The organism is Cupriavidus yeoncheonensis, from assembly GCF_905397275.1.
Lineage (GTDB): Bacteria > Pseudomonadota > Gammaproteobacteria > Burkholderiales > Burkholderiaceae > Cupriavidus > Cupriavidus yeoncheonensis.
The window spans coordinates 1-55,455 of sequence record NZ_CAJPUY010000022.1 but is presented as its reverse complement, the minus strand read 5'-3'; the positions used below and the strand labels follow the sequence as shown (position 1 = coordinate 55,455).

Sequence of the window (55,455 nt, the reverse complement as noted above, 5' to 3'; positions counted from 1 at the left end):
GCCCGATGGCGAACCCGAGGACCACCATCACCGGCACGCACAGCCATACCGCGCCCGGATCGACAAAGGCCAGCGCCACGATGGCCAGCGGTGCCAGGGAAGCACCCGCCATCTGCAGCGGCTTGTAGCGGCCGGTCCACGACATGATCCGCCCCGCCGCGTAGGCGCCGAACGGAATCGCCAGCGTGAGCGGCACCAGCCGCAGCGCGGCAGCGTCCGCCTGCGCGCCGCCCACGACCTGGAAGCGCAGCGGCAGCAGCACCGACATGGCGATCAGCTGGAAAAAGCAGAAGAACAGCGTGGCGCAGCAGATGGCCACGGTCGGCACGCGCAGCATGGCAAGCGGGATCACCGGGTCGGCCGCGCGCCGCTCCTGCCAGATGAACAGCGCCAGCGCGACCACGCCGGCAACCAGCAGCGCCAGCGAGTCGGCGCGCAGCGGCGAATGGCCCTGCCCCAGCCGCGTCAGGAACACCAGCACGCCACTCAACCCGCCACCGAACAGCAGCGCGCCGAGGTAATCGATGCGGTGACGCCGGCCGCTGACCGGCAGGAAGCGCAGCGCGCGCCGCACCACGACCAGCGCCAGCAAGGCCAGCGGCAGGTTGATCCAGAAGATCCAGCGCCAGGACAGGTAGTGCGCGAGGTAGCCGCCGATCACCGGCCCGGCCATGCTGGCCACGGCCCACACGCCGCTCACGTAGCCCTGGTAGCGGCCACGCTCGCGCAGCGGCACCACGTCGGCAATCGCGGCCTGCGATACCGAGATCAGCCCGCCGCCGCCCAGGCCCTGGAGGATCCGGGCCACGATCAGCTGCGGCATGGTCTGCGCCAGCGCGCAGACCACCGAGGCCAGCAGGAACAGCACGATCGAAAAGGACAGGACCGAGCGCCGCCCCAGCACGTCCGACAGCTTGCCGTAGATCGGCGTGGCCACGGTCGAGGCCACGAGGTAGGCCGAAATGACCCACGCCATGTCTTCGAAGCCGCGCAGTTGCAAGGCGATCTCGGGCAAGACCACCGCGACGATCGACTGTTCGAGCGCGCCCAGCAGGATGGCGAGCATCAGGCCGAACAGGATCTGCATGACCGGTGGCTGCGGCGCGGCAGCCGAAGAGGAGGAAGGTGAAGCATCTGCCGCGCGGGGCGGCTCGGAGGGAACGGCGGTCATCGGCACCAGCGGCGGCAGGCATGGCGGCCGCGCGGGGCGCCGCATGCGCCATGGGTGGACCGGCCCGCTCTTGCTTCGAGGATCAGGGGGAGCGGCTATTGTAGGCGCTTTGAGACATCCGCGCCGGCGCCGGCCCCGAAGGAGGCAGGCGCCGGGGCGCGGACTGTGGGACTTTGGTGCGGTGCTGCGGCTGGATCAGAAGGTTTCCCAGTCGCTGCTGTCGGCCGTGCCCGGCTGGCTGGCCGCCGTGATCCGGCGTGCCCCGGACTTCAGCACCGGTTCCTGGCGCTGCCGCCCGACCGGCTGGCGCGGTGTCGCCGGCGGCGCGGCCGCGCGCCTGGCCAGCACCGGCTGTGGCTGCGCCTTGCGCTGCACCGGCGGACGCGCCGCGGCCGGCACGGCCGGGGCACGGCTGCGCGCCGATACCGCACGCGCTACCGGAGCCGGCGCCGGCTCCGGCGGCACCGGTGCGGGTTCCATCTGGCGGGCCGGCACGGCCACGGCCGGCGCATGGCCTGCGGCCGTGCCGTGGGCAATCTCGAAGCGGCCCACCTCGTGCACCAGGCCGCCGGCCTGCTGCATCAGGCTCTCCGCGGCGGCGGCGGCCTGCTCGACCAGCGCGGCATTCTGCTGCGTCATGCTTTCCATTTGCGTCACGGCCAGGCTGACCTGCTCGATGCCCGAAGTCTGTTCCGAGCTGGCCGCGGAAATTTCGCCCATGATGTCCGTCACCCGCCGCACCGCGCCGACGATGTCGTTCATCGTCCTGCCGGCCTGCTCGGCCTGGCGCGCGCCGTCCTGCACCTGTCGGACCGAGCCGCCGATCAGCCCGGCGATTTCCTTGGCCGCGGCCGAGGAACGCTGCGCGAGGTTGCGGACCTCGGAGGCCACCACCGCGAAGCCCCGGCCCTGCTCGCCGGCACGCGCCGCTTCCACTGCGGCATTGAGCGCCAGGATATTGGTCTGGAACGCGATGCTTTCGATGACGCCGGTAATCTCCGCCACCTGCGTGGAGGACTTGGAGATGCGGTCCATGGTCTGCACCACGTCGCGCACGACGCGGCCGCCCTCGGTGGCCACCTCCGACGCGCTGACCGCGAGCTGGTTGGCCTGCCTGGCGTTGTCGGCGTTCTGGCGCACCGTGGAGGTGAGCTGTTCCATCGAGGCCGCGGTCTGCTCCAGCGAAGCCGCCTGCTGCTCGGTGCGCTGCGACAGGTCGGTGTTGCCGCGCGCGATCTCGCGCGTGGCGCCATCAATGGAGCCGGACGCCTGCTGGATGCCATGCACCAGGGCCGCCAGGTGGCGGAAGGCACGCTCCAGCGCGGCCAGCATGCGGCCCATTTCATCGCTGCTGCGCACGGTGAACGCATGGCGCAGGTTGCCGGTGGCCAGCGCCTCGGCGGCCTCCAGCGCTTCACGCGTGGGGCCGGTGATCGACCGCGTGATGGTCGTTCCCATCGCCACCGCCAGCAGCACGGCGAGTGCCGTCAGGGCCAGCAGCACATTGCGGGTCCAGGCAAAGCCTTCGTCGGCCTGTCTGACCGCGGCCAGGGCCAGGTTGCGCCCGCCGGTCATGAGGTCATCGAGCTTCTCGAAATAGGGACCTTGCGCCGCGGGCAGGGTCGCGACGAGCGCGGCGCGCGCGCCGGCGAACTCGCCCGAGCTCAGCTGGCGCAGCACCATGTCGAGCTGGCCGTTATATGCGTCGCGCGCGGTGGTGAGATCGGCAAAGGTCTTCTGCAGGTCAGGGCGGCCGGAAGCCGCGATCAGCTTGCCCAGCGCGTCGAGCGTGCCGCCCATCTCCTTGCGCATGCCGTCGATGCGCTGCGTATGGCGCTGGACCAGCGCGGAATCCTCGGTCAGGGCGGCATCCCGCACCATCACGCCGATTTCCAGCGCGTTTTCCTTGACGTGGCCAAGGTCGATGACCTTGAGCAGGCGCCCTTCCACAGTCATGTGCATGGAGGCATTCATGCCCGCCAGCGATGTCACGCTATATATAGCGACGCCGATCAGCAGCAGCACCACCAGCGTAAAGGCCAGGGACAGGCGGGTCCCTATGCCGAGGTTTCGCAACCAGGCCATCTCACTCCCTCCGGACAGATCAATATTCTTGTCGCGTGCGCACGCGGAATCGATGCGGCTGACAAGCGGGCTGACAAGCGGCGCACGGCTGCCTATCGGCGGTGACCGAACACTTCTTGAAGGAATTCTGGAATTGACGGGGAAAGTCCCCGCATTTCTGCGGATGGGCGTATTGCGGTGTGCCTTTTAATGCTGCCTGGCATCCCGATGGCCGCATAGCTGCGGTGTGCGTCGCGAGGCGCAGCCCGCTCGACGTGAGCCCCAAAAAAAGAAGCCCACGCGCGGGGTGCTCGTAGGCTTTCCAGGACTGCTTAGAGCCAGATAGCTCTGGGATGAATATAAACGTGCTTACATGAGGTGTAAATCCTGCTTCTATCAGTGAACCCCCTAGTTGAATGAGCGCAATACGGCACTTTATGTGCAGCGTATTCTGCATATTTCCCGGGGTAAGGATTACCTTATGTCAGCATTCACTTATGTCTGTCTCAAGGGCCTATAAGCCTTCCTGGAAACACCCAGGCGGTCTGTCGATCCTGGGTCGACAGACCTCTACCCTGGAGATCGAGGCATCGACAACGAACGATCTAGAGCAAAACCTCTAATCTCTTGACGACGCGCGCGCCGTCGGTCTTTGTAAAAATTTGTTACTCTCCCCCCTGAAGTATTCCCCTTCTCACCTGGCTGCACCGGGCGCCGGCAGGCGCGTCGAAGACAGCGATCCGTTGCCGGATCCCGTCCACGCCACGGCGCACCCGGCCCGCACCGGTACCGAGAGCGAATGTTTCGCCCATCGCGCTGACCGGACCATACTTCTCGGAAGTACCAGTCGGCGAACCGCCATCAGCCGCCAGAACCCTTGCGGGCTCTTCCGGAGTCGTTGTGAAGAAGGAAACCAGGCCCCCGCGAGACAGCCGGAAACTGCAGGACCAGCAACTGTCGCTCCATGCCGTCAGCCGGTCTCCGGTTGTCGTGTCTCTGTGCAACGGGACCCGGCTGCAAGGCGTCGTGGTCGCCGTGGACGAATATCTGCTCATGCTTGGCAAGGACTTGCACGACAGCAAGCCGACCGCGGTGTACAAGCACGCGATTGCCATGATCACGCCAGCCAGCGCTGGCGGCGAGACACCACCTGCGCCCCAGCCGGATCCATCGCCGGATTTCGTGCCTATCTATATGCCGCGCACGCGGCGGCGGCGCTGAAGCGCTGCCCCGGCGGCGACTGGCGTCCCTGCGCGGCCCTCGCCTCAACGCGTCCGGCGATTGCGAACGCTCCTGTTGCAATCACGCGAAAAAGTCACTCTAAACCTTTCGCGACGCCTGTCGATAACCCAAACAACGGAGGCACTCTACGCCCTGCAAAGCAGGCAGCCAACGTTACGGCAACTGCCGGAATGCCCAAAACTTTGCATACAGGAGTCGTAAATGGCGCAAGTCATTAATACCAACTCGTTGTCTCTGATGACTCAGAACAACCTGAACGCTTCGCAATCGCAGCTGAACACCGCGATCCAACGCCTGTCGTCAGGCCTGCGCATCAACAGCGCCAAGGATGACGCTGCCGGCCAAGCCATTGCGAACCGCTTCACCTCGAACATCAATGGCCTGACCCAAGCCCAGCGCAACGCCAACGACGGCATCTCGATGGCGCAGACCACTGAAGGTGCGCTGACCGAAGTCACCAACAACCTGCAGCGTATCCGCCAACTGTCTGTGCAGGCTGCCAACGGCTCGAACTCGTCTTCGGATCTGCAGTCGATCCAGGACGAAATTACGCAGCGCATGTCGGAAATCGACCGCATCTCGGCACAAACCGATTTCAACGGCGTGAAGGTCCTGTCTTCGAAGGCCTCGCCGCTGAACATCCAAGTGGGCGCCAACGACGGCCAGACCATCTCGGTCAACCTGCAGGAAATCAGCACCAAGACGCTGGGCATGGCCAGCTTCAATGTCTCGGGCACCGGTACAGCAAACACGGCTGCAACGGAGAATGATCTGAAGTTGGCTGGCACGGCGACGGGCGCGCCGGTTAACGGCACTCAACAGTACGACGTAACCTCCAACAACAAAGCTGCTACCACCAGCGACCTGTATAGCAAAATCGGAAACGGCGATGTCGTCACCGATACCACGACCGCTGTCGCGTACACATACAACTCAGCACAAGGCGCCTTCACGTTCAACGAAGCCGGTCGCACCAACGTGAACACGATTGCTGCGCTGAAGCCGCCCGTCGGCTCCAGCCTCAATGCAACTGTGACGATCGGCGGTAAGTCCACTGACATTTCCGTCGACAGCGCCGGGAACATCACTGATGCGGCGAGCGGAAAGCAGCTCTATCTCGACGCGTCCAAGAATTTGACGCAGACTGGCGCCGGTGCGGTTGCTGCGGCAACGTTGACTAACCTGACGGCGGTGGGAACCGGCATGCAGGCTGGCGATACGATCACGCTTTCCGGCACAGGGACGGTCTACACTGCGGCTGGCGCAGGCGCCTTTAACGTGACGGGCGATACGATCAAGGCTAACGTTCTCCAAGACAAGATCAAGACAGCAGCTGACACGTCGACTGTCAAGATCGGTGCCAACACGTACAACGTCAATGCAGCCGGCACGCCGACGAACGCCTATTTCGACACGACCGGGGCGTTGACTACTACCGCCACCACGACCGCCAGCTACTACGTTCACAGCAACGGTTCCGTTACTGACAGCGCTTCCAATGTCGTGTACACCGACTCGGCAAACCCGGGCGGCTTTACCCTGAACGCGCGCAGCGGTACCACCACAACCACCAACCCGCTTGACACGCTGGACAAGGCCCTGTCGATCGTCGACAAGCTGCGCAGCTCGCTGGGTGCCATCCAGAACCGCCTGGATTCCACCATCTCCAACCTGGGCACCACCATCAACAACCTGTCGTCCTCGCGCTCGCGCATCCAGGACGCGGACTACGCAACGGAAGTGTCGAACATGACCCGCGCGAACATCCTGCAACAGGCTGGTACCTCGGTGCTGGCGCAAGCCAACCAGACCACGCAAGGCGTGCTGTCGCTGCTGCGTTAATCCGCAACGGCAATGTCAAGGCCGGGCCTCGCGCCCGGCCTTGATCTGGAATGTTTCCCCAGGGCTTCGGCCCTGCGAAAGCATTTCAACCGTTTCGATCTCTTTCAATCATGGCCGACCTTTCGCCGATCTCGTCCAGCCTGCCGAGCATCTCGACTGCCGCACCGGCAACAGTGTCGGCCGCGCCCAGCACGACCACCGCGACCGCCACTCATCCAACTCCGTCGGCCGAGCTACAGTTAAACGCGACCAAGCCCGAATACCGAGCCGGCGCTCTGGAAGCCGCGCGGAAGCACTTGTCGGATGTGTTGCGCGATACATCATACCGCGTGGTGTTCGACATTGATGACGCCTCGCACCACATCATTACCAAGATCGTTGACAAGACCTCTGGCGAAGTGATTCGACAGGTTCCGACCGAGCAGACCGTCAAGCTTGCAAACGCTATGCAGAAATTGCAGGGCATGTTTGTGAATCAATCTGTCTGAGCCAACGCGCGCCGCCTGAAAGCCCTTTCTGGAAAGTACCACCATGACTTCTATCTCGAACCTCGGCGTTGGCTCCGGCCTGGATCTCAGCTCGCTGCTCGACCAGTTGACGACCGCCGAACAGGCACCCCTGGACGCCATCAAGAGCCGCGCTTCGAGCTATCAGTCCAAGCTGTCGGCGTATGGCACGCTGCAGAGCATGCTGGGCGCATTCCAGGGGTCAGCCAAGCAACTGGCTGACCCGAACTTCTTCAACAGCACGACGGCCGCATCGAGTAACACGACGGTTCTGTCCGCGGCAGGAAGCAACACTGCGACGTCGGGTACCTATGCGATCAACGTATCGGCGCTTGCCCAATCGCAGTCGCTGGTGAGCGCTGGCCAGGCCAGCCAGACCGCTGTGCTGACCACGGGTACCATCCATATCGATTTCGGTACGATCACGGATACGGCCACTGGCACGCTGGACACCGATCCGAGTCATGCCACCTATGGCAAATACAGCGGAGCCACGTTCAACGCGAACGCCGGATCCACGGGTTTTGACATCAAGATCGACAGCACCAACAACACTTTGCAAGGTGTCAGGGATGCGATCAACAAGGCCAATGCCGGCGTGACAGCCAGCATTATCAATGACGGCTCGGGAGTGCCCTACCGGCTGGTGCTGACATCGAACACCACTGGTGCCACTAACAGCATGCAGATCAAGGTCAGCGACGAGGCCGGTACCGGTGCGTCGCTGTCTGGCCTGCTTTCATACGACGTTAGCGCAGGCGTTACCGGACAGAATCTGCAACAGACTACTGCCGCACAGAATGCGCAGTTGACCGTCAATAACATCGCCGTGCAAAGCACGAGCAACACAGTGTCCGGCGCCATCCAGGGCGTTACCCTGAATCTGGCTCAGACCGGCTCCTCTACTGTTTCAGTCCAACGCGATACTGGCACCATCCAGTCGGGCGTCCAGGCCTTTGTCACCGCCTACAACAACCTCCAGAAAGCCGCAACCAGCCTGTCCGCCTATGATCCGAGCACGAATACCGGCTCTCCTCTCACCGGCGATACCACTCTGCGCATCATCCAATCGCAGATGCGCGGGCTGATGAATATGCCGCAGGTCGGTTCGGGCGCCAACGCAATTACCACGCTTTCGCAGGTAGGGGTCACGTTCCAGACGGATGGCACCATCCAACTGGACAGCAGCAAGCTCAAAGATGCGCTCAATGCCAATCCCACCGGCGTGGCAGCACTGTTCGGAAGCACCGACGGAAAGTCGGGCTACGGCAATCAGATCAACAACCTGGTTTCCACGCTGACCTCGAGCAACGGTGCGCTGACGTCGGCAACAAACGGCATCACCCAGACCCTGAGAGACCTCGGCACCCAGTACGCAGCGCAACAGGATCTGGTCAACGCCACGATCGCGAACTACAAGGCGCAATTCACGCAGCTCGACATGATCATGGCGCAGATGAAAAACACCAGCACCTATCTGACACAACAATTCAGCGCGATGACCAACTCGTCGTCGAGCAAGTAACCTCTGTCTGGAGCATGCCGCCATGTTTGCACGGAATGCCGTCAAGGCCTATGCAGCGGTCGGAACGCAAACGGCCGTCATGGACGCGAGCCCGCACAAGCTGATCTCCATGCTTTACGACGGGGCTCGTGCCGCCATCGCAAAATCGAAATTTCACCTGGAACTCGGTGAGGTAGCCGCGCGCGGCAACGCCATTTCCAAGGCCATCGACATTATCGACAACGGCCTGCGCGCGGTGCTGGACCATCAGACAGGCGGCGAGATCTCCGCCAATCTGGAATCCCTGTACGAATACATGGTGCGCCGGCTGATGCTGGCAAACCTGCGTAGCGATGTGACGCTGCTCAACGAAGTCGATGCACTGCTGGAGAATCTGGCCTCCGCCTGGGCACAGATCGACGAACCGGCGCAGCAGGCGGACCGTCAACCTGCCCTGCAAGGCAACTGAAATGACCCAATTCTCCGCCATTGTCACCTGCTACGAAGAAATCCTCGTGTTGTCTGGCCGAATGCTCGAGGCCGCTCAGGCCGCAGACTGGGATACTGTCACCGAGCTGCAACGCAGCTACCTGGCGCTGGTCGAGAACCTGCGCCAGCTGGACCATGAGGCGCCGTTCTCGGATGCCGAGCGCATGCGCCGCTACCAGCTTCTGGATCGCATCCTGACGTACGATGCGCGCATCCGCGACCTGGCCATGCCGCAACTACAGAAGGTGGGCGCCATGCTGACCAGCTCCCGCCGCCAGTTCGACCTATCCGCCGCCTATGGCGCCATGGCGTAACAGCCAGGCGGGCGGCCGATGCGCCCGCCCGCGTTTTCTGCCTCCGGCCTGATGACCGGCATCCACCTCCCCTCCGGGCTGACTTCCGCCCAGACGCTCGATCCGCAGCAACTGCGCACGGGCCTCAGCACACTCGACAAGGTCGCACTGCTCCAGCCCGTGCTGGATGCGTCCGAGTCCGGCGTGCAGAATTCGATCGACCAGGCCATCCGCAACAGCCAGGCGGCCAGGGCCACCAATGGCCAGGCAGCCACCGGCACGCTGCCGCCAGGCACTTCCACGCGTGAATCGCTCAGTTTCGCCGCGCGTGCCATTCTCACGCTGATGGATGGCAAGCCAGCCCAGCCGCTGCGCTCCGCCGGCCCGCTGCTGCCGGCGCCCCCGGCGGCTGGCAACAGTGCGACTGTGGCAGCCGCACTGGCGACGCTGGTGGACGAAAGCGGGCTGTTCTATGAATCTCACCTGTCGCAATGGGTAGCGGGTGCACGCCCGCTGGCCAGCATATTGCAGCAGCCACAAGCCCCGCTCGGCCGGCCGGCCTTGACCCAGCTGCCCTTCCAGCCGCCAGGCGCGAAGGGGGGGCCGGACGCACCGATGCTGACGTACAACGGACCGTCGGGCGCCGGGAGTTCCACGCCGTCGGATCTGCCGCGCCGCGCCGGCCCGATAACGATTCCGGCCGCACAGTTGCTCGCCGAAGCGCTGGCGGCACCGGGCAATCCGCGTGTCGCACACAGCCATGCGCCGGCCGAACAGGGCGTGCGCCAGGGAATGGGTTCGCATGCGGGTTACAGCAAGGATGCATCACCGGCGGACGGCATGCCGTCGCGGCCTTCCGCGGCGTCGGTAGCCATGCAGGCCTACCAGGCCACTGCCGACGCTGGGCGGGCACCCGAGCAGGCAGCGATGCCGCGCCACAATATGCTGATGAATCTCGGCACGGAACCCGCGCAGCAAGCGGCGCAAGGCCCTGCCATTCACCCGTCCACCGAGGGCGTGGTGCGCCAGCAGCTTGAGCTGCTGGCTACCCAGCAGTTCCGTTTCGCCGGTGAAGCGTGGCCCGGCACGCCGATGGAATGGGATATCACGCGCCAGGAGGACGGCACCGCCGGACAGGAAGCGACGGGCGCCGCCCGCCAGTGGTCCAGCCGCCTGCAGTTGCAGTTGCCCAGGCTCGGCCTCGTCGAGGCGGTGCTGACGTTCGGCCCCAACGGCCTGCAAGCGCGCCTGGCGACAGCCGAGACTGATGTCGCCGCACGTTTCATCGAGGCACGCCCGCAGTTGCGCAACCAGCTCGAAGCACAAGGTATCGTGCTCCAGCGACTCGACGTGGAAACACGCGACAGCATGGACGACGGAGGTGCGGCATGAGCGAAGCCGATCCAGGGCGCGGCGCCGCCATCGCCTTGTCGTACCAGGCGGACGACAAGGCGCCGCGCGTGGTCGCCAAGGGATACGGCGTGGTGGCCGAGGCCATCATCGCGCGCGCCCGCGAAGCCGGCGTCTACGTGCATGGCTCGCCAACGCTTGTGAACCTGCTGATGCAGGTGGACCTGGACAGCCACATCCCGCCGCAGCTTTACGTCGCCATCGCCGAGCTGCTGGCCTGGCTCTACCAGCTCGAAGCCGGCACGGACGCGCCGGCCTGATTCCACCCCAAATGAAAGCAGCCCCTGCCCGCTCGCGCGGCACAGGGGCTGCCTGATATCCGGTTTGCCGGCGCCTGCCGGCACGGCCTTACACCGGCATATTCATCATTTCCTGATACGCCTGCACCAGCCGGTTCCTCACCTGCACCCCCGTCTGGAACGACACATTGGCCTTCTGCAGTTCGATCATCACATCATTGAGCGCCACACCGGGCTTGCCCAGTTCAAACGCCTCGGACAGCCCGTAGGCGCGTTCCTGCGAGGCATTGATGCGGCTCAGGCTGCGCTGCAGTTCGCCGGCAAAGCCGCCGGCAGCCGCCGGCGCGGCCGCCTGCGAGCTGTTGCCGGTAGCGGTCTGGGCCAGGCCGCGCAGTTGCTGCAGCATGCCCTCGATCGGAGATAGCGTGGTCATGAGACTGGTTTCCCTGCCGGCCGTGGCTGAAGCGCCGGAGCCGGTTCCTGTTGTTTGACGATAGCCAGACGCGCGAATGCCGTCGGAACGAGCCGCAAGATCCACATTGCAGCCAGCTCGCACGCACTCGTCGCCCAATTTCAGCAGGCAAAGCGTACCCGTCGCCGCCAGCCCTCCATCAGCCGAAATCGGGAGGAAAACCCAGCCTATTCACCAGATTGTGGCTGCCCGCGTTGACCGATCATCGCTACCGTGCCGGAAAGGCGCGGGCTTCGCCTTGCGTCTCCCGTCCGGTGCGATGTTCCAGACAACCATCCCGGGAGTACGCGTGTTTTCTCAGCAGCCTGAAATGAGCCGTGCCGAAGTGAGGCGTGCCGACGTCCATGGCGGTCACCATCGCCAGAGCGATCGGGGCAACGGCCCGGCCCTGACCGGAGCGCGCGCATGACCGCGGCGGTGTCCTTGCCTGGCCGCCCGGGTGAAATGATCGAGCGCCTCAAGGCCAATCCGAAGCTGCCCATGATGCTGGGTGGCGCGGCGCTGGCCGCGGCCATCGCCGTCGGGGTGCTGTGGTCGCGCGCACCGGACTACAAGGTGCTGTACAGCAACCTGTCCGAGCGCGACGGCGGCGCGGTGCTGCAGTCGCTGCAGCAGATGAACGTGCCGTACAAGTTCGCCGAAGGCGGCGGCGCGGTCATGGTCCCGGCCGACAAGGTGCATGAGACGCGCCTGCGCCTGGCCTCGCAAGGCCTGCCCAGGAGCGGCACCACGGGCCTGGAACTGATGGACAACCAGAAGTTCGGCATCAGCCAGTTCGCCGAACAGGTCAACTACCAGCGCGGCCTTGAGGGCGAGCTGGCGCGTTCGATCGAGTCGATCGCGGCCGTGCAGTCGGCGCGCGTGCACCTGGCCATTCCCAAGCCGACGCTGTTCGTGCGCGAACGCCAGAAGCCGACGGCGTCGATCGTGCTGCAGCTCCACCCGGGCCGTGCCATCGATGAAGGCCAGGTCGCGGCGATCAGCCATCTGGTGTCGTCGAGCGTGCCGGAACTGACGCCCAAGGCGATCTCCATCGTCGACCAGCATGGCAACCTGCTGTCGAACAGCGGCAACGAGCGCATGCTCGATGCCACCCAGCTCAAGTACGTACAGGCGCTGGAACAGAACTACCTCAAGCGCATCGAGTCGATCCTGGCGCCGATCGTCGGCAAGGACAATGTGCGCGCCCAGGTGACGGCCGACGTGGACTTCTCCATCGTCGAGCACACCGACGAGAGCTACAAGCCGAACCAGGACCCGACCCACGCGGCCATCCGCAGCCAGCAGACGAGCGAGTCGAACCAGCAAGGCGCGACTCCGCCGGGCGGCGTGCCGGGCGCGCTGTCCAACCAACCGCCGGCACCAGCCGCGGCACCGGTCACCACCGCGCAGACGCCGCGCGCCGGGCAGGCGCCCGGCCAGGCCGGCGCGCCCGCGCAGCCTCAGGGCGCGCAGGCAGGACAAGCCCAGGGCGCACAGGGTGCCAGCTCGACCGCCTCCGGCGGCCCGAGCAGCAACCGCCGCGACTCCACCGTCAACTACGAACTCGACCGCACCGTGCGCCACGTGCAGCAGGCGCCGGGCGGCGTGCGCCGCCTGTCGGTCGCGGTGGTGGTGAACTACCGGCAGCAGCCCGATGCCAAGGGCAAGATGGTCGCCCAGGCGCTGCCGCCCGCGCTGCTGGCCCAGATCCAGAACCTCACCAAGGAAGCCATGGGCTTCTCGGCCGACCGTGGCGACTCGATCAATGTCGTGAACAGCCCCTTCACCGTCGACCGCGAAGTCACGCCTGAACTGCCCGTGTGGAAGCAACCTGAAATGATCGACCTGGCCAAGACCGGCGCCGGCTACCTGCTGCTGGCGCTGCTGGCGCTGTTCGCGTGGTTCAAGGTGGCGCGCCCGATCCTGCGCCGCTACACCACCCCGCCGCTGCCGGCGCCCGTGACGGCTGAAGAGGCCGCGGCCGAACTGCTGCCGCCCGATGAGCCGGCCAATCCGGAAGTCCTGCGGCTGGCCGCGAAGTATGAAAGTGACCTCGCACTGGTGCGTGACGCCGCGCAACGCGACCCGCGCCTGGTTGCCAGCGTAATCAAGAACTGGATTGGCAATGACCTCCGCTAAAGCCGCTTCCGCCTCCGCCCCGACCTCCGGCCTGCAGAAGAGCGCCATCCTGATGATGGCGATCGGCGAGGACGCCGCCGCCGAAGTATTCAAGCACCTGTCCCAGCGCGAAGTACAGGAGCTTGGCTCCGCCATGGCCGAACTCCGGTCGGTGACGCGCGAAGAAATGGCCGGCGTGCTCGGCGAGTTCCGCGGCGAGACCGAGCAGTACCTGGCGCTGAACGTGGATTCGAGCTCGTTCATCCGCAGCGTGCTGAACAAGGCGCTGGGCGAAGAGCGCGCCCAGTCGGTGATCGAGGACATCCTGGAATCGCGCGACCCGGGCAGCGGCATCGACTCGCTGAACTGGATGGATTCGACCTCGGTGGCCGAACTGATCCGCGAGGAACATCCGCAGATCATCGCCACCATCCTGATCCACCTGGACCGCCAGAAGGCGTCCGAGGTGCTGGCAATGTTTACCGAGCGCCTGCGCAACGACGTGATCCTGCGTATCGCCACCTTCGGCGGCGTGCAGCCGGGCGCGCTGCAGGAGCTGACCGACGTGCTGTCCAAGCTGCTGTCGGGCCAGAGCCTGAAGCGCAGCCGCATGGGCGGCGTACGCACCGCGGCCGAGATCATCAACCTGATGAGCACCGCGCACGAAGAAGCCGTGATCGACGGCGTGCGCCTGCACGACGGCGACCTGGCGCAGAAGATCATCGACGAGATGTTCCTGTTCGAGAACCTGCTGGAGGTCGACGACCGCGGTATCCAGCGCGTGCTCAAGGAAATCGCCACCGAATCGCTCATCGTCGCGCTCAAGGGCGCGCCGCCGGAGCTGCGCGACAAGTTCATCCGCAACATGTCCACCCGCGCCGGCGAAATGCTGCGCGAAGACCTGGATGCGCTGGGCCCGGTGCGCGTGTCGCAGGTCGAGGCCGAGCAGAAGGCCATCCTGCAGGTGGTAAGACGCCTGGCCGATGCCGGCGAAGTCCAGATTGGCGGAGGAGACGATGCCTATGTCTGAGCGCGGCCTTGCCGCACGTCTCGCGCTGCGCGAGAGCCCGGCCGGCGGCGATGCCGACGGCTTTGCCGCATTCGAGCCGCCGCGCCGCACGCGTGGCGCCGGATGGCAACGCTGGAACATGGGTTCCCTGGACCCGCGCGACGCGATGCGCGAGATCGTGCGGGAAGCACCCGCCGAGCCGGCGCCGCCGCCGATCGACTTCGCGGCGCTCGAAGCCATGCGCGACGGCGCCCGCAAGGAAGGCTATGCACAGGGCTATACCCAGGGCCAGACCCAGGGCTACGGCGACGGCCACCGCGAAGGCTATGCACGCGGCCTGGAAGGCGCGCGCAACGAAGCCACGCGCCTGCACGGCCTGGCCGGGAACTTCCGCAAGGCACTGGCCGGCGTGGACCAGGAAGTGTCCGATGCGCTGGTCACGCTGGCGCTGGACGTCGCGCGCCAGCTCGTCCGCGGCCGCGTGGAAGACGATCCCGAAGTCCTGCTGCCCGCCGTGCGCGAACTGCTCACGAGCGAACCGGCGCTGTCCGGCTCGCCATGCCTGCTGCTTCACCCGGAAGACGTGGGTCTGATCGAAGCCCATATGCAGGGCGAACTCGAAGCCGCCGGATGGACCCTGCGCGCGGATCCGGCCGTCGCTCGTGGCGGCTGCATTGCCAGCGCCGCCAGCGGCGAACTCGACGCCAGGCTGGAAACCCGCTGGACGCGCGTGGTCAGGGCCATGGGCCGCGACGATCCGTGGGAGCCGCCGCATGACTGACGCCGCCACGGCATCCCGCGCGGATGACCATGAAGTTGCGCCGGTCGCGCACGCGCAGCACTGGCGCCACGCGCTGAACGCGGCGCAGGCCGATATCGCCGGCCTGGACAGCAAGCGCAGTTGCGGCCGGCTCACGCGCGCGGCCGGCCTGGTGCTGGAAGCCGTGGGCCTGCGCCTGCCCGTCGGCAGCGACTGCCTGATCGAACTGCCGGCGGGGCAGTTCAGCGCCAGCCCCGGCGCAGCGCGCACGGCCGAAGCCGAAGTGGTCGGCTTTGGCGCGGACCGCCTGTTCCTGATGCCGCAATCCGACGTGGTCGGCCTGCTGCCCGGCGCGCGCGTCTATCCGCTCGAGCCGTCGCCGCAGCCCCAGGGCGCCAGCGCACCGCGCGAGCCCGGTTCCAAGCGCCTGCCCGTGGGGGAAGGCATGCTCGGCCGCGTGGTCGATGCCGCCGGAAGGCCGCTCGACGGCCTGGGCCCGATCCGGGCTGCGCAGGAAGTGACGCTGTCGGGCGAGCAGATCAACCCGCTGATGCGCGCGCCGATCGAAACGGTGCTCGACACCGGCGTGCGCGCCATCAACGGCATGCTGACCGTCGGGCGTGGCCAGCGCATGGGCCTGTTCGCGGGCTCCGGCGTGGGCAAGAGCGTGCTGCTCGGCATGATGGCGCGCTACACCAGCGCGGACGTGATCGTGGTCGGCCTGATCGGCGAACGCGGCCGCGAGGTGAAGGAATTCATCGAACACATCCTCGGCGCGGAAGGCCGCGCGCGCTCCGTCGTGGTGGCGGCCCCGGCCGACTGCTCGCCGCTGCTGCGCATGCAGGGCGCCGCCTACTCCACGCGGCTGGCCGAGTATTTCCGCGACCAGGGCAAGCATGTGCTGCTGATCATGGATTCGCTCACGCGCTATGCCATGGCCCAGCGCGAGATCGCCCTGGCGATCGGCGAGCCGCCGGCCACCAAGGGCTATCCGCCGTCGGTCTTCGCCAAGCTGCCCACGCTGGTGGAACGCACCGGCAACGGCCCCGAAGGCGGCGGCTCCATCACGGCCTTCTATACCGTGCTGACCGAGGGCGACGACCAGCAGGACCCGATTGCCGACTCGGCCCGCGCCATCCTGGACGGCCACATCGTGCTCTCGCGCAGCCTGGCCGAGGCCGGCCACTATCCGGCGATCGACGTGGAAGCCTCGATCAGCCGGGCGATGACCGCGCTGATTTCGCCCGAGCAGTTTGCTTCGGTGCGCCGCTTCAAGCAGCTGATGTCGCGCTACCAGCGCAACCGCGACCTGATCAGCGTGGGCGCCTATGTGCCCGGCAACGATCCCGAACTGGATCTGGCGATCCGGTTCCACCCCCGGATGGAAGCCTTCCTGCAGCAGGACATCCACGAGCGCGCCGGCTACGACGATGCGATCGGGCAGCTGCATAGCCTCTTCGACAGGAGCGAACATGGCTAGACCGAATCCCCTGATGACGTTGTCCGAACTGGCCCAGAACGACACCGATGCCGCCGCGCGCGAACTCGGACGGCTGCAGGGGCTGCGGACCCAGGCCGAGCAGCAGCTCAACCAGCTCACGCAGTACCGGCAGGAATACCGCGAACGCATGCAGGTGGTGGCGGCGGAAGGCATGACCACCAGCCGCTGGCACGACTTCTCGCGCTTCCTGGATTCGCTGGACCACGCCATCCGCCAGCAGACCGCCGCGCTGGACAAGGCCGAAGCCGACCTGCTGACCGGGCGCAGCAACTGGCAGAAGCAGAAGCGCCGCCTGAACTCCTTCGACACCCTGATCGCGCGCGCCGATGCGCGCGAGGAAAAAGTGGTCGCGCGCCGCGAGCAGCGCACCAACGACGAATACGCCGCACGACTGGCCCGCGACGCCGGCAGCCGACTCAACTGAGCCCAGAGGGCAAGCATTCATCCATGATCGATATCAGCCAGATCGTCAGCAACGCCAGCGCCAAGGCAGATCCCGCCAGCCGCAGCATGGCGGCAGACGCCGGGAACAATGCCTTCAGCGGCGCGCTGTCGCGCGCGCAGGACAACGCGCGCCCTGAATCGCGCCCTGAATCGCGCCAGGACTCCGGCAGCAGCGCCCAGCCTGCCAGCGGCTCGCCGGCGAAGGAAAGCCAGGCCACCGACGCGGCCCGCGCGGCTGCGGGCAAGCCGGGCCGCCGCAAGGACCATGACGATAAGGACCAGAAGGACGACGGCAGCAGCCAGGCTGCCGACGCGGGCGCCGCAGCTGCGGCACTGGACGCTTTGCTGCCGGCCACCCCGGTCCCGGCCGCAGCGGGCAACGGCGCGGCGGACAGCGCCGCGCTCGGCGCCGCCGGCGCCAACGGCCTCGCCATGCTGCAAGCCCCGGCCGCCGCATCGGCCGATGCAGCCAGCGCGGCACTTGCCGGTGTGACATCCGACGCCGCCGGGAAACAGGCCATCCAGGCATCGATCAAGGACGCCGCCGCTGCAACCTCGGCCAACGCCGCCGCGCCGACCGCAGCCGACACGCTGGCCAACATCCTGTCGCAGCGCACCGCGCTGCCGGGCGCCTCGGCACAGCCAGCGACGACCGACAGCACCCAGGCTGCCACCACGCCGGGCACCGCGCTGAATGCCATGGCGGATGCGCGCCAGGGCCAAACCGGCCAGTTCGCCGATGGCCAATCCCAGGCGGGCACGGGCCACGCCCGCCATGCCGCGCTGCCGCAGGCAGACGGCGCCGCCCAGGACGGCAAACCCGCCGCCGCCCCGTTCACGCCCGTGCCGGTCGCCGCCAGGACGGGCGATGCCGCGACGGTCACGCAGAACGATGGCGCCGCACCGGCCATTGCCGCCGTGCTGGCGAACCAGACCCCTTCGGCCGCACCGGCCGCCGTCGCCGCCGCCGCACGCCCGGTCGTGGCGCCGCCGCTGAACGATACGCAGTGGCCGCAGGCGCTGGGCCAGCAGATGATCCGGCTGACCACGCAAGGCAGCCAGAGCGCCGAACTGCAGCTCAATCCGCCCAACCTCGGTCCGCTCAAGGTGGTGCTCAACGTGGTCAACGACCAGGCCCAGGCGCAGTTCGTTTCGCCGCACCAGGCCGTGCGCGCGGCGGTGGAAGCCGCGCTGCCGCACCTGCGCACCGCGCTGTCGGAAAGCGGCATCCAGCTCGGCCAGACTTCGGTGGGCGCGGACAGCTTTGCCGGCCAGGCCGGCAACGGCCAGCAGCAACAGCAGCAGGCCGGCAGCGGTCGCGGCCATGCGGGCTTCGGCACGACCCTGGCCGCTGCCGATTCCCAGGCCGCACCCATCGCCGCGCCGGTCCGTCCGGCGCGCGCGCTGGCACAGGGAGAGGTCGATACCTTTGCCTGACCCTTTGCCAGACCGGCAGGCGCCGCAAGCGCCATGACAAAGGCCGCCTCTCGGGCGGCCTTTGTTCTTTCGGCATGCTGCCGGCGCCGGACTCAGGGCTGGAAGATGTCCAGGCCCGCGAGGGCGACCACGCCGCTCAGTGCGATCATCGAAACCGAGTCGCGTCCCAGGATCAGCAGGGCGGCAGCGAGCCAGGCGACAAGGCTGAAGGCGAGAAATCGTTTCATGATGCGGCGGTGGGACTGGGGCGACCAGACGGGCGCCAGGGCCATGTCAGCCCGGAATCCAGGAAAGTTGGGGCTAAGTATAAACCCTGATTCTGCCGATGAAAGGGATACCTGGAGGAAGATGGGAATGTGCGCGAGACGGCGCCACTTGCCGCCCGCACCGCGCGAGCGCCGGGGCGATAATGGCCGCGTGACTCCGTGCGCTGCCCCCGTGCCATGACGTTCGACCTCTTCGACAACCTGGATAGCCCCGACGACTGGCGCGGCGCCACCGGCGCGACCGAACCGCTCGCGGACGGTGCCGTGGTGCTGCGCGGCTTTGCGCGCGCGCAGGCGCCGCAGTTGCTTGCCGACATCGGCCACGTCGCCGGGCAGGCGCCGTGGCGCCACATGATCACGCCGGGCGGATTGCGCATGTCAGTGGCCATGACCAACTGCGGGCAGGCCGGCTGGGTCTCGGACCGGACGGGCTATCGCTACGACCGGCACGATCCGCTCAGCGGCGAGACCTGGCCCGCCATGCCGGCGGCATTCCTCGACCTGGCCACGCGCGCCGCCGCCGAGGCAGGCTTTGCCGGATTTGCGCCGGACGCCTGCCTGGTCAACCGCTATGTGCCCGGCACGCGCCTGTCCTTGCATCAGGACCGCGACGAGCGCGACCTGCGCGCGCCCATCGTGTCAGTCTCGCTCGGCCTGCCGGCGGTGTTCCTGTTCGGCGGGCTGCGGCGCGCCGACCGCCCCGCCCGCACGCGGCTCGCGCATGGCGACGTGGTGGTGTGGGGCGGCCCCGCGCGGCTGGCCTTCCATGGCGTGGCGCCACTGGCCGACGGCGACCATCCGCTGCTCGGGCACGAGCGGATCAACCTGACCTTCCGCAAGGCGCTGTAGCGCCTCCGCGCCGAGGCACCGCCGCAAGCCGCACAGCGCCCATTGCGCCGGGCGGCACGTCTCCTACAGTCAATGGCATCCCGCCACGCTCGACTGGAGGCCCTACCATGCATCTCGAAGGCTCGTGCCATTGCGGCGCCGTGCACTTCTCGCTGGAGTCCGATTCGCCGTATCCGTTCATGCATTGCCACTGCTCGATCTGCCGCAAGACCGCCGGCAGCGGCGGCTATGCCATCAACCTCGGCGGCGATGCCACAACGCTGCGCGTGCGCGGCAAGAAGTACCTGGGCATCTACCATGCGGTCATGCGCGAGCCGGGCAAGCGGGCCACGCGCTCGCCGGCGCAGCGGCATTTCTGCGTCAGGTGCGGCAGCGCGCTGTGGCTGTTCGACCCGCGCTGGCCCCATCTGGTCCATCCGCACGCGTCGGCCATCGATACCCCGCTGCCCAGGCCGCCCGACGTGGTCGAGGCCGGGCTCGACTTCGCGCCCGAGTGGGTGGACGTGCCGCGCGGCAAGGGCCATGTGCGTTGCGGCACGTGGCCGGCCGAGTCACTGCAGGAATGGCATCGCCGGCACGGCCTGTTATCGGGTTGATGCACCGGGCGTGATGCACCGGGCGTGATGCACTGCGCGCCGGGCTGGCGACGCCGATATCAGCGTCTTGTCGCCCTTCCGCGCGGGGGCCCGCAGCGAAGTCGCTCGCGTATGATGTGAGCCGCTTCCGATCCGTTGCTCCTTCCCGTTTCGCCGCCGTGCCCGCAATGCCCGACCCGCTGCCCGCCCATTTCCTGCTGTCTTCGTTGTTGATCTTTGGTCTGGGCGGATTGCTGGGCGCCGTAGGCGGCCTGTTCGGGATTGGCGGCGGGCTGATCGCGATCCCCGCGCTGGGGCTGCTGTTCGGCATGGACCAGCAGCTCGCCCAGGGTACGGCACTGGTCATGATCGCGCCGAACGTGCTGATCGGCTTCTGGCAGTACCGGCGGCGCGCGGACATTGCGCTGCGCACGGCGCTGGTGCTCGGGCTCAGCGCCGTGCTGGCCACCTACTTGTCGGCGCGCGCGGCCACAGCCATCGATGCGCAACTGCTGCGCCGCGTGTTCGCCTGCTTCATGATCGGCCTGGCGCTGTATTTCCTCTGGCGCCTGCTGCCGGGGCGGGCGGCCACCGTGCAGCACGCACGCGTCTCGCCGCGCTGGATGCCACTTGTCGGTGTGGTGGGCGGTGCGTTCTCGGGCTTCTTCAGCGTGGGTGGCGGCGTGGTCGCGGCACCGGCGCTGGTCGGCCTGTTCGGCATGCGACAGGCGGCCGCACAGGGGCTGGCGCTGGCCCTGGTGACGCCCGGGGCCGTAGTGGCGCTCGCCACCTATGCGCACGCGGGACACGTGGACTGGGCCTGCGGCATACCGCTCTCGCTGGGCGGCATGCTGACGATCTCGTGGGGCGTGGCGCTGGCGCACCGCATGCCCGAGCGGCGCTTGCGCGCCCTGTTCGCCCTTTGCCTGATCGCAACGGCCTTGGTAATGCTGGTTCGCGGTTGACGCGCTGGCTGCGCGCGTCAGGCGGGGCTGGCCGGCCTACTTCCGGAACACCAGCATGAAATTGTTGGCCGGCATGGCCACCGGCGCGTCGCAGCGCATGCCCTGCGCCTCGCCCAGTGCAATCACGTCCTCCATGTCGCGCACGCCCCAATCGGGGTCCGTGGCCCGCAACTGCGCGTCGAACGCCGCATTGCTCGGCGCGGTGTGCGCACCGCCACGCTGGTAGGGTCCGTACAGGACCAGCACGCCGCCGGGCCCGAGCAGCCTGCCGGCGCCGGCAAAGAGCGCCTGCGCCGCCGCCCACGGGGAGATGTGGATCATGTTGATGCAGACCACGGCATCGGCCGCGTCGATGCCCCACGGCTGCGCGCAGACATCCAGCGCCAGCGGGGCGCGCACATTGGCCACGCCGGAGTGCGCGATCCAGGCGGCGATCGACGCGCGCGCCGCGGCGTCGGGGTCGCTCGGCTGCCAGGTCAGCCCCGGCAGCGCCGCGGCAAAGTGGACCGCGTGCTGGCCGGTGCCGCTGGCCACCTCCAGCACCGTGCCATTCGCCGGCAGCACATTGCGCAGCACGGCGAGGATCGGCTCGCGGTTGCGCTCCGTGGCCGGTGCCATGCGGCGGGAATCGGGGTCGTGGGTCATGGATATTCCTGCGCGGGCATCGCGGCGAGAGATGGGCTGGGCGGGACGGAGCGGGACTGAGCGTGAGTAAGCGGACTAAGCGCTCAATCAGCCCTGCTCCCAGGCGCTGCACCAGCCGGCGGCCGCCACCTCCTTGTCGCCGAACAGGACGCAACCGCCCGCGGCGCTGCCCTTGTCGCCCTGATAGAGCTGGCAGTTGGCGCAGGTCTGGCTGGTCTTGTGGCCGGGATACTTCTTCGGGTCGACCTTGGTGGTGTCGGCCTTGTAGCCGAGCTTCTGTGCCTGCGGCTCCTGCTCGCCGAGCACGGCCGCGCTGACCGGGAGGCTGCCGAGCAGTCCGGTGACGGCCACGCCGCCGGATAAGGCGAGCGGCAGGTATCCAAGAAAGCGGCGTCTGCACGGCATGGCAGTCTCCTCTGAGGCGGGGCACGGCGGCATGTGCCTCCCGCATGGCGCAGAGGTTACTGCGGATTGCAAGGCCGGTGCAATGCCTGGCGTGATCTTCCGGCGCGACCTGCCGGCGCGACCTGCCGGCGAGCCTACAGCTTGAACTCGCCTACCACGCCCTGGAGCTGGTGGGCCTGGTCGGCCAGCGATGCCGAGGCCGCGGCGGCCTGCTCCACCAGCGCCGCGTTCTGCTGCGTGACGGCGTCCATCTGCGCCACGGCCTGGTTGACCTGCTCGATGCTGCTGCTCTGGTCGCGCGAAGCCACCGAGATCTCGCCCAGGATGCCCGTGACGCTGCGCACGGCCTGCTGGATCTCCTCCATGGTCTGCCCGGCCTTGTCGACCAGCACTGCGCCGCCTTCGACCTGCCTGGCGGAATCGCCGATCAGCACGCGGATTTCCTTCGCGGCGGTGGCGCTGCGCTGGGCCAGCGTGCGCACCTCGCCAGCCACCACGGCGAAGCCGCGGCCCTGCTCGCCCGCGCGCGCCGCTTCCACGGCGGCATTGAGGGCCAGGATGTTGGTCTGGAAGGCAATGCCTTCGATCACCTGGATGATCTCGACCACCTTGTTCGAACTGGCGCTGATCGCCTGCATGGTCTGCACCACGTCGTTGACCACCACGCCGCCGCGCTCGGCAATCTCCGATGCACTGGCGGCGATGTCGTTGGCGGCATGCGCGCGCTCGGCGTTGCGGCGGACCATATCGGTCAGGCTGCCCATGCTCGACGCCGTCTCCTGCAGGGTGGCCGCCTGCTCCTCGGTGCGCTGGGAGAGGTCGGTATTGCCGTCCGCGATCTGGCGGGAGGAGTCTGCAATCGAGTCCGTGGAGCTCTTGATCCGGCTCACCAGGTCCGTCAGGATGTCCTCCATCTTACCCATGCCGCCGAGCAGCCGGCCGAATGCGCCGCCCTGGTCGGTATCGAAGTCCTGGCTGAGGTCACCCGCGGCCACGGTCTCGGCGATGTAGACGGCGTCCGCCAACGGGCGCTCGATGCCGGCAGCCAGCCAGAAAGCGCCGGCAATGGCCGCTGCCAGTACCGCCAGGCCGAGGCCCAGCATGGTGTAGCGCGTCGCGTCGCTGCCCTCCAGCTGCGCCAGGCCCGTGCCGATGGCGGCGCCCGCCAACAGCACGACCAGCCCGAAGGTTGCGCCCAGGCGGGCCCGGATGGTCAGATTTGCCTGCGACATTGCGGTTCTCCCCCATATTGGAATGTCTGTTCTTGATGGTCTGCCGTTGGAGTATCGGCAGTAATGCGCGGAGGTTTAGGAATGGAGGAGTTGGGGAAATCCCGAACGACAATCCAGTCATGAAAGCCGCTGGCATCCCGGAAACTCGGCGACCCAACAAAAAAAGGCGGGCCGCAGCCCGCCTCCGATTCGCCTTGCCCGACCGGTCAGGCCTTGGCCAGCTTGATGCTCGATGGATCAGCCGTCAGGTAGCCGACCGCCGCGCCGGCACGATCCTTGTAGTTGGCGCGCACCAGCGGATCCAGCGTCGCCTGGACCTTGGCGTGCAAGCTGCCCCAGTCACCGGCGTGCTGGAAGTTGCTCATGATGTAGGTCCAGCCGTTGATTTCATCCACCGCGTGCAGGCCGGTGGCTTCGGCGCCGGCGGGCGTGGACAGCAGGCGCGAGAGCTGCCTCGTGTCCACGTTGTAGGCCCACAGGAAGTTGTTGACGTGCTGGCCGCTGTCCTCGCCGATGAACAGCGTGCGCAGCTTCTCCGAGAACTTCAGGTTGTCCGGGTTGGCGATCCACTCCGGGTCGGCCGTATTGCCGAGCACGTCGCCCAGGATGTCGTGGCCGTTGAGCAGGCCCTTGGTATGCACCGGCACCCATTCGCTGTTGATGGCGTCGCCGTCCAGGTCCTTCTGGCCACCGTCGAGCTTGTGCTGCATCACCGCGCCGGCGTTGAGCGCCTTGTCGACCGAGATGCCGCTCTGCGCGTTCCAGCCCTTGCTGTTGTTCAGGACCATCGAGTCGACAACGTTCTGCAGCGCGGAATAGGCGACCTTGTCCTTGATGTTGACCGTGGTGCCTTCCATCTTGGTAAAGCCCATGCTGCCGCCCTTCAGGTAAGCATAGCGGTGGGTTTCCAGGAAGGCCGCGGCCTTCTCCATGCCAGGCTTGAGGCGAACCCAGTTGGCCTTGCCGCCGAGGAAGATCTTGGTGTAGCTCACGTCGGCCGGATCGGTGGTTGCCACATCCATGATATCGGCCGGCGCCGTCGACTTGGCCAGCGCCTCGATCTCGGCGCTGGTGGCGTGCCCCAGCTTGACCCACGTCAGGTCGGCGCCCGCCGCGGACGGATCGATCGAGAAGCCCGCGCCCACCTTGGCCACGTACAGCGTGCCCGCCGACAGGTCCTTCTCCTTGTCGGCCACGAACATGAACAGGCCGCTGTTGGTGGCATCGTCGCCCATCAGCACGGTGCGATTGTCCGGCATGACCTGCACCAGCTCATGCGAGATGCGGCCCAGGCAGTAGTGCTTGCGGATCGAGCCCGTCCCGTCGGCATTGACCGTCACCTCCGGCAGGTGGCCGTAAAGGTAGGGATTGGCCGCGGTCTCGCTGCCATAGAGGTTCTTGCTGTAGGCCTTGAACTGGCTGTTGCCTGCGATCGTGAACGCGTCGGGCTCGTACTCCTCGCTCGACAGGTGCGTGTTCCACGGCGACAGGCTGGCGCCGCAGGTAATCCACAGGCCGTGCGCCGGCGAGGTGTCCACGTTGTGGTACTTGACCAGCGTGAGCTTGCCGGTGGCCGGGTCCTGGTCCAGCGTCAGCACGGCGATCGGCGACGGCAGGCGGCCATAGGTATCGGCGCCCGACTGGTCGCGCGTGTTGTATTCGAACTGCACCACGGCAAACACCGTGTTGCCCTTCACGCCGCTGACCTTGGCGCCTTCGATCCTGAGCAGCGAGGTGCCGTCCGGCGCGTCGGAGTAGAACTGGCGCTCCTTGCCCGCCACCGACGTGTCGACGATCGGCTGGTTGTTGATGTCGTAGTAGCCGCCGGCCAGGATGGTGCCGCCCTTGCCGTCCGGCACCATGTCGCCGGTCACGAAAAACGGCTGGTAGGCCAGCTTGAAGGTCTGGCTGCTGCCGTCGCTGAAATTGACCTTCAGGCCCGAGCCCACCGTGGTCGTGGCCATCGCGGCCGGGCTGGCCAGCGTCGGGGCGCTCATGCCGGTGAATTCGGCCGTGGTGAATGTGGCGCTCGGGCCCGGGTTGGGGGTGGGGTTGCCGGCCGGCGCGGCAATGGCGTCGTCGCCACCGCCACAGCCCACGAGCAGGCCGGCCGAAGCCAGGCCCAGCGGCAGCATCGGCGCACCGGCGAGGAATTTCAGCGCCTTGCGGCGCGAGGCGTCAGGTTTGTCGAACATGTTCTTTTCCGGGGAAGGTGGTGGCGGCGCGTCAACGCGACGCCGTCTGCTTGTCATCAAAATCAGACATGGCGCGGCGGCCGCGCCCTCGTCGCTGCGCATCCTATGGGCCCTATGTGACAGGAAGTTGACGACGGACCACAAAGCCAGCTCCGACCCAGCCGGCGGCGGCGCTGCGGTAGACTTCCGTTTTTGCCGTAGTCGGCAGGCCGCCTGGCCGCCCAGCAGATTCCGCTTGCCCACCTATACCCTCGCCACCCCGGTCGAAGCCGAACTCGAGATCCGCAAGAGCCGCTTCCTGGCCCTGGCGATTCCCGTGCCGGATCGCGACGCCGCCATGGCCGTGCTGCAGTCGCTGCGCGCGCAGCACCCGACCGCCACGCACGTGTGCTGGGCACTGCTCGCGGGTGGGCAGTCGGGCATGTCGGATGACGGCGAGCCCTCCGGCACGGCCGGGCGGCCGATCCTGGAGGTGTTGCGCCACCATGACCTGGACGGCGTACTGGCCGCCGTGGTGCGCTACTACGGCGGCGTCAAGCTCGGTGCCGGCGGGCTGGTGCGCGCCTATACCGATGCGATTGCCGCGGCGCTGAAATCGGCGGAACGGGTCGAGCGCATCGCCTACGCCGAACTGACCGTGGAGGTCGACTACGCCGACGAGCCGCGCGTGCGCCGCTGGCTGGACCAGTCCGCGCAGGACGGCTGCACGCTGGCGGACACCGCCTACGGCGCCCTGGCGCGGCTGGTGATCCGCCTGCCCGCCACGCAGCGCGACGCCGCGCTGGCGGCATTGCGCGACGCCACGCACGGGCGCGCACAGTTTCCGCAGACCGACGATGACGGCCCCTCAGACTGAAACCGGCAAGGTCCCGGTGGACGAGCAGGCCGAGTTCAGCGCGCGCGTGCTGCCTGCCGGTGCCACCTTCGCGGCGCCGGCGGCCCTGAGCCTGCTCGAGGCGGCGCTCCTCGACGGGCTGGCGCTGCCCAACTCCTGCCGCAACGGCACCTGCCGCGCCTGCGCCAGCCGGCTCCATGCGGGCGCCATCCGCTATCGCATCGAATGGCCGGGGCTCAGCCCGGACGAGAAGGACGACGGGTGGATCCTGCCTTGCGTCGCCTGCCCCGTCAGCGATGTGGTGATCGAGCCAGGCAAGCTCGAATAGGCGGTTGGCCGCTTGGCGCTGCCGGCCCGGCCGCCACCGTCACCGGTCCGCAAAGAAACGCAACGCGATCCGCAGCGCATCGGGTCCGCGCGGGTCCGAGAATGCCTGTGCCGCCGGACCGCCACTCCACGCATGCCCCAGGCCCTCGATCCTGACGAGCCGCACGCAGGTCTGGCCTGCGACCATCCAGTCGGAGACCTCGGCCGGCAAACGCTGCCCGCGCTGCACGCGGCGCGCGGGCGCTACGGCCAAGTGCGCCGCGGGTTCAGGCAACAGGTCCAGCCACAAGCGCGCGGCGGTCATGGCATTGTCGAATGTCACCACGGCATCCGCGTCGCCATGCAACAGCAATAGCGGCGGCAGGCGCCGCCCGGCCAGCCACAGGCGCATTGCCTGGCGCGCCGCGGCGTCAGGCGCGCGGCTGCCGCGCATGGCCGCGGCGGCCTGGGTCGCGTTGCTGGCGCTGTAAGGGACCGCCCCCGAATGCGAGCCGATGGCGACAAAGCGCTGCGGATAGCGCAGGCCCAGCATCATCGCCATGACGCCACCGGCGGACAGCCCCATCACGCTGACGCGCTCCGGCCGCACCGGATAGCGTTCGCAGACATGGTCGATCATGGCCATCAGCAGCGCAGCCTCGGCGCCGCCGCGGGTGCCGGGACGGAACCAGTTCCAGCAGCGTTGCGCGTTGGCCTGCGACGACTGCTCCGGCAACAGCACCACGCAGCCGGCGTCACGCGCCGACGCCGCCGCGCGCGTGACCGCGGCAAAGCTCGCCGCGTCCTGGCCGCAGCCGTGCAGCAGCACCAGCATGGGCGCGCGCCGCCTGGCCGTCAGGCCCGCGGGAAGGAAAATGCGGTAGTGGCGCTGCGCGAGCGGGCCGGCTCCGGCCGTGCCCGCTTCCCAGCGCCCGCTGCCACGGCTCTGCGGCGCCGGCACCGGAGACGCTACGCCGGACAACGCGCGCTGCGTGGCCCTGGCCACCGCCGATGACTGCTTCACGGCGTTGCGCACGATGGCATCGGTCATCGGTTGCGTGACTGTCTGGTTCAGCGTCCGGTTCAGCGCCCGGGTCATCTCGCGCCCCATGCGCCGGGCCTGGCGCGTGGCGGTCTTGCCCAGCGCCGTCCATAGCCGTGCCGTGCTGCTGCCGCGGCGTCCCATGTGGCTGGCCTCCCGTCCGGATTCCGTTGACGGGGTCGATTGTGTCAGGCTTTGCGGTCAGCCGCGCATGCGGACCGGGACCTCACAGGCCGCGCAGCGCCAGTTCGCCGCCCAGCACCAGCAAGCCGCAGAAGAACAGGCGGCGGAAGCGCTCGGCGCTGATGCGGTGGCGCAGCCACTGGCCGATGAACATGCCGCCCAGCGCCGGCAGCAGCGCCAGCACCGACGCGCCCAGCACGGGCAGATGCAGCAGCGCGCCACCCATGGCCAGGCTGACCGCCAGCGCGACGGTGGAGACGGTGAACGACAGGCCCAGCGCCTGGACCATGCTCTCCTTGTCGAGCCCGAGCCCCTGCAGGTAAGGCACCGCGGGAATCACGAACACGCCCGTCACCGCGGTGATGGCCCCGGTGACCAACCCGGCCAGCGGCCCGAGCCAGCGTTCCGCGCGCGGCGGCACATGGAGCCTGGCCGCAGCCAGCCCGACCAGCGCATACAGCACCAGCGCCACGCCCAGCGCCGCGGTGGCATGGGTCATCATGTGCGCCGGCACCAGCGCGGCGCACAGCCAGGTCCCCGCGCAGATCGCCACCAGCATCGGCCACAGCCGGCGCAGCAACTGCCCGAAGCGCGGGCCGCTGAACAACTGCACCACGTTGGTCACCATCGACGGCGCCACCAGCAGGGCCGCGGCCTGCGCCGGTGGCATCACCAGGCCCAGCAGGCCCACCGCCACGGTCGGCAGGCCCAGGCCGACCACGCCTTTCACGAAGCCGGCCAACAGGAAGGTGAAGCCGATAAAGGCCATCTCGGCGAGCGGCAGGGACATCGACATATGCATCCCCGCTCAGCGCGCGGCGCGGTCATGTACCGCGCGGCTGTCGGCGGGCGCCTGGTCGCGCTCGTCCAGCCCGTAGTCGCGCAGCACCTGCGCCACGCGCAGCCGGTAGCCCGCGAACACGCCGCCGCGTCCGGCCGCCTGGGCCTGGCGATGGTCCTCGGTATTGCGCCACGCCATGACCGCCGCTTCATCGCGGAAGAACGACAGCGACAGGATCTTGCCCGGCGTGGTCAGGCTCTGGAAGCGCTCGACCGAGATAAAGCCGTCGATGGCCTCCAGCGTCGGCCGCAGCTTTGCAGCGAGTTCGAGATAGGTGTCCTTGCGGCCCGGTGCGGGCTCGACTTCGAAGATGACGGCGATCATGGCGGATGTCTCTCTGTGGAAAGGGTCGGGGGCAGCCAGTGTTTCAGTTGAAATGCGGGATGCGCGCATTGTGCGAGGGCCGGTAGCGAAACGCCCGCGCCAGCGCGGCCGGCCGCGCGCCGCGCGCGAGCAGGGCTTCGACCGTCGCGGCGGCAAGCGCCTGCGCGAGCGCATCGCCGGGGCAGGCATGGCGGCCCGCGCCGAATGTCCACGCGCGTCCGCCAGCCTCGCCAGGCGTTGCGCACGAGGCAGCCGCCAGCAGCACGAGCACGGCATCGCCCGCCCTGACCGGCACGCCGCACAGGCATGCGTCAGCGGCCAGGAAGCGGCGTGTATTCTGCACCGGAGGATCCTCTCGTGCCACGCGCGCAGCCAGTTCAGGCAGGTTGCCCACGGCCGTGCCGGCGCGGCCCAGACGAAGCAGCATATTGCCCGCCAGCCCCGCGGAGGCCTCGCACGCCTGCACCATCAGGCCAATGGCATTGGCGGCGACGGCTTCCGGTGCGATGCCTTCCGCTTGCGCCGCATGTCGCAACGCTGGCAGCAAGCCCGGATCTTCGGCTTGGCGTGGCACTTCCGTGGCGGCATGCAGCCATTGCCCGAGCCAGCGCGCCGCGTCGGCGCCTGCCGCGACATCGCCAGCCGTGGCCAGCGGCGACTGCGCCGCGGCGTAGGCGGCCACGCGCGCGGCCACGGCCATGGCATCGGCCCCGGCGCGCACCGGCAGGCCGAGCAGGTCGGCCACGGTAACGACGGGCAGCGTGAAGATCCAGCGGTTGACGGCGGCGCCGGTGTCCGGCGCCATGCCGGGCAGCGCATCGAGCGCGGCCGCAAGCATGGCCGCGCGCGCCACGGCGGCATCAGTGCCGATGGCCGCCATCAATCGCAGCAGGATCGCCTTGAGCGGCGCATGGGCCGCTCCGTCATTCATGCGGATCAGGCGTCCGAACAGTTCGCCCGCCGCGCTGCCGGCAAGCGCGGGCGGCACCGGCTGGGCCGCCGGACGCACGCGGCAATCAGCGTGCGCGAGCACGGCAGCGACCTCGGCGGGCGCCGCGGCCACCCACAGCCCCAGCCGTTCATCGAAGCCGAACGGCCGCTGCGCAGCCAGCGCGCGGTAGTAGGGATAGGGATCGGGATGGGTGACGGCTTCCAGCGGGTCGGCGGGCATCATGGCGTGACAGATTCGGCGGTGGTCCGATCAGCCACCCGCGCCGACAGGCTTGCGGGCAGCGACAGCGTATGACGAATCTTTGCACCGTCCCGTGCGAAGAAGCTTCGCGGCGACATGAAATGTCGAATGCATAAGCCCCGGCGTGACAGCCGGGGCTCGGGTACTGGTTTGGGTACCGTCTCTGTACCGCTACACCAGGCCAGGCAACGGCGCGGCGGCGGCGACCAGGTCCTGTGCGCGCAGCGCCTGCCAGAACGCCCGCGGAATTTCCGCTTGCGCGAGCGCCAGGTTTGCGGCGATACGCTCCGGCCGGCTCGCGCCCGGGATGACCGCCGCCACGGCGGGATGCGCGAGCGAGAACTGCAGCGCGGCGGCGCGGATATCCACACTGAACTCCGCACACAGCCCGCGCAGCGCCTCGACACGCGCAAGGATTTCCGGCGTCGCCTTTTGGTACTCGTAGTGCTCGCCCCCGGCCAGGATGCCCGAGTTGTACGGCCCGCCCACCACGATGCCCGCGCCACGGTCCGCGCAAGCGGGCATCAGTTCGCGCAGCGCATCGGCGTGGTCGAGCAGCGTATAGCGGCCGGCGATCAGGAAACCGTCGGGGTCGGCCTGCTGCAGCGCCATTTCGCATGGCTCGACGCGGTTGACGCCAAGGCCCCAGGCCTTGATCACGCCTTGCTCGCGCAGCCGGGTCAGCGCTGCGGCGGCACCGGTCATCGCCGTCTGGAACACGTCGCGCCAGGCATCGCCGTGAAAGTCCCTGGCCGGGTCGTGGATCCAGACGATGTCGAGGCGATCGGTCTTCAGGCGCTTCAGGCTGGCTTCGATCGCGCGCTGCGTGCCGTCGGCGCTGTAGTCGTAGACGATCTTGTTGGGCAGGCCGTGTTCGAACAGCCCGCCCTTCTCGCCGAGGTCGCGGCTGGCGGTGTCTTCGGTCTCGTCGAGTACCAGCCGGCCCACTTTGGTGCTGAGCACGTACGCGTCGCGCGGGCGGTGCTGCAACGCGTTGCCGAGCCGGATCTCGGCCAGGCCCGCGCCATAGAGCGGCGCGGCGTCGAAGTAGCGGATGCCCTGCTCCCAGGCGGCGTCGACGGTGTCGAGCGCTTCCTGTTCGGGGATGTCGCGGTACATATTGCCCAGCGGCGCGGTACCGAAGCCGATTTTCGTCGGTATGGAAATTCGCATGGTTGTGATGGATTGGATCGTGGAGCGCGGCTCAGGCGTCGGGGCCTGCCAGCTCAGTCAAGGGTCCCTGCATCCGGTAGAAGGTCTGGTCGGACGCCGTGAAGAACGCCATGGAGCGGCCGTGGGTGAAGTCGTCGACATGCACCACGGTCGCGCCGTCGGCTTCCTGCCACGAGATCGCATAGACGCCTTCGGCGATCTCGCGCATTCGCAGCGCGATTCGCCGCTGGCGCCCGCATACGGGCCGGAGACGATCGCGTAGCGGAGCGACTGCCCGTCTTCCGCGTAGACGTTGTGCGCGGACAGGCCGTCGTAGTCGACGCGGAAGCCGCGGCCGGCGAACGGCGGCTTGCTGAGAGGGTTCTGGGTCATCGGTCAGGCTGCCTTGGCGGTCAAGCGCGGATAGTCGGTCAGGCCGCGCGCGCCGCCGCCAAACAGCGTGTCGCGGTCATGCGGGGTGAGCGTGGCGCCGGTGCGCAGGCGCTCCGGCAGGTCCGGGTTGGCGACGAACGGGCGGCCGAACGCGATCAGGTCGGCCCAGCCCTCGTCCAGTGCTGCCTGCGCGCGATCCGCGGTGTACTTGCCCGCGTAGATCAGCGTGCCCGGATAGACCTGGCGCAGCCGCTGCTTGAAGGCGACGGGCATGTGCGGCGCGTCGTCCCAGTCGGCTTCGGCGATGTGGATATAGCCCACGCCGATCTCGCCAAGCCACTTCGCGGCAGCGGTATAAGTGGTCTCCGGATCCGCATCGACGCAGCCGTTGAGCGTAGTCAGCGGCGCCAGCCGGATGCCGACGCGGTCCTTGCTGCCCGTGCCTTCGATCAGCGCCTGCGCCACTTCGCGCAGGAAGCGCAGGCGATTGTCGAGCGAGCCACCGTATGCGTCGGTGCGGCCGTTGGCCCCGGAATCAATGAACTGGTTGACGAGGTAGCCGTTGGCCGCATGCAGTTCGACACCGTCGAAGCCGGCCGCCATCGCGTTGCGCGCGGCCTGCCGGAATTCGTCGACGATGCCGTGGATCTCTTCGACCGTCAGCGCACGCGGCTGCGACGCCTGCACGAAGCCGGGCGTGCCGTCGTGTTCGGCCACGAACACGTTGACACCGTTCGCCCGGATCGCCGATGAGGACACCGGCGCCTGCCCGCCGAGCAGGCTGACGTGGCTCAGCCGGCCCACGTGCCAGAGCTGGGCGAAGATGCGTCCGCCCGCCGCATGCACGGCGCTGGTCACCTTGCGCCAGCCTTCAACCTGCGCCGGCGAGTGGATGCCCGGGGTCCATGCATAGCCCTTGCCAAGCGGCGAAACCCAGGTGCCTTCGCTGATGATCAGGCCGGCACCGGCACGCTGTGCGTAGTACTCGGCCATCAGCGCATTCGGAACGTCGCCGGGCTGGCTGGCGCGCGAGCGCGTCATCGGCGGCATCACGATGCGGTTCGGCAGCGCCAGGGTGCCGAGGGAATGGGGCTGGAACAGCGGGTTGCGCGTATCGGACATCATCGCCTCCCTCAGTCCCACACCGGGGCCAGGCCCTCGGGGCTGACCTCGCGGCCGTTGCGTTCCAGCGCGGCGATCTGCGCCATGTCGTCGGCGTCGAGCTTCAGGTCGCGCGCCAGCAAGTTGCCGGCCAGGTTCGCGCGCTTCGTCGACGAAGGAATCACCGCGTAGCCAAGCTGCAGCGCCCAGGCCAGCGCAACCTGCGCCACGGTGGCATCGTGCTTCGCCGCAATCTGCGCGAGGACCGGGTCCTTCAGCACCTTGCCGTAGGCCAGCGTCATGTACGAGGTCACGGTGATGCCCTGCTCCTGCAGGAACGCGGTGAGCTTGCGGCTCTGCAGGTAGGGGCTCAGTTCGATCTGGTTGGTCGCGATCTCGCCCTTGCCGACCACGTCGATGGCCTGCCGGGCCAGTTCGATATTGAAGTTCGAGATGCCGATCTGGCGCGTCAGCCCCAGCGACTTCGCCGCGGCCAGCGCTTCCATGTACTCGCGCAGCGGCACGCCGTTGCCGGGGGCAGGCCAGTGGATCAGCGTCAGGTCGGCATGGTCGGTGCGCAGCTTGTCCAGGCTCTCGCGCAGGCTCGGCACCAGCTTGTCGGCAGCGTAGTTCGCGGTCCAGATCTTGGTGGTGACGAACAGCGCGTCACGCTTCACGCCGCTTGCGGCGATGGCCTGCCCGACCTCGGCCTCGTTGCCGTAGATCTGCGCGGTATCGACGGCGCGGTAGCCGACGTCCAGCGCGTTGCGCACGGAATCGACAGCCGCGTGGCCGGTCAGGCGGAAAGTGCCGACACCAAACGAAGGAATGCTCATGGGGTAACTCCTGGTACAGGGGCAAGAGAAGACTTGCAATGGACGCAGTGTGCCGGCTTTACATTTGCAAATTAAGCCGTGTATAAGTCAAATTCATTTGATTTGAAATCAACAATGAAAACGACCGTCGACGAACTGCTGGCCTTTGCGGCCGTCGTGGATACCGGCTCGATCACGGCCGCCGCGGAACAACTCGGCCTGACCGTGTCGGCGACCAGCCGCACGCTGAGCCGGCTGGAAGAGAAGCTGCAGACCACGCTCCTGCGCCGGACCACGCGGCGCCTGGAACTGACGGAGGAAGGGGCGGCGTTCCTGGCCCATGCGCGCACCATCCTCGCCATGGTCGATGAGGCGGAAGAGCAGATGGCGGCACGCCGCATGCGCCCGGTGGGTCGCCTGCGCGTCGACGCGGCCACGCCGTTCATGCTGCATGTGCTCGTGCCGCTGGTGGAAGGATTCCGCGCGCAATTCCCGGAAGTGGAACTGGAGCTGCAATCGACCGAAGGCATCATCGACCTGATCGAGAAGCGGACCGACGTGGCATTCCGCATCGGCGCGCTGAAGGATTCGACGCTGCATGCGCGGCCGATCGGCACCAGCCGCGTGCGCGTGCTGGCCAGCCCCGCATACCTGAAACGCCACGGCACGCCGACCAAGCCGGCCCAGCTCGCGCAGCATGCGCTGCTGGGCTTCAGCCAGCCGGATTCACTGAATGACTGGCCGCTGCGCAACGACGACGGCAGCATCGTGCACATCAAGCCCGCCATTGCGTCATCGAGCGGCGAAACGCTCAGGAGCCTGGCGCTGGCCGGGCTGGGCATTGTCTGCCTGTCGGACTTCATGACCCGCGACGATCGCCACAGCGGCCGGCTGGTGCCGCTGTTCGGCAGGCAGACGCTCGATGTGCGGCAGTCGATTAATGCCGTCTACTACCGCAACACGGCGCTGGCGTCGCGCATCACGTGCTTTGTCGATCATGTGGTCGGCGTGCTTGGCAAACAGCCGTTCGACGAATAGGTGTGCGCCAAAGTCGTCCGGCGCCGGATTCGACCGCAAGCATCGGAGTGCCGGCCGCCGCGCCGCTCCTTACACTGGCATCACGCGACAACGCTGTGAGTGAGCCATATGAAGGCGCAAAGCATCAAGACCGCCGCCGGCGACATCAAGACCGGGATCGCCTGGGAGGATGTCGCGGCATCGCTCGATGCCCATGGCAATGCCGTCCTGCCGGGCATCCTGACGCCGGAACAATGCACGGAACTGGCCGCGCTGTACGACCGCGATGACATCTTCCGCTCCCGTGTCGTGATGGCCCGCCACGGCTTCGGGCGCGGCGAATACAAGTACTTCGCCTATCCGCTGCCGCCGTTGCTGGAGCGGCTGCGCCGCGCGCTGTACGCGCCGCTGGCGGAGATCGCCAATCGCTGGAACCGGCAGATGCGCGTCGATGTGCAGTACCCCGATACGCTGGACGCTTTCCTCGACCAATGCCACCGTGCGGGCCAGACGCGGCCGACGCCGCTGATCCTGCAATACGGCGCAGGCGACTACAACTGCCTGCATCAGGATCTGTATGGCGCGCACGTGTTCCCGCTGCAGGTCGCGATCCTGCTGTCCGAGCCGGGCCGGGATTTCGCCGGCGGAGAGTTCGTCATGACGGAAAACGCCGGACGCAGCCAGCGCGCCGATGTCGTGCCGCTGCGGCAGGGCGACGCCGTGGTGTTCACCGTCAACGAGCGGCCGGTAGCGGGCCTGCGCGGCGGTACGCGCAAAGTGGCGATGCGCCATGGCGTCAGTGTCATCCGCAGCGGCAGGCGCCATACGGTGGGACTGATCTTCCATGATGCGCAGTAGCGTCGCCGGTCGCTCCTACTGCGCGGCGATGTAGGTGCCGAGGCCTTCGGCAAGCGCATCGAATACCGTGCGGCATGCAATGCTGTGGCGCAGGTTCTCGTGCATGGTGATCCAGGTTTCGAGCCGCATCGAGAACTTGCGAGGCAAGACCCGCCGCAGCACCGGCTGCCTGGCCGCCAGCCCGGTCTGGCAGATCCCGATGCCGGCGCCGGCCCGGATCAGCGACAGTTGCGCGACATCGCTGTCGGCACGCAGCGCGAACGCGGCGCGCTCAGGCCACGGCAGCGAGCGCGCCGCCTCCCGGATGAACGGCGTGGACTGGTCGTAGCCGATCAGCGCATGGCGGCGCAGCGCTTCCAGGTCTCGCGGCATGCCGTGGCGCGCGAGGTAGTCCTCATGCGCATACAGGCCCAGTTCGATGGCGCCGACCCGGCGCGCCACCAGTTGCTCCTGCACCGGGCGCTGCATGCGCACCGCGACGTCGGCTTCGCGGCGCAACAGGTCATGGATGCGGTTGCTCAACACGAGTTCGATGACGAGCGCCGGATGACGCGCGCGCAGCGCGGCCAGCACGGGCGGCAACACTTCAATGCCAACCACCTCGCTGGCCGAGACGCGCACGGTTCCCGCTACGTCCCCGCCCGCACCCGTGACCGTGCGCTCCATGGCGGCGGCCGTGCTTTCCATGGCCTCGGCGTAGTCGCGCAGGATCAGGGCGGCCTCGGTGGGCAGCAGGCCCGATTGCGAGCGCGTGAACAGGATGGCGCCCAGATCCTGTTCGAGCGTGTCGATATGCCGGCCCACGGTTGGCTGCGACAGCCCCAGTTCCCGCGCCGCGCCGGAAAGCGAGCCGGTGCGAAGTACGCCCAGCAGGCTCCGGTAGAGTTCCCAGCTGATCTTCGATGTCATACGTAAATGTATAGCGTCTCCACATTTCCATCCAATTCCAATTATCCCGGACAACTCCCACAATGCCTGCATGGCAAACGCAGGGAGCAACAGTCATGGCAAACGGAAAGTGCGCGCTGGTTCTCGGCGCAACCAGCGGCATCGGCTCGGAAGTGGCGCGACAGCTCGGCGCGGCGGGATGGCAGGTCCGCGCGCTGCGGCGCGGCGGAGCACCGGCTGGCGCGCAGCCGGGTGCCATCGAATGGGTATCGGGAGACGCCATGCGGCGGCAGGACGTGCTGTCCGCCGCGCACGGCTGCGGCGTGATCGTCCACGCGGTGAACCCGCCCGGCTACCGGCGCTGGCCGGAACTCGTGCTGCCGATGCTCGACAACACCATTGCCGCCGGCCGCGCCGCGGGGGCCACGATCGTGCTGCCCGGCACGGTCTACAACTTCGGGCCGGACGCCCTGCCCGAGCCGGCGGAAGATGCGCCCCAGCATCCCGTCACGCGCAAGGGCGCCATCCGCGTCGAAATGGAGCGGCGCCTGCGGGAAGCGGCCGGGCACGGCACGCGCGTCATCATCGTGCGCGCGGGCGACTTCTTCGGGCCGCAGGCCGGCAACAACTGGTTCTCCCAGGCGCTGGTGCGGCCGGGGCAGGCGGTGCGAACCATCCGGTATCCGGGCGCGTCCGGCGTGGGGCACCAGTGGGCCTACCTGCCTGACGTGGCGAACGCCATGGTCAGGCTGCTGGAGCAGGCGGCGTTGCTGCCGCCCTTCGCCGTATTCCATCTGGCCGGACACTGGGACACGGACGGCACGGAGATGGTCCGGGCCATCCAGCGCGCAGTGGCCCGCCGCGGCGGCCAGTTGCCGAAGGTACGGCGGTTTCCATGGTGGCTGCTATCGGCAGCGGCCCCCTTCGTCGCGACGTTCCGGGAAATGCAGGAAATGCGCTACCTGTGGCGCGAGCCGGTGCGCATGCGTGGCGGGCGCCTGCCCGGTGGCGAACCCCACACGCCGCTCGAGCAGGCCGTGGAAGCCACGCTGAAAGGCCTTGGTTGCCTTGAAACCGGAACCGCTGCCCCTTGCGTTCCTTCACCTCGCTGACGGACGACGCACGACGCCAGCGCGCGGCCCCGGGGGAAAGGTGCGGCAAGTCTGCTCCGGCGGACCTGCCGCGCCCGCAAGCCTTGCGGCTCAGATGACGTTGATCACGACATCGATGTTGCCGCGCGTTGCCTTGGAATACGGGCAGGTCTGGTGCGCCTTCTCCACCAGGGCCCGCGCGGTATCCGCGGGGATTCCCGGCAGGCTGACATTGAGTCGCGCCTGCAGGAAGTAGGCGTCCGCGGTCGTGCCCAGGTCCACTTCGGCATCGACGGCCACGTCGGCTGGAAGCCTGACCTTCAGCGCGCTTGCCGCCTTTCCCATCGCGCCGATAAAGCAGGCTGACCAGCCCGCGGCGAACAGCTGCTCCGGGTTCGTGCCGCCGCCGGCACTGCCCGGGGGCGAGAGCCTGATATCCAGGCGCCCGTCGCTGCTGCGCGACGCGCCGTCGCGTCCGCCCGTGGTGCGGGTCTTGCCGGTGTACAGGACATTTTCGATCTTGGTCATGATGGAATCCTCAGGGTGTGTAAGTGAGTGTGTGGAGTTCGTGTGTTGCGATGCTTCAGGTCTTGCAGTCGTGCCGCGCGCTCACGCGACATAGCCGTCGCGATTGCTGATGAGGGCCAGTGTCGCGCCCGAACCGGCCTGCGCGATTGGCGCGTCGGCGACATAGCCATCGCGATTGCTGACGCGGGCCAGTGTCGCGCCGGAACCGGCCTGCGCGACTGGCGCGTCGGCGACGTAGCCATCGCGATTGCTGACGCGGGCCAGTGTCGCGCCGGAACCGGCCCGCGCGATTGGCGCGTCGGCGGCGTAGCCATCGCGGTTGCTGATGCGTGCCAGCGTGGCGGCTTCCGGTTGCCGCGCACCGTCGAGGAACGGATCCGGCGCGGCGGTGCGGCTGCCGCTGGTGAACGGATCGCGGTCCGCGTGGACTGCGGCTGCCATGGCAATGCCCGCGTCTGCCTGCGGACCAGGGCCTTGCGCGTGCACCGCCTGCATGCCGCTTGCGGCGCCGACAATGGCGGCGATGGAAATGACGTGGCGGGCAAGCTTTCGGGCGTGGATGAGGGACATGCTGTTCTCCTGGGTTTCGGACCACTGCGGCATGGCGCCACAGTGCAACGCCGGGGCAGGGCTGGATCGTTGCTGCTGCCGTCACGTTGATGCACGTATTTAAGGCGGCCGATGTATCGCCGCTGTAGCGGCGGGCCGGCGATGTTGTGAGCCCAGGTATCGGCGTCTCCGGTTGATACACACGCATACAAAGGGCCGGCAGAGATACCCCCGCATGCGACGAACACGCACTTGTTCCGCGATGTACCAACTGCATTGCGCCGCCATGCCTTTATCCGCCGCCGGCACGGCCATACAGTGGCCGGCATGTGCAACAGCCACTTGTCAGGAGGCACCATGTCGATCGAGGAAAAGCTTGCAGCGCGCGGCCTTGCGCTGCCGGATCCGCCACAGCCGCTGGGCAGCTATACGGCCACAAGCCAGGCGGGCGACCTGCTGTTCATTTCGGGGCAATTGCCGCTCAGGGACGGCAAGGTGGTGTGGCAGGGGCAGCTTGGCAGGGACCTGACGCTCGAGCAGGGCAGGCAGGCGGCGGAGCTGGCCGCGCTCAACGTGCTCGCGCAGATCCGCGCGCATGTGGGCAGCTTTGATCGCCTGGATCACATCGTGCGCGTGGAAGGGCACGTCACCAGTGCGCAGGGCTGGCTGCAACAGCCGGCGGTGATCGATGGGGCTTCGGACCTGTTCGCCGAAGTACTCGGAGAAAAGGCCGGCCACGCGCGGGCCGCGTATTCGCACTTCCAGCAACCCGGCAATGCGGCCGTGATCCTGGTCGTCATCGCACAGCTGCGGCGACTGACCGCATCCGCTAGGCGGCGCACTTCTCCATCAGGAAGTCGACGAAGGCGCGCACGCGCCGCGTGACGTGGCGCGCGCTCGGGTAGAGCAGCACGAACGGCCGCGTGCTGCCGCCTTATGCCTGCAGCACCTCGACCAGCGTGCCGTTGCGCAAGTCCTGCTCCGCCACGAACCGATACGTCTGGAACAGCCCGGCACCGCCGCGCGCGAGCGTCGCGCCGCCCAATGCATCTTCCGACGTGCTGTAGGCGTCGCTGGTCGGCACGTCGGTCTCCGCGCCATCCACCTGACGGCCGCCGCACTGAAGCTGCCGAGTTCGGCCGCCAGGCAGAACAGTTCGATGCTGCCAAGCTGAAGGTCGTCGAACTGCCGTTTCATATCGGAAGGTGCCTGATCGGATCCATATCGCTGCCACCGTAGCCTGCTTCGGTTCGCGCCGGACTGGCGGGGGACAGGGCTCGAAACTCGATCATAGTCCCGGATGCGCCACATCGCACGCCGCGCCGGACGCCCGGCATGCCGCCGCCGCGCCGTCGACTTGTTCTCGCGCGGCATAACTGTTTGGTCGCGAGATCTATTTCCCGGCGGCGGCGCCTCGCCTAAATTTTCATCCATCGGTCCCGTCGGTCCGATTGGCAAGACAGCCAGGTCCAATCAAGCAGAGGTCAGAAATGAGTGCTTCACAGAAGGTCGCCATCATCACGGGCGCGTCCCAGGGTATCGGTGCAGAGCTGGTCAAGGCTTATCGCGAGCGCGGCTACCGCGTTGTCGCGACGGCGCGCAGCATCCAGCCATCGGAGGATCCGGACATCGTCACCGTGGCCGGCGACATCGGCGACCGGGACACCGCGCGCCGCGTCATTGCCGCAGCGCTGGAAAAGTTCGACCGCGTCGACACGCTTGTCAACAACGCCGGCCTCTTCGTGGCCAAGCCCTTCACCAGCTATACGGACGAAGACTACGCAGCGGTGACCAGCGTGAACCTGTCCGGCTTCTTCCACATCACGCAGCTCGCGATTGCCGAGATGGAGAAGCGCCGCAGCGGCCATGTGGTCAGCATCACGACCAGCCTCGTGGACCATGCCATCAGCGGCGTGCCTTCGGTGCTGGCCTCGCTGACCAAGGGCGGCCTCAACGCCGCGACGAAGTCGCTGGCCATCGAGTATGCAAAGACCGGCATCCGCGTGAATGCCGTATCGCCCGGCATCATCAAGTCGCCGATGCATCCGCCCGAAACCCACGAGGCGCTTGGCTCGCTGCACCCGGTCGGCCATATGGGCGAGATGCGCGACATCGCGGACGCGGTGCTTTATCTCGAATCCGCGGGCTTCGTGACCGGGGAGATTCTGCATGTGGATGGGGGACAGAGCGCGGGGCATTGAAGGTAAGAGCCATGCCGGAAGGCGCCGGTGTTCCGCCGGCGCCCGTCAGGCACACCACCCCATCCCTCACCGCAAACCCCATCAATCCGCCACCCCCAACCTCCTCACCACCGCCCTCAACGTCAGTCCATTGCAGACAAGATTGGCAAGCACGAACCCCACCGCCACCACGGACGCCATGTGCCGGGCCTCCACCGGAAGTTCCGGCGCGCGCGCCGCGCACAAGGCCAGCACCAGCGTGACCGGCCCCCGCACCCCACCCCATGTAATCACCAGCCGGTGCGCACGCGGCAACGGCGCGCACATGCCGATGCGGCTCAGCAGCGGCAGGCTGCACCCGAGCACGGCCCAGCGGCTGAGCAAGGCGGCGACCAGCACAGCCAGGATCAGGAAGAGGTCCGGCGCACGCAGCTCGCGCAGCATGCCAGGCACGTGCATGGCGGCCAGCAGGAAGACCATTCCTGCCGCCATGCCACCCGTATGCCGCCATAGATCGCGGAACGGTTCATGCTCGGCCGGCAGGCTGGAGCGCCGCAGCAGCGTGCCGGCCGTCAGCCCGGCCGCGACCACCGTCACCACGCCCGAGACATGCAGCCACAGGTCGGCAATCGGATAAAGCAGGCTGGGCAAGGCCAGCGACAACGAGAAGCGCGACAGCGGCGCATGCGGAATGGCGCGGCACACGCGCGCCAGCAACAGGCCCGCCAGCCCGCCCAGGACGCCGCCGGCAAGCAAAGAGCCGAACACGTCGCCAAGCACGGAGCCGTTCATGGCGGCCCCGGGATCGCCGACGATGCGCGCCGTCAGGTGCGAGGCCAGCGCGATGGCCGCCGCGTCGTTCAGCAGGCTTTCGCCCTCGACCAGGCGCACCATGCGCGCCGGTACCCCGCTGCTGCGGAAGAGTTCGATCACGGCAGACGGGTCGGTGGTGCTCACGATGGCGCCCACCAGCAGGCAGACCGCCAGGCTGGCGCCGGTGACGAAGTGGGCCGTCAGGCCGACCATCAGCGTCGCGGCGAACACCGCGCCGATCGCCAGCACAAGGATGGGCAGCAGGTCGCGCGCCAGCGCAGCGGCGTCAGCCTCCAGCGCTGCCTGGAACAGGATGGGCGGCAGGAATAGCCAGAGATACCCGTCAGGCGCGAGCGAGGGCGACAGCAACGGCTCAATGGCGCGCGCGGTGAACGCGGGCGCGTATTCACCGGCCAGCAGATACACCGTGCCGAGCACGATGCCGGCAGCGGTCAGCGTCAGGGCATCCGGCAGCCGCAGCTTGAGGGCGGCCACGTTGCAGGCGGCGATCAGGGCCAGAAGACAGCCGATGCGCAGGGTCAGTTCGACAGAGACTTCCATTGAGCAGGCACGAGCGCCGGGAGGAACGTAGCCTGTCTGACCCACCCACGCGGGCCTGTGTTCGTGCCGATTCGCGAAACGCGTCATTCCGCCGCGCACGGTTGACGCCGTGGCTTCCGGCAGGCCGCGGCGCGTCGAGACGAGCGCGCGGCCTGACGTGACTGCCCGCCGGACTCCGGTCGCGATCAGGCGTAGGCGCCATCCAGATACGGGTCGACCTGGCGGGCCGGCGGCGCCGAGACGCCGCTGCGGTCCATGCCGGCGAGCGTGCGCGCGCCGTCGGTATAAGGATCGCGCCGGTCCTCCACCGTGCGGGCACCTTCGCTGTAGGGGTCGCGCGCGGACTGCACGTCGCGGGCGCCATCGGTATAGGGGCTGGGTGCGGATTGCACCGAACGCGAACCGGCGGTGTACGGGTCGGTCGCGCCCCCGTAGGACAGTCCGGCGGCCTGCGCCCCGGCTGCGGCGGCGACAAGAGTGACGGCGAGAGCGAGACGCTTGACGAGATGAGTACGCATGATTGGCATCCTTAAGAGATTGCGTTGAGATCTGGGCCGTCGCGAATCGCCTTGTTGTCGTTCGCTGCCTGCCACGGAACGTATTTAAGGAGACCGGCGTATCCCGCCTGTAGCGTGCGGGATGTCCTTCTGTCAGGGCCTGTATCGCGCCACTGGCCTGATACAGGCGCATACAAGAAAGCCGATGAGCGGCGAATTCCAGGCCGGCGCTGCCGTGCCGCGCTTGACTCACGCTTGACATAAAGTTCTCAATTTACAATACTAAATACACTTTCATTCTGAATTTGAGAACGACACGGTAAAACGTGCCGCAAGAGAACGTGGAACTCGCAGAGTTGGAGATCTTTCGGGCCGTCGCGCGCGAACAGAGCATCACCCGGGCCGCCAAAGCGCTTGAGCGCGTCCAGTCCAACGTCACCACCCGCGTCAAGCAACTCGAGGAGAGCCTCGGCGTCTCTCTGTTCCAGCGCGACAGCCGGAAGATGCTCCTGACGCCGGAAGGACACCGGCTGCTCGGCTACGCGGAGCAGATGCTGGCCCTGGCGGAAGAGGCGCGGCAATCGATGCGCCTGAGCGCGCCGAGCGGCACGCTGCGTGTCGGTTCCATGGAGAGTTCCGCCGCGACATTGCTGCCAACGCCACTTGGCCGATTTCATGCCGCGTGGCCGGACGTGGAACTGAATCTCGCCACGGGTACCACGGGCTACCTGGTGGATGCCGTGCTGAGCCATCGACTGGACTGCGCGGTGGTCGCCCACCCGGGTACCGGCGCGCCGTCCGATATGGACATGGCGGAACTTGGCGAAGGCCTGGAAGGCATCTTCCTGCGGACCGAAGAACTGGTCCTGGTCCTGCCCGGCACCCACCCGAAGGCACGCGGCCCGCAGGACGTGACACTGCGGCACCTTGCCGCGTTCGCGAAGGGTTGCACCTATCGCCGCTGCGCCGAAGACTGGCTGGAGCAAGGCGGCGAGGACCTTCGCCGCAGGCTGTCGGTGGTGGAACTGCCGTCGTATCACGCGATCCTGGCCTATGTCAGCGCGGGATCGGCCGTGGCGATCGTGCCGCGTTCGCTGCTGGCGATGTACCCGAATGCAAGCGGATTCCAGACCGTACCCGTGCGCTCCGCGCACACTTTTCTGGTGAAGCGCGCCGGCTTCACGACATCGGCATACGAAGCGTTCGTGCGCGAACTGCGCCATGCCTGAACCAGAACACCGCCGGCAAGGCCCCGCACGCTCCGGCTCTGAATACCTCACCCGACCTCAACAGGGAATCACCGCCATGGACACCACAACACGTTCCGGCAATGGCCGCAGCCTGCTTTCACTGCTCAATATCGCCACGCCGATCATCCAGGCGCCGATGGCCGGCGTCAGCACCCCGGCCATGGCCGCTGCCGTGTCCGAGGCGGGCGGACTCGGCTCGCTCGGCGTCGGCGCCATGGACGCCGACGGCGCGCGCAAGGCCATTCGCGAGACCCGCGCGCTGACCGGCAAGCCGTTCAACGTCAACCTGTTCTGCCATGCGCCCGCGGTGGCCGATGCCGCGCGCGAGAAGGCCTGGCTCGACTACCTTGCGCCGCGCTTTGCCGAGTACGGCGCGACGGCCCCGGCAAGCCTGCGCGAAATCTACAAGACCTTTCTCGCCGACGAAGCCATGTTCCACATGCTGCTGGAAGAGAAGCCGGCGGTGGTGAGCTTCCACTTCGGCCTGCCCCCGCAGGAGAAGATCGATGCGCTGCATGCTGCGGGCATCGTGCTGTTGGCCAGCGCCACGTCGTTGCAGGAGGCCCGCCAGATCGAAGCGGCGGGTATCGACGCGATCGTCGCGCAGGGCATCGAGGCCGGCGGTCATCGTGGCGTCTTTGATCCGGCCGGCTACGATGAAGGCCTCGGCACGTTCGCGCTGGTGCGCGTCCTGGCCCGGCACACCGGCCTGCCCGTGATCGCCGCCGGCGGCATCATGGACGGCGCGGGAATTGCCGCGGCGCTGGCGCTCGGCGCACAGGCCGCGCAACTGGGCACGGCCTTCGTCGGCTGCGCGGAATCCTCGGCCGACGCGGCCTACCGCGCTGCATTTTCAGCGCAACCCGAAAGGACGACCACGCTGACCCGCGCCATCTCCGGCCGCGCGGCACGCGGCTTCACGAACCGCTTCACCGAGCTCGGCGAGGCGCCCGATGCCCCCGCCATCCCCGACTATCCGACCACCTACGACGCCGGCAAGGCCCTGCACGCGGCGGCCAAGGCGAAGGGCAACAGCGACTACGCCGCGCAGTGGGCGGGCCAGGCGGCTCCGCTGGCGCGGCAGCTCCCCGCCGCCGAACTGGTCAGTCAGTTGAAGGCGGAATTGAAGGAGGCGATTGCGGGGTTGAACGCCAGGTACGGCGTGGGGGTCTAGCCAGACTTCACCGGGCCATCGCAGGACCACACGCGCGGCGGCTCTCGCCGCGCGCCTGCGACTCGGCAAGCATTCACGAGCCGGGAATCCGGTCCGGCTCCGACCGCTGGTCCAGCACGATCTGCATAAAGGCCAGATCCAGCCATTTCCCAAACTTGGTTCCAACCTCCGGAAGCAAGCCCACCTGCCTGAAGCCAAGCTTTTCATGCAGGCGAATGGAGCTGGCATTCTGCGCTTCGATCGCCGCCACCATGACGTGCTTTCCGAGACCGCGCGCGCGCTCGATCAGCGCGGACATCAGCGCTTCGGCGATGCCCTTGCGCCGCTGGTCCGAGCGGACATAAACGGAATGCTCAACGGTGTGCCGGTAACCGTCGAACGCGCGCCAGTCGCCGAAGGACGCGTAGCCCACCACGCCGGCATCGTCGTCGACCGCGACCAGCACGGGGTAGCCCGACTTCCGGCGCGCTTCGAGCCATTCCACGCGATTCGCCGCATCGACAGCTATCTCGTTCCAGATCGCAGTCGTATTGGCCACGGCCTCGTTGTAGATGACCGTGACCGCCGGCATGTCGTCAGGGCCTGCGTCGCGAATCTTCATTTCGCCTCTCCGAATCGATTTCTCGTATGATAGCCTACCGTCCACTATAGTGGATATCGAAAATACGCTTCGCGCGCGCGACCGCGCTGTCGCGCCATCACTCCTGATCCCTGTGAATCAACCGCCACCGGACCCCACCTTTGCGATCTCCACGCGCGTGCGCATCGAGCGCGAGTCGCGTGAGTGGTCGCTATCGGACCTTGCGCAGCGCTCCGGCGTGTCGAAGGCCATGATCAGCAAGATCGAGCGCGGCGAGGCGAGCCCCACCGCGACCGTGCTGGGAAAACTGTCTGGTGCGTTCGGCCTGCCGCTTTCCATGCTGCTCGCGCTGGCCGAGCAGGCCGGCGAGCGCCTGAGCCGCGCGGCGGACCAGCCGGTCTGGACAGATCCCGAGACCGGCTATACCCGGCGCGCAGTGTCGCCACGCAGCGGCAGCCTGCTCGAACTGGTAGAGGTCACACTGCCCCCGAACGCACGGGTCTCCTATCCGTCATCCGCGTTCACGTTCATGCACCAGCAGATCTGGGTACGGAATGGAGCGCTGGTGTTCGAAGAAGGCGACATGACGCACGAACTGGAAGCGGGAGACTGCCTCCAGCTTGGCCCGCCTGCGCCCTGCACGTTCTTCAATCCGGGGAACAAGCCCTGCAGCTATGTCGTGGCGCTGGTCCGGCGCTAGCTACACGCAGAGCCTGTCTGCTTTGGTACATCCCGCCCGCGGTCGATCCATCGTGATCGTTGGCAGCACTATGGCGCATTTCCACAACTGGCAGACCCAATGAGGTGACGTTGAGCGGCGACGCCTGACGCCGCGTCACAGAAACCTTCACTGAATCCGGGGCGGTTCTGCCCAATGGCGATCGACAACGCGCCGCCGTTCTTTAACGTATCTTCACCAGGTCTTTGGTGTATTGCCGCGCCTTCAACATATAGTCTCTAGCATTCTGCTCTATCCCCTGTTTGATCTCTTCGGTCAACTCACGCGATACCTTTGCAGGCATGCCCATCACTAGGCTCCCCCCAGGAAAGACTTTCCGTTCGCCTACCAGGGATCCAGCTCCGACAAGACAGCCCTCGCCAATCTCTGACCCATTAAGGATCACGGATTGAATACCCACAAGGCTACGCGCCCCCACCGTACAGCCGTGGAGCATAGCCTGATGTCCGACGGAGACCAGCTCACCTACCTCGAGAGGAAATCCCGGATCAGCATGCAAGACCGCACCCTCCTGGATATTCGCTCCGCGATGGATCGTAACCTTGTCGTTATCACCACGGATCACTGCGCCCGGCCATACAGAAACCTCCTCGGCAATGTCTACGTCACCGATGATTACTGCATGTTCGGATACGTAAGCCGTCGGATGAATTTTCGGCGTTTTGTTCCCAAATCGATAAATCGCCACGACTTGCTCCTCCTGTTTGGATAGGACTACGCACTTCCGCAGATCCGTCAATTTCAGCTTGATAGACCTGCGCGAGAATCGGGTTGTCGACAGAGTCGATTCATGCAACTGGCGATCTGAACATCTTCTACGCTTTTGGAGTAAGCGTGGCTGCAACCTCAAAGGCCACGGCGAGCACCCCTTCGCGACCCCTATGCGACGGCTAGTGAGACCGAGTTCAAGGTCTGGAGCTTTTGCACGAAGCACCACTCGGGCCCGCTGTTTCCACAAATTTGAAGCCGCGCTACACGCAAACTTCCTTTGTTTGTCTGCAACGTGCCCTCCATGGCCGACACCAACCCCAGCGTTCCCCAAGCCAGGCTCTCGGCAACTTGCTCTCTAAGTTCTTGACATCCTCCGGTTCGATTCTAAACTGATGTAATCGATTGCATCAAGTGACCTTGGTTGCATCGCAACAAGACAATATGCGGCATTGCCACAGTATCTTCTGTAGAAAACCATGATCATGTAATCGATTACCTAACCCAAGGAGACAACAATGCAAGAGCGCCGTCGCAAGTTTTATGGCTGGGGTTATGAGGGAGACAGCGTCACGCCGGAGGAAATCAAAGAGTTCGAGGCGGCATGGACGCGACTGTTGGGCATTGAGCACTTCGAAGCCACGCCGTTTCCAAGACCTGAGGAAATTGAGTTGAGAGCTCCCCGGGTACAACCGCCCGCTTCGCTTCGCGAACTCTGCACGACAGATCACTATGACCGCCTGTATCACACATATGGAGCGGGCACCATGGATGTGGCGCGCGCCATGCGAAAGGAGTTTTCAAATCCTCCAGACTTAGTCGCTTATCCGCGGACTGAACAGGATATCGTTGATCTGTTCGACTGGTGTGGGCGTCAGAGCATTGCCGCGGTCCCTTACGGCGGCGGCACTAGCGTTGTGGCTGGAGTCAACCCGCCAGTACACGATCGTTACCGCGGCGTGGTGTCCATTGACATGAAGTACTTCGACAAGGTGCTGGAGGTAGATCACGTATCACAGGCGGCCCGTATTCAAGCAGGTGTCTTAGGCCCCGATCTGGAGCGCCAGCTCAAACCTACCGGCCTGACCATGCGATTCTTCTTGCAGGCTTGGGAATTTTCGTCATTGGGTGGCTGGATCGCGACACGCGCTGCAGGGCACTTCGCGACGGCGTTCACCCAGATCGACGACCATGTTGAAAGCATGCGCGTCGTAACCCCCCGGGGAGATATTGCCTCTAAGCGCTTCCCAGTGTCTGGCTCGGGACCCAACCCAGATCGCCTCTTTCTCGGCTCGGAGGGCGCACTGGGCATCATTACCGAGGCGTGGGTCAAACTTCATCGGCGCCCGGTCTTCCGCAAACAGGCAACTGTGCGCTTTCGAGACTATGGGAATGCTGTCGAGGCAACGAGATTGCTCTCGCAGTCGGGACTGAATCCCTCTAACGCCCGCCTCGTAGAACGAGAGGAGGCGGAATATACCGGGTCCAGCGACGGTAGCTACGACATCCTTGTTCTAGGATTTGAATCCGCCGACCACCCTGTCGACGCACGACTGAAGCGCGCATTGGAAATCTGCGCAGAATTCGGCGCTGAATGGGATAAAGACACCGTAAGCGGAAACCAGGATGGCGCAGACTCAGCGACATCGAGTTGGCGCAATAAATTCCTGCGCGGCCCCTACTTGCGTGAATACGCCATCGCGCGTGGCGTTATGCGCGAAACCATGGAGACTGCCATCACGTGGGACCGGTTTGCCGCGCTCCATCAACACGTCAAGGCTGAAACGCATCGAGCCATTCGCGAAGTGACCGGGCGTCCCGGGTCGGTAACTTGCCGATTTACCCACCTCTATCCAGATGGGCCAGCTCCATACTTTACGTGGTTTGCCTACGGCGACAAGACGAGGCTGCCCGAGCAGTTCCAGGCAATCAAACGGATCGCGGAACAGGCCATGGTCGACGCGGGGGGCACGGTCACACATCACCATGCGCTCGGCAGGGACCACCGGCCTTGGTACGACAAGGAGCGCCCAGAACTCTTCTGCACGGCTCTGAAGGCAGCCAAACAAGCCTTTGACCCGCACCAAATCCTGAATCCTGGCGTGCTGTTTGACCCAAGCTAACTGGCCCAATCGGAAGGAGCAAGAATATGGCAGGCCCCCTTGCAGGTATCAAGGTCTTAGACCTGAGCCGGATCCTGGCCGGCCCCTGGAGCACGCAATTGCTGTCCGATTTGGGCGCCGACGTGATCAAGGTCGAGCGTCCTGGCAGCGGAGACGACACGCGAGCTTGGGGCCCGCCCTTCCTTACCCGGGAAGATGGCACTACGACAGATGAGTCAGCTTACTTCCTGTGTGCCAATCGCGGCAAACGCTCGATCACTCTAGATGTGAGCAGCAAGGCCGGTCAGGATTTGCTGCGCGAGTTAGTCAAGGATAGCGACGTCTTTGTTGAGAACTACAAGTTCGGTGACATGCAACGCTACGGGTTGGAATTCAACGCGTTAAGTGAGATCAATCCTCGCCTCGTCTACTGCTCCATCACAGGTTTCGGTCAGACGGGTCCGTACCGCAAGCGAGCCGGCTACGATTTCGTGGTGCAAGCCATGGGAGGCCTGATGAGTATTACGGGAGAGCGCGACGATCTCCCTGGTGGCGGCCCGCAGAAATGCGGGGTACCAATATCGGACTTGATGACCGGGATGTATGCGAGCGTTGCAATTGTCAGTGCGCTCTTCGAGCGCGTCACCAGTGGTTGCGGGCAGTACATCGACATGAGCCTGCTGGATACTCAGGTGGCATGGCTGGCAAACCAGGCGTCGAACTACCTGGTGGGTGGGATCCATCCACGACGCTGGGGCAATGCGCATCCCAATCTGGCACCTTACCAATCATTTCCTGCAAGCGATGGCTCTCTTATCGTAGCGGTCGGAAATGACCGGCAGTTCCGAGCGTTGTGCGAAGCCCTAGGGCTAGTCAAGCTTCCAGATGATGACCGCTATCGAAACAATGCGGATCGTCTAAAGCACCGTGAAAGTCTTGTGACCGTGCTCTCAGAGCGTTTTGCCGAACGAGAGAGAGACACGTGGCTCACACTATTGGAATCGGTCGGCGTACCTTGTGGGCCTATCCAGAGCGTTCCCGAAACACTGGAGGACCCTCATGTCCGAGCGCGCGAGATGGTTTTCTCATTACCCCACAGCTGCGGAACAAGCGCGCCCCAGATTGCAAATCCCATCAAGTTCTCTCGTAGCAGGATCGACTATCGTCGCGCTCCCCCAGCGCTGGGCGAACACACAGAAGCCATCCTGAAGGAAGAACTCGGACAAACCTTGGAGCAAATTCACGCACTGCGCCGCAACGGGACGATTTGACGCGTAGATGGCTTGAACACAGTGATCGCCAAAAAGATCATGTTCACATGGAGACAAGCATGCATCGATTTCTGCGAATTGCGGGGGCATTGGCCTTCTGCGGAGCAACACTAACTATCGGACAGGCGGCCCAGGCCAAAGAATGGCCAGCCCAACCGATTCGAGTCGTTCTTCCCTATCCACCTGGTGGCGCCTCAGATGTGACGGCCAGACTCCTAAGCGCAAGACTCAGCCAAGCGTGGGGCGAATCCGTTGTTGTCGAGAACCGACCTGGTGCAAACGGCATCATCGCTAACGAAGCGGTCGCGAAAGCGCAGCCTGACGGCTACACGGTGCTGATGGCCAATCTGGGACCGAATGCCATCAATCCTGCGGTATACGGAAAACTCCCTTATGACTCCCTGAAGGACTTTGCTCCAGTTGTCTTGGTGACAACTGTGCCGCTCATCATCGTCACAGCAGCAAATTCGCCAATCAAGGACCTGCGCCAATTGATCGCGATGGCAAAGGCCAAGCCGGGTCAGATCACTTATGGATCCGCCGGCAATGGTGCGGGCAGCCACCTGGCCGGCGAACTCCTTAATACCATGGCTGGGGTCAAGATGAGCCACGTTCCCTATAAGGGAGATGCGCCTTCGCTCACAGACGTGCTTGGTCAGCAGATCAATATTGCCCTTCCCACCGCGCTTGCGGGCATGCCGCACGTCAAGAGTGGAAAGCTCAGGGCGCTCGCGGTCACGAGCAAGACCCGATTACCGTCACTGCCCGATGTACCCACGGTTGATGAAGCGCTCGGGATAAGCGGCTACGAAGCCGTGTCCTGGGGGGGCTTCATGGTTCCGAACGGGACATCACAGGCCATCATTGCCAAGATGAACGCCGAATTCAACAAAGCCCTCCAGGATCCGGAGATCCGCGACAAGCTGATGGCTCAAGGGGCGCAAATCGCGGGTGGCACACCTGAGGCGTTCAATACGTTTCTTCGCGCCGAGCTGTCGAAGTGGAAACGAGTGGCAGATTCAGCAAAGGTCCGCCTTGACTAGCATCACCGCGATGTAGGTCCGTCGTCGGGACAGGGCCCCTCGACGACGGGAAATAGCTTTCGATTAACGTCGTTACAATGGATGACAGACGGCCGGCATCCCGGCTGAAGATAACATCTGGCCCGATATGGTGAATGTCAAGCAAGTCGCCCTCCTCGCCGGGGTTTCCTCGGCAACTGTTTCCCGTGCGCTGACATCGCCGGATCGGCTGCGACCTGACACGCTGGAGCGCGTACGAAACGCTATTGCAAGCCTCAACTACGTTCCTTCCTCGGCAGCTCGCGAGCTACGCCAGGGGCGCACGCGGTCGGTTGGCATAATCGCGCCGACACTGATGAATGAGCTTTACGCCAAAGCAGTCGATACCTTGGAGGCCCAGCTCGACCGGCTTGGATATACGGTTCTATTAACTTGCCACCGTGACGACAGCGAGACCGAATTGCGCTGCGCGCGCGCCCTATTGGAGCGCAGAGTCGACGGAATCGCAATAATCGGTTCGCAACATCATCCCGAAGTCTTCTCGCTAATACACAAGCACGCCATTCCGTATGTCCTAATGTGGGCCGTCGACCGTGAAGGTATGCACCCGACGGTGGGGTATGACAACCGCTTGGCCATGCGCAGGCTAACTGCCTACCTGGTCAAACAAGGACACCGGCAGTTTGCCGTGCTCCCAGGACCTCTCGAAACTCAGTTTCTATCGTCCCAACGGCTTCTGGGCATCCGAGACGTCCTCAGCGAGAACAGCATTTCCTTACCCGACAGCCGCATTTTTCCGACCCCTTACGACGCACCTGCTGTGCGGCAAGCGGTTCGCGCCTGCCTGCAGCACAAGGGCTCGCTGTCGCATGACGAACAGCCGACCGCCCTGATATGCATCAATGACTTCATCGCTGTGGCAGCGATTGCGGAGTGCCGCACCTTAGGACTTTCGGTTCCGAGCGACATCTCGGTCACAGGCTTCGGCGACTGGCAGATGGCGGAACTAGTAACGCCCGCACTAACGACCGTGCGCTCGAATCCCGTTCTGATTGGCGAACTTACTTCGCGCAACTTGATTGACCAGATTGAAGGCGGGGCCAAACGCATCCAGACCGAGTTCGAACCTGACTTAGTGATTCGCGAAAGTACTTCACCACCCCGATAGTTAAGAGTTGATTCCGTTGAACTACTTCTGGCGGAATAATACAACTAGGCTGGTTGATACTGGAAAGCGTGCGTCCTACCTTCCAGCCGTCTCTTCTCGCAATTCTCTAGCGGCCGTGTCGGACAGGGTTTCCTGCTCGTCTCGCCGCCCACCAGGCAACGCTCCGCGCAGCGCGAGCATTGTGCACACGTCTGCTATCGCGACATCGAATGCGGCCTCGAACGGGCTCGTGGGTCGTGAGTTCGCTTCTCCTACACGTTGTGCGTCGCAAACGACTCTTGGTACGAACTTAATTTACTAGTAAGCGCTTAGTTTTCACTGACCAACTGATATGGTGTCTGACAAAAGCTGCCTTACAGACCCTCCTGTAAGCCTTTGATATTTCTCGCAGCCATTTGCTTCGTGAACGGCCTTGCTCTTACATAACCTATGCATCACGTACAAAAGCTGACTTACCAAATGTCTTGGCCCCCTAGGTTGCCCTTGTCGACCGCTCCCATCAGGAAGCGTCAGGATCAAGGTCTGCGTGCGTCCGCCTCAACTCACCCCTCATAACCCTATAAATGTCGCTGTCGTGTATCGTTCGTCCCGCACACTCAAGTCCAACAACGATCCGCAGGCCGCACGAGCATGCCAAATGAGCAACTTCCGATCGCCGTGGTATTCGGACTTGCTCGACCCGGTGATTGGGGCCGTGATCGGCGCTATCATTAGGACAATAGAACGCCGACTTTTTCCAGTGGCTTTTCGACCCGGAAACCACCTGCTTCCAATTCGATGGCGTTCGCCTTCCTTTTGCGTACAACACTTTCGCCGACCCCAGGGGTATCTTCATTGCCTCGGCAACCACATTAAGGGTCATGCCAGCATCGACTTGACTCGTCACTTCAAACGCCCAGTCCTTGCCGTAGGTGTTGACCGCCTCCACTTGAGACATGTCGAAGATCGTTCTATTGAATCGCGAGCTGATCTTGATTGACAGACCGCAGGCACACGAAGCACGCACAAACTCGCCGGCCCACCTTCTCGGCGAGACGATCGCCATGGCGATCGGCCCCATATGCGACGCAAATGGGTTAGGGCATAGCAAGATTAGACGTTTCCTTGCCGCTTCGTCGTTGCTGGCTTCTCGTTCCCTCTCATCCTCCAGTTCCACGTCATATTTGTCCTTGAGAAATATCCTCCACATCGTTCGACACAGCGGATCTCTCATGACCTTGTCTCGACAAGATTCGTGACTCAACCATCCACAGGGGAAAAAGTCATCCAGGCCCTTCAGTCGGGAAATCGCTTCCTGCCAATATGTCTCGAAGGTGGTCTCACACAATCTTTCCTCCACGCGGCCGGAAAAGCCTGCCTTCTGCGTCGCTATCAGCAAGGAAGGCACTTCATCCGAACAGGAACAGGTCGGCTGTCGAAGCAACTCGATGACATGTCTTGACAGCATTTTCAACCTGTCCGACAGGACCGGCGTCTTCCGGTACTTCGCAGTGTCCCTGGGGATCAATATTTCAGCCGACTCCCAGAGTAGCGCGTCCTCATATCCTTCGACAGCATCAGCGCCAATCAACTCGACTTGGTGGATGTCACATGTCCAGACGCCGGCTAGCTGATGACTAAGGTGCCACCAAGCTTCACCACTTTCTCTCTCTTCGTCCGCACAATCCGGACACCAGCGAAGGGTACCGGCCACCAAATGCTTCGCGGATCTGATGACCGAATAGACTTTACCTCGCCAATCCCCGCCCTGTAACAACGTCGTGTAGATCAGCGCGGCGGCATCCGGCCGTTGATATGCACAAAGGTAAGGGATGATCGTATGGTGGAGGAACAACTGAATCCATGTAACGCTGGAATGCAGTTCGTAATCCAAGGCAACCCTGCTCAGTGCTATCGGAAGGTGAAATGGAAGGTGAAATCCCCCCCGTTCACGTTTCCCGAAAAACGCTGGAAACCGTAACCTGGCTTCCTGTCTTCCAAAAGAAGCGATGTAGCGCATGCATACGCTGGAAGCCAATTCGTCCTGGTATGGTGCTGGCAGAAATAGATTCATGTCGGCCTCCCATTGTGCCCGGCATAGTCCTCCATCATCTCATCGGCAGCAGCCTTCTCACGACCCGTAGCATTGCTTGCATTTTTCTTTAAATTTTTATTCTGCAAGTACTCAACAATTAGCCATTGTGCGTCGCACGCTACTCGCCTCTCGGCAAGCTGCGACAGCGATCGGACGACTTCATCCTCCTTTTCCCCCATGCTGAGGAGGATAGCGACCGCGTGCGCCACCGTCCGTTGGACTTCGGCTTTTTTCGACTCCGCCTTGAGCTTCGACCGCTGCAGAGACAATCGCATACGCTTAATTTCTTCTTCTATTTCCCCCCCTATCTCCTTCATTAATTGATCAAAGTTTTCAGGATGTTCTATTGGCGCTTCAACTTTTACCTTATACAACAGCGGAAATAACGGCTTAAGATATTTGAACGCCATTTCCTCAAGAAGCTCCTTTGTTATTTTATAAATCGGTACGTCTTTTTGAAGACCCCTCACTTGATTGTGGTGGTCTAATTTCCTCGGACAGGTCGATAGGAGGACAATCCGGAATCGACGAGGAAGAAAGATAGATGACAAGAAGGCGCCGACAATTTGACGCCAGCTTCAAGCTG

At 65.7% G+C, this 55,455-nt stretch carries 56 protein-coding genes and 2 pseudogenes (1 of these 58 only partly in view); 31 read left to right on the top strand and 27 right to left on the bottom strand.

Annotation, left to right across the window (positions count from 1 at the left end; all coding sequences use genetic code 11):
• Together KHO22_RS25625 and KHO22_RS25620 are read right to left on the bottom strand one after the other, a co-directional pair.
• Positions 1-1,171, bottom strand: partial view of an MDR family MFS transporter gene (locus KHO22_RS25625; protein WP_211949975.1) — the 5' portion only. The gene continues 398 nt to the left of window position 1, outside the view; only the first 1,171 of its 1,569 coding nucleotides appear in the window; it begins with the start codon at positions 1,169-1,171; the stop codon falls past the left edge of the window.
• Positions 1,172-1,366: 195 nt separating this feature from the next.
• Entirely contained in the window at positions 1,367-3,256 is a 1,890-nt protein-coding gene (locus KHO22_RS25620; protein WP_211949974.1) for a methyl-accepting chemotaxis protein, read from the bottom strand.
• Between the two features lie 879 nt (positions 3,257-4,135).
• On the opposite strand from KHO22_RS25620, the gene KHO22_RS25615 reads away from it, so the two are divergent.
• The 8 genes from KHO22_RS25615 (at position 4,136) to KHO22_RS25580 (ending at position 10,781) form a co-directional block, all read left to right on the top strand.
• Positions 4,136-4,456: an RNA chaperone Hfq gene (locus KHO22_RS25615; protein ID WP_211949973.1), complete on the top strand. Its 321-nt coding sequence runs from the start codon at positions 4,136-4,138 to the stop codon at positions 4,454-4,456.
• 222 nt (positions 4,457-4,678) lie between these two features.
• Positions 4,679-6,319, top strand: coding sequence for a flagellin N-terminal helical domain-containing protein (locus tag KHO22_RS25610; RefSeq protein WP_211949972.1), 1,641 nt, complete (start codon positions 4,679-4,681; stop codon positions 6,317-6,319).
• Positions 6,320-6,429: 110 nt separating this feature from the next.
• Positions 6,430-6,807: a flagellar protein FlaG gene (locus tag KHO22_RS25605; protein WP_211949971.1), complete on the top strand. Its 378-nt coding sequence runs from the start codon at positions 6,430-6,432 to the stop codon at positions 6,805-6,807.
• A gap of 43 nt (positions 6,808-6,850) precedes the next feature.
• Positions 6,851-8,350, top strand: a complete 1,500-nt coding sequence (fliD, locus tag KHO22_RS25600; protein ID WP_211949970.1) for a flagellar filament capping protein FliD — start codon at positions 6,851-6,853, stop codon at positions 8,348-8,350.
• 22 nt (positions 8,351-8,372) lie between these two features.
• Positions 8,373-8,798 carry a flagellar export chaperone FliS gene (gene fliS, locus KHO22_RS25595; protein WP_211949969.1) on the top strand — a complete coding sequence of 142 codons (426 nt, stop codon included), beginning with the start codon at positions 8,373-8,375 and terminating at the stop codon, positions 8,796-8,798.
• Position 8,799: 1 nt separating this feature from the next.
• The gene (locus tag KHO22_RS25590) at positions 8,800-9,132 is read left to right on the top strand and encodes a flagellar protein FliT (protein WP_211949968.1); all 333 of its coding nucleotides are present in this window, start codon (positions 8,800-8,802) and stop codon (positions 9,130-9,132) included.
• 18 nt (positions 9,133-9,150) lie between these two features.
• Positions 9,151-10,503: a flagellar hook-length control protein FliK gene (gene fliK, locus KHO22_RS25585; protein WP_338031372.1), complete on the top strand. Its 1,353-nt coding sequence runs from the start codon at positions 9,151-9,153 to the stop codon at positions 10,501-10,503.
• On the top strand, positions 10,500-10,781 hold the full coding sequence (locus tag KHO22_RS25580) for an EscU/YscU/HrcU family type III secretion system export apparatus switch protein (RefSeq protein ID WP_211949967.1): 282 nt from the start codon (positions 10,500-10,502) through the stop codon (positions 10,779-10,781). Before fliK ends, KHO22_RS25580 begins: the two co-directional genes overlap by 4 nt.
• 88 nt (positions 10,782-10,869) lie before the next feature.
• Here KHO22_RS25580 and fliE read toward each other — a convergent pair whose 3' ends face one another.
• Positions 10,870-11,193: a flagellar hook-basal body complex protein FliE gene (fliE, locus tag KHO22_RS25575; protein ID WP_211949966.1), complete on the bottom strand. Its 324-nt coding sequence runs from the start codon at positions 11,191-11,193 to the stop codon at positions 10,870-10,872.
• A 444-nt stretch (positions 11,194-11,637) separates the two neighbouring features.
• On the opposite strand from fliE, the gene fliF reads away from it, so the two are divergent.
• The 6 genes from fliF to KHO22_RS25545 are packed head-to-tail and all read left to right on the top strand — an operon-like array spanning position 11,638 to position 18,483.
• Complete coding sequence (gene fliF, locus KHO22_RS25570) at positions 11,638-13,353, top strand: flagellar basal-body MS-ring/collar protein FliF (protein WP_211949965.1); 1,716 nt, start codon at positions 11,638-11,640, stop codon at positions 13,351-13,353.
• Positions 13,340-14,362 carry a flagellar motor switch protein FliG gene (gene fliG / locus KHO22_RS25565; RefSeq protein ID WP_211949964.1) on the top strand — a complete coding sequence of 341 codons (1,023 nt, stop codon included), beginning with the start codon at positions 13,340-13,342 and terminating at the stop codon, positions 14,360-14,362. Before fliF ends, fliG begins: the two co-directional genes overlap by 14 nt.
• Positions 14,349-15,122 (top strand): flagellar assembly protein FliH, encoded by a 774-nt coding sequence (fliH, locus tag KHO22_RS25560; RefSeq protein ID WP_211949963.1) that lies wholly within the window; start codon positions 14,349-14,351, stop codon positions 15,120-15,122. The genes fliG and fliH overlap by 14 nt, the downstream gene beginning before the upstream one ends.
• Positions 15,115-16,581 (top strand): flagellar protein export ATPase FliI, encoded by a 1,467-nt coding sequence (gene fliI / locus KHO22_RS25555; RefSeq protein ID WP_211949962.1) that lies wholly within the window; start codon positions 15,115-15,117, stop codon positions 16,579-16,581. Before fliH ends, fliI begins: the two co-directional genes overlap by 8 nt.
• Positions 16,574-17,026: a flagellar export protein FliJ gene (fliJ, locus tag KHO22_RS25550; RefSeq protein WP_211949961.1), complete on the top strand. Its 453-nt coding sequence runs from the start codon at positions 16,574-16,576 to the stop codon at positions 17,024-17,026. The genes fliI and fliJ overlap by 8 nt, the downstream gene beginning before the upstream one ends.
• Positions 17,027-17,049: 23 nt before the next feature.
• On the top strand, positions 17,050-18,483 hold the full coding sequence (locus tag KHO22_RS25545) for a flagellar hook-length control protein FliK (RefSeq protein ID WP_211949960.1): 1,434 nt from the start codon (positions 17,050-17,052) through the stop codon (positions 18,481-18,483).
• A 92-nt stretch (positions 18,484-18,575) separates the two neighbouring features.
• On the opposite strand, the gene KHO22_RS32745 is transcribed toward KHO22_RS25545, so the two are convergent.
• Positions 18,576-18,710: a hypothetical protein gene (locus KHO22_RS32745; RefSeq protein ID WP_268914543.1), complete on the bottom strand. Its 135-nt coding sequence runs from the start codon at positions 18,708-18,710 to the stop codon at positions 18,576-18,578.
• A gap of 216 nt (positions 18,711-18,926) precedes the next feature.
• Here KHO22_RS32745 and alkB point away from each other — a divergent pair, with 216 nt between their 5' ends.
• The 3 genes from alkB (at position 18,927) to KHO22_RS25530 (ending at position 21,138) form a co-directional block, all read left to right on the top strand.
• Positions 18,927-19,598, top strand: coding sequence for a DNA oxidative demethylase AlkB (alkB, locus tag KHO22_RS25540; RefSeq protein ID WP_211949959.1), 672 nt, complete (start codon positions 18,927-18,929; stop codon positions 19,596-19,598).
• Between the two features lie 107 nt (positions 19,599-19,705).
• Positions 19,706-20,194 carry a GFA family protein gene (locus tag KHO22_RS25535; protein WP_211949958.1) on the top strand — a complete coding sequence of 163 codons (489 nt, stop codon included), beginning with the start codon at positions 19,706-19,708 and terminating at the stop codon, positions 20,192-20,194.
• A 167-nt stretch (positions 20,195-20,361) separates the two neighbouring features.
• A complete protein-coding gene (locus KHO22_RS25530; protein ID WP_211949957.1) occupies positions 20,362-21,138 on the top strand; it encodes a sulfite exporter TauE/SafE family protein in 777 nt (258 codons plus the stop codon).
• Positions 21,139-21,174: 36 nt separating this feature from the next.
• On the opposite strand, the gene KHO22_RS25525 is transcribed toward KHO22_RS25530, so the two are convergent.
• The 4 genes from KHO22_RS25525 to KHO22_RS25510 all read right to left on the bottom strand — a co-directional run bounded on the left by KHO22_RS25525 (position 21,175) and on the right by KHO22_RS25510 (position 25,615).
• Complete coding sequence (locus KHO22_RS25525; RefSeq protein ID WP_211949956.1) at positions 21,175-21,783, bottom strand: DUF938 domain-containing protein; 609 nt, start codon at positions 21,781-21,783, stop codon at positions 21,175-21,177.
• Between the two features lie 87 nt (positions 21,784-21,870).
• Positions 21,871-22,188 (bottom strand): high-potential iron-sulfur protein, encoded by a 318-nt coding sequence (locus tag KHO22_RS25520; protein WP_211949955.1) that lies wholly within the window; start codon positions 22,186-22,188, stop codon positions 21,871-21,873.
• A gap of 134 nt (positions 22,189-22,322) precedes the next feature.
• The gene (locus KHO22_RS25515; RefSeq protein ID WP_211949954.1) at positions 22,323-23,420 is read right to left on the bottom strand and encodes a methyl-accepting chemotaxis protein; all 1,098 of its coding nucleotides are present in this window, start codon (positions 23,418-23,420) and stop codon (positions 22,323-22,325) included.
• Positions 23,421-23,626: 206 nt separating this feature from the next.
• Positions 23,627-25,615, bottom strand: coding sequence for a PhoX family protein (locus tag KHO22_RS25510; RefSeq protein WP_211949953.1), 1,989 nt, complete (start codon positions 25,613-25,615; stop codon positions 23,627-23,629).
• 235 nt (positions 25,616-25,850) lie between these two features.
• Here KHO22_RS25510 and KHO22_RS25505 point away from each other — a divergent pair, with 235 nt between their 5' ends.
• Both KHO22_RS25505 and KHO22_RS25500 read left to right on the top strand, forming a co-directional pair.
• Positions 25,851-26,471 carry an IMPACT family protein gene (locus KHO22_RS25505; protein ID WP_211949952.1) on the top strand — a complete coding sequence of 207 codons (621 nt, stop codon included), beginning with the start codon at positions 25,851-25,853 and terminating at the stop codon, positions 26,469-26,471.
• Entirely contained in the window at positions 26,452-26,778 is a 327-nt protein-coding gene (locus tag KHO22_RS25500; protein WP_211949951.1) for a 2Fe-2S iron-sulfur cluster-binding protein, read from the top strand. The genes KHO22_RS25505 and KHO22_RS25500 overlap by 20 nt, the downstream gene beginning before the upstream one ends.
• Positions 26,779-26,817: 39 nt before the next feature.
• Here KHO22_RS25500 and KHO22_RS25495 read toward each other — a convergent pair whose 3' ends face one another.
• The 8 genes and pseudogenes from KHO22_RS25495 to dkgB all read right to left on the bottom strand — a co-directional run bounded on the left by KHO22_RS25495 (position 26,818) and on the right by dkgB (position 33,820).
• Positions 26,818-27,942, bottom strand: a complete 1,125-nt coding sequence (locus KHO22_RS25495) for an extracellular catalytic domain type 1 short-chain-length polyhydroxyalkanoate depolymerase (RefSeq protein WP_211949950.1) — start codon at positions 27,940-27,942, stop codon at positions 26,818-26,820.
• Positions 27,943-28,024: 82 nt separating this feature from the next.
• On the bottom strand, positions 28,025-28,771 hold the full coding sequence (locus KHO22_RS25490; protein WP_420839652.1) for a sulfite exporter TauE/SafE family protein: 747 nt from the start codon (positions 28,769-28,771) through the stop codon (positions 28,025-28,027).
• 18 nt (positions 28,772-28,789) lie between these two features.
• Complete coding sequence (locus tag KHO22_RS25485) at positions 28,790-29,146, bottom strand: antibiotic biosynthesis monooxygenase family protein (protein WP_211949948.1); 357 nt, start codon at positions 29,144-29,146, stop codon at positions 28,790-28,792.
• A gap of 43 nt (positions 29,147-29,189) precedes the next feature.
• The gene (locus tag KHO22_RS25480; protein WP_211949947.1) at positions 29,190-30,320 is read right to left on the bottom strand and encodes a cytochrome P450 family protein; all 1,131 of its coding nucleotides are present in this window, start codon (positions 30,318-30,320) and stop codon (positions 29,190-29,192) included.
• Between the two features lie 189 nt (positions 30,321-30,509).
• Positions 30,510-31,511 (bottom strand): aldo/keto reductase, encoded by a 1,002-nt coding sequence (locus KHO22_RS25475; protein WP_211949946.1) that lies wholly within the window; start codon positions 31,509-31,511, stop codon positions 30,510-30,512.
• 31 nt (positions 31,512-31,542) lie between these two features.
• Positions 31,543-31,883 (bottom strand): annotated as a pseudogene (locus tag KHO22_RS25470) (MoaF-related domain-containing protein).
• A gap of 3 nt (positions 31,884-31,886) precedes the next feature.
• Positions 31,887-33,008, bottom strand: coding sequence for an alkene reductase (locus KHO22_RS25465; RefSeq protein ID WP_211949945.1), 1,122 nt, complete (start codon positions 33,006-33,008; stop codon positions 31,887-31,889).
• 8 nt (positions 33,009-33,016) lie between these two features.
• Positions 33,017-33,820, bottom strand: coding sequence for a 2,5-didehydrogluconate reductase DkgB (gene dkgB, locus KHO22_RS25460; RefSeq protein ID WP_211949944.1), 804 nt, complete (start codon positions 33,818-33,820; stop codon positions 33,017-33,019).
• 114 nt (positions 33,821-33,934) lie between these two features.
• On the opposite strand from dkgB, the gene KHO22_RS25455 reads away from it, so the two are divergent.
• Both KHO22_RS25455 and KHO22_RS25450 read left to right on the top strand, forming a co-directional pair.
• On the top strand, positions 33,935-34,837 hold the full coding sequence (locus KHO22_RS25455) for a LysR family transcriptional regulator (RefSeq protein ID WP_211949943.1): 903 nt from the start codon (positions 33,935-33,937) through the stop codon (positions 34,835-34,837).
• Positions 34,838-34,945: 108 nt separating this feature from the next.
• Positions 34,946-35,674 (top strand): 2OG-Fe(II) oxygenase, encoded by a 729-nt coding sequence (locus tag KHO22_RS25450; protein WP_211949942.1) that lies wholly within the window; start codon positions 34,946-34,948, stop codon positions 35,672-35,674.
• A 15-nt stretch (positions 35,675-35,689) separates the two neighbouring features.
• Here the strand turns inward: KHO22_RS25450 and KHO22_RS25445 are convergent, their stop codons facing one another.
• Positions 35,690-36,583 carry a LysR family transcriptional regulator gene (locus KHO22_RS25445; RefSeq protein ID WP_211949941.1) on the bottom strand — a complete coding sequence of 298 codons (894 nt, stop codon included), beginning with the start codon at positions 36,581-36,583 and terminating at the stop codon, positions 35,690-35,692.
• A 95-nt stretch (positions 36,584-36,678) separates the two neighbouring features.
• Between KHO22_RS25445 and KHO22_RS25440 the strand changes: the two genes are divergently transcribed.
• Positions 36,679-37,674, top strand: coding sequence for an NAD-dependent epimerase/dehydratase family protein (locus KHO22_RS25440; protein ID WP_211949940.1), 996 nt, complete (start codon positions 36,679-36,681; stop codon positions 37,672-37,674).
• Positions 37,675-37,764: 90 nt separating this feature from the next.
• Here the strand turns inward: KHO22_RS25440 and KHO22_RS25435 are convergent, their stop codons facing one another.
• Together KHO22_RS25435 and KHO22_RS25430 are read right to left on the bottom strand one after the other, a co-directional pair.
• Positions 37,765-38,181, bottom strand: a complete 417-nt coding sequence (locus tag KHO22_RS25435; protein WP_211949939.1) for an organic hydroperoxide resistance protein — start codon at positions 38,179-38,181, stop codon at positions 37,765-37,767.
• A gap of 81 nt (positions 38,182-38,262) precedes the next feature.
• Positions 38,263-38,751, bottom strand: a complete 489-nt coding sequence (locus KHO22_RS25430; protein WP_211949938.1) for a hypothetical protein — start codon at positions 38,749-38,751, stop codon at positions 38,263-38,265.
• A gap of 336 nt (positions 38,752-39,087) precedes the next feature.
• Here KHO22_RS25430 and KHO22_RS25425 point away from each other — a divergent pair, with 336 nt between their 5' ends.
• The gene (locus KHO22_RS25425; RefSeq protein ID WP_230427018.1) at positions 39,088-39,615 is read left to right on the top strand and encodes a RidA family protein; all 528 of its coding nucleotides are present in this window, start codon (positions 39,088-39,090) and stop codon (positions 39,613-39,615) included.
• On the opposite strand, the pseudogene KHO22_RS25420 reads toward KHO22_RS25425, so the two are convergent.
• Positions 39,560-39,838, bottom strand: a pseudogene (locus KHO22_RS25420) (LysR substrate-binding domain-containing protein); the annotation flags it as partial. The gene KHO22_RS25425 and the pseudogene KHO22_RS25420 overlap by 56 nt on opposite strands.
• A 382-nt stretch (positions 39,839-40,220) precedes the next feature.
• Here KHO22_RS25420 and KHO22_RS25415 point away from each other — a divergent pair.
• Positions 40,221-40,931, top strand: a complete 711-nt coding sequence (locus KHO22_RS25415; protein WP_211949937.1) for an SDR family NAD(P)-dependent oxidoreductase — start codon at positions 40,221-40,223, stop codon at positions 40,929-40,931.
• 81 nt (positions 40,932-41,012) lie between these two features.
• On the opposite strand, the gene KHO22_RS25410 is transcribed toward KHO22_RS25415, so the two are convergent.
• Positions 41,013-42,284: a cation:proton antiporter gene (locus KHO22_RS25410; RefSeq protein ID WP_211949936.1), complete on the bottom strand. Its 1,272-nt coding sequence runs from the start codon at positions 42,282-42,284 to the stop codon at positions 41,013-41,015.
• Positions 42,285-42,469: 185 nt separating this feature from the next.
• On the bottom strand, positions 42,470-42,802 hold the full coding sequence (locus tag KHO22_RS25405; protein ID WP_211949935.1) for a hydroxyquinol 1,2-dioxygenase: 333 nt from the start codon (positions 42,800-42,802) through the stop codon (positions 42,470-42,472).
• 320 nt (positions 42,803-43,122) lie between these two features.
• Between KHO22_RS25405 and KHO22_RS25400 the strand changes: the two genes are divergently transcribed.
• Positions 43,123-44,010: a LysR family transcriptional regulator gene (locus tag KHO22_RS25400; RefSeq protein WP_211950029.1), complete on the top strand. Its 888-nt coding sequence runs from the start codon at positions 43,123-43,125 to the stop codon at positions 44,008-44,010.
• 76 nt (positions 44,011-44,086) lie between these two features.
• Positions 44,087-45,205 (top strand): NAD(P)H-dependent flavin oxidoreductase, encoded by a 1,119-nt coding sequence (locus KHO22_RS25395; RefSeq protein WP_211949934.1) that lies wholly within the window; start codon positions 44,087-44,089, stop codon positions 45,203-45,205.
• A gap of 73 nt (positions 45,206-45,278) precedes the next feature.
• Here KHO22_RS25395 and KHO22_RS25390 read toward each other — a convergent pair whose 3' ends face one another.
• The gene (locus tag KHO22_RS25390) at positions 45,279-45,806 is read right to left on the bottom strand and encodes a GNAT family N-acetyltransferase (protein WP_211949933.1); all 528 of its coding nucleotides are present in this window, start codon (positions 45,804-45,806) and stop codon (positions 45,279-45,281) included.
• A 112-nt stretch (positions 45,807-45,918) separates the two neighbouring features.
• On the opposite strand from KHO22_RS25390, the gene KHO22_RS25385 reads away from it, so the two are divergent.
• The gene (locus KHO22_RS25385) at positions 45,919-46,485 is read left to right on the top strand and encodes a helix-turn-helix domain-containing protein (RefSeq protein WP_230427017.1); all 567 of its coding nucleotides are present in this window, start codon (positions 45,919-45,921) and stop codon (positions 46,483-46,485) included.
• Between the two features lie 202 nt (positions 46,486-46,687).
• Here the strand turns inward: KHO22_RS25385 and KHO22_RS25380 are convergent, their stop codons facing one another.
• Positions 46,688-47,212 (bottom strand): gamma carbonic anhydrase family protein, encoded by a 525-nt coding sequence (locus KHO22_RS25380; RefSeq protein ID WP_211949932.1) that lies wholly within the window; start codon positions 47,210-47,212, stop codon positions 46,688-46,690.
• Positions 47,213-47,750: 538 nt separating this feature from the next.
• Between KHO22_RS25380 and KHO22_RS25375 the strand changes: the two genes are divergently transcribed.
• From KHO22_RS25375 to KHO22_RS25360, 4 genes are all read left to right on the top strand, one after another.
• Positions 47,751-49,355, top strand: coding sequence for an FAD-binding oxidoreductase (locus KHO22_RS25375; protein WP_211949931.1), 1,605 nt, complete (start codon positions 47,751-47,753; stop codon positions 49,353-49,355).
• A 26-nt stretch (positions 49,356-49,381) separates the two neighbouring features.
• Positions 49,382-50,605 (top strand): CaiB/BaiF CoA transferase family protein, encoded by a 1,224-nt coding sequence (locus KHO22_RS25370; RefSeq protein WP_211949930.1) that lies wholly within the window; start codon positions 49,382-49,384, stop codon positions 50,603-50,605.
• 59 nt (positions 50,606-50,664) lie between these two features.
• Positions 50,665-51,648 (top strand): Bug family tripartite tricarboxylate transporter substrate binding protein, encoded by a 984-nt coding sequence (locus tag KHO22_RS25365; RefSeq protein ID WP_211949929.1) that lies wholly within the window; start codon positions 50,665-50,667, stop codon positions 51,646-51,648.
• A gap of 127 nt (positions 51,649-51,775) precedes the next feature.
• Positions 51,776-52,795 carry a LacI family DNA-binding transcriptional regulator gene (locus KHO22_RS25360; protein WP_211949928.1) on the top strand — a complete coding sequence of 340 codons (1,020 nt, stop codon included), beginning with the start codon at positions 51,776-51,778 and terminating at the stop codon, positions 52,793-52,795.
• Positions 52,796-52,870: 75 nt separating this feature from the next.
• Here the strand turns inward: KHO22_RS25360 and KHO22_RS32910 are convergent, their stop codons facing one another.
• From KHO22_RS32910 to KHO22_RS25345, 3 genes are all read right to left on the bottom strand, one after another.
• The gene (locus KHO22_RS32910; protein ID WP_211949927.1) at positions 52,871-52,975 is read right to left on the bottom strand and encodes an NUDIX hydrolase; all 105 of its coding nucleotides are present in this window, start codon (positions 52,973-52,975) and stop codon (positions 52,871-52,873) included.
• 319 nt (positions 52,976-53,294) lie between these two features.
• Complete coding sequence (locus tag KHO22_RS25350) at positions 53,295-54,848, bottom strand: TniQ family protein (protein WP_211949926.1); 1,554 nt, start codon at positions 54,846-54,848, stop codon at positions 53,295-53,297.
• Entirely contained in the window at positions 54,845-55,279 is a 435-nt protein-coding gene (locus tag KHO22_RS25345; RefSeq protein WP_211949925.1) for a hypothetical protein, read from the bottom strand. The genes KHO22_RS25350 and KHO22_RS25345 overlap by 4 nt, the downstream gene beginning before the upstream one ends.
• Between the last annotated feature and the right edge of the window lie 176 nt (positions 55,280-55,455).

Coding starts and splice junctions, on each gene's coding strand:
- KHO22_RS25620 (WP_211949974.1), bottom strand. CDS start 3,256: ATGGCCTGGTTGCGAAACCTCGGCATAGGGACCCGCCTGTCCCTGGCC.
- KHO22_RS25610 (WP_211949972.1), top strand. CDS start 4,679: ATGGCGCAAGTCATTAATACCAACTCGTTGTCTCTGATGACTCAGAAC.
- KHO22_RS25605 (WP_211949971.1), top strand. CDS start 6,430: ATGGCCGACCTTTCGCCGATCTCGTCCAGCCTGCCGAGCATCTCGACT.
- fliD (WP_211949970.1), top strand. CDS start 6,851: ATGACTTCTATCTCGAACCTCGGCGTTGGCTCCGGCCTGGATCTCAGC.
- fliS (WP_211949969.1), top strand. CDS start 8,373: ATGTTTGCACGGAATGCCGTCAAGGCCTATGCAGCGGTCGGAACGCAA.
- KHO22_RS25590 (WP_211949968.1), top strand. CDS start 8,800: ATGACCCAATTCTCCGCCATTGTCACCTGCTACGAAGAAATCCTCGTG.
- fliK (WP_338031372.1), top strand. CDS start 9,151: ATGCGCCCGCCCGCGTTTTCTGCCTCCGGCCTGATGACCGGCATCCAC.
- KHO22_RS25580 (WP_211949967.1), top strand. CDS start 10,500: ATGAGCGAAGCCGATCCAGGGCGCGGCGCCGCCATCGCCTTGTCGTAC.
- fliE (WP_211949966.1), bottom strand. CDS start 11,193: ATGACCACGCTATCTCCGATCGAGGGCATGCTGCAGCAACTGCGCGGC.
- fliF (WP_211949965.1), top strand. CDS start 11,638: ATGACCGCGGCGGTGTCCTTGCCTGGCCGCCCGGGTGAAATGATCGAG.
- fliG (WP_211949964.1), top strand. CDS start 13,340: ATGACCTCCGCTAAAGCCGCTTCCGCCTCCGCCCCGACCTCCGGCCTG.
- fliH (WP_211949963.1), top strand. CDS start 14,349: ATGCCTATGTCTGAGCGCGGCCTTGCCGCACGTCTCGCGCTGCGCGAG.
- fliI (WP_211949962.1), top strand. CDS start 15,115: ATGACTGACGCCGCCACGGCATCCCGCGCGGATGACCATGAAGTTGCG.
- fliJ (WP_211949961.1), top strand. CDS start 16,574: ATGGCTAGACCGAATCCCCTGATGACGTTGTCCGAACTGGCCCAGAAC.
- KHO22_RS25545 (WP_211949960.1), top strand. CDS start 17,050: ATGATCGATATCAGCCAGATCGTCAGCAACGCCAGCGCCAAGGCAGAT.
- KHO22_RS32745 (WP_268914543.1), bottom strand. CDS start 18,710: ATGAAACGATTTCTCGCCTTCAGCCTTGTCGCCTGGCTCGCTGCCGCC.
- alkB (WP_211949959.1), top strand. CDS start 18,927: ATGACGTTCGACCTCTTCGACAACCTGGATAGCCCCGACGACTGGCGC.
- KHO22_RS25535 (WP_211949958.1), top strand. CDS start 19,706: ATGCATCTCGAAGGCTCGTGCCATTGCGGCGCCGTGCACTTCTCGCTG.
- KHO22_RS25530 (WP_211949957.1), top strand. CDS start 20,362: ATGCCCGACCCGCTGCCCGCCCATTTCCTGCTGTCTTCGTTGTTGATC.
- KHO22_RS25525 (WP_211949956.1), bottom strand. CDS start 21,783: ATGACCCACGACCCCGATTCCCGCCGCATGGCACCGGCCACGGAGCGC.
- KHO22_RS25520 (WP_211949955.1), bottom strand. CDS start 22,188: ATGCCGTGCAGACGCCGCTTTCTTGGATACCTGCCGCTCGCCTTATCC.
- KHO22_RS25515 (WP_211949954.1), bottom strand. CDS start 23,420: ATGTCGCAGGCAAATCTGACCATCCGGGCCCGCCTGGGCGCAACCTTC.
- KHO22_RS25510 (WP_211949953.1), bottom strand. CDS start 25,615: ATGTTCGACAAACCTGACGCCTCGCGCCGCAAGGCGCTGAAATTCCTC.
- KHO22_RS25500 (WP_211949951.1), top strand. CDS start 26,452: ATGACGGCCCCTCAGACTGAAACCGGCAAGGTCCCGGTGGACGAGCAG.
- KHO22_RS25495 (WP_211949950.1), bottom strand. CDS start 27,942: ATGGGACGCCGCGGCAGCAGCACGGCACGGCTATGGACGGCGCTGGGC.
- KHO22_RS25490 (WP_420839652.1), bottom strand. CDS start 28,771: ATGTCCCTGCCGCTCGCCGAGATGGCCTTTATCGGCTTCACCTTCCTG.
- KHO22_RS25485 (WP_211949948.1), bottom strand. CDS start 29,146: ATGATCGCCGTCATCTTCGAAGTCGAGCCCGCACCGGGCCGCAAGGAC.
- KHO22_RS25480 (WP_211949947.1), bottom strand. CDS start 30,320: ATGATGCCCGCCGACCCGCTGGAAGCCGTCACCCATCCCGATCCCTAT.
- KHO22_RS25475 (WP_211949946.1), bottom strand. CDS start 31,511: ATGCGAATTTCCATACCGACGAAAATCGGCTTCGGTACCGCGCCGCTG.
- KHO22_RS25465 (WP_211949945.1), bottom strand. CDS start 33,008: ATGATGTCCGATACGCGCAACCCGCTGTTCCAGCCCCATTCCCTCGGC.
- dkgB (WP_211949944.1), bottom strand. CDS start 33,820: ATGAGCATTCCTTCGTTTGGTGTCGGCACTTTCCGCCTGACCGGCCAC.
- KHO22_RS25455 (WP_211949943.1), top strand. CDS start 33,935: ATGAAAACGACCGTCGACGAACTGCTGGCCTTTGCGGCCGTCGTGGAT.
- KHO22_RS25450 (WP_211949942.1), top strand. CDS start 34,946: ATGAAGGCGCAAAGCATCAAGACCGCCGCCGGCGACATCAAGACCGGG.
- KHO22_RS25445 (WP_211949941.1), bottom strand. CDS start 36,583: ATGACATCGAAGATCAGCTGGGAACTCTACCGGAGCCTGCTGGGCGTA.
- KHO22_RS25440 (WP_211949940.1), top strand. CDS start 36,679: ATGGCAAACGGAAAGTGCGCGCTGGTTCTCGGCGCAACCAGCGGCATC.
- KHO22_RS25435 (WP_211949939.1), bottom strand. CDS start 38,181: ATGACCAAGATCGAAAATGTCCTGTACACCGGCAAGACCCGCACCACG.
- KHO22_RS25430 (WP_211949938.1), bottom strand. CDS start 38,751: ATGTCCCTCATCCACGCCCGAAAGCTTGCCCGCCACGTCATTTCCATC.
- KHO22_RS25425 (WP_230427018.1), top strand. CDS start 39,088: ATGTCGATCGAGGAAAAGCTTGCAGCGCGCGGCCTTGCGCTGCCGGAT.
- KHO22_RS25415 (WP_211949937.1), top strand. CDS start 40,221: ATGAGTGCTTCACAGAAGGTCGCCATCATCACGGGCGCGTCCCAGGGT.
- KHO22_RS25410 (WP_211949936.1), bottom strand. CDS start 42,284: ATGGAAGTCTCTGTCGAACTGACCCTGCGCATCGGCTGTCTTCTGGCC.
- KHO22_RS25405 (WP_211949935.1), bottom strand. CDS start 42,802: ATGCGTACTCATCTCGTCAAGCGTCTCGCTCTCGCCGTCACTCTTGTC.
- KHO22_RS25395 (WP_211949934.1), top strand. CDS start 44,087: ATGGACACCACAACACGTTCCGGCAATGGCCGCAGCCTGCTTTCACTG.
- KHO22_RS25390 (WP_211949933.1), bottom strand. CDS start 45,806: ATGAAGATTCGCGACGCAGGCCCTGACGACATGCCGGCGGTCACGGTC.
- KHO22_RS25375 (WP_211949931.1), top strand. CDS start 47,751: ATGCAAGAGCGCCGTCGCAAGTTTTATGGCTGGGGTTATGAGGGAGAC.
- KHO22_RS25370 (WP_211949930.1), top strand. CDS start 49,382: ATGGCAGGCCCCCTTGCAGGTATCAAGGTCTTAGACCTGAGCCGGATC.
- KHO22_RS25365 (WP_211949929.1), top strand. CDS start 50,665: ATGCATCGATTTCTGCGAATTGCGGGGGCATTGGCCTTCTGCGGAGCA.
- KHO22_RS25360 (WP_211949928.1), top strand. CDS start 51,776: ATGGTGAATGTCAAGCAAGTCGCCCTCCTCGCCGGGGTTTCCTCGGCA.
- KHO22_RS32910 (WP_211949927.1), bottom strand. CDS start 52,975: ATGCTCGCGCTGCGCGGAGCGTTGCCTGGTGGGCGGCGAGACGAGCAG.
- KHO22_RS25350 (WP_211949926.1), bottom strand. CDS start 54,848: ATGAATCTATTTCTGCCAGCACCATACCAGGACGAATTGGCTTCCAGC.
- KHO22_RS25345 (WP_211949925.1), bottom strand. CDS start 55,279: ATGGCGTTCAAATATCTTAAGCCGTTATTTCCGCTGTTGTATAAGGTA.